59 protein-coding genes (2 of these 59 cut by a window edge) are annotated in these 54,554 nt (G+C 69.1%); 31 read left to right on the top strand and 28 right to left on the bottom strand.

All coding sequences use genetic code 11. From position 1 onward, the window contains the following. The 5 genes from ctaD to ABN401_RS07515 form a co-directional block, all read right to left on the bottom strand. On the bottom strand, positions 1-1,224 hold the 5' portion of the coding sequence (gene ctaD, locus ABN401_RS07535; RefSeq protein WP_349684223.1) for a cytochrome c oxidase subunit I. Its footprint begins 456 nt before the window's first position; only the first 1,224 of its 1,680 coding nucleotides appear in the window; the start codon lies at positions 1,222-1,224; its stop codon lies off the left edge, out of view. A 20-nt stretch (positions 1,225-1,244) separates the two neighbouring features. Continuing rightward, positions 1,245-2,243 carry a cytochrome c oxidase subunit II gene (coxB, locus tag ABN401_RS07530; protein ID WP_349684222.1) on the bottom strand — a complete coding sequence of 333 codons (999 nt, stop codon included), beginning with the start codon at positions 2,241-2,243 and terminating at the stop codon, positions 1,245-1,247. A gap of 179 nt (positions 2,244-2,422) precedes the next feature. After that, positions 2,423-3,391 carry a cation diffusion facilitator family transporter gene (locus tag ABN401_RS07525; protein ID WP_349684221.1) on the bottom strand — a complete coding sequence of 323 codons (969 nt, stop codon included), beginning with the start codon at positions 3,389-3,391 and terminating at the stop codon, positions 2,423-2,425. A 9-nt stretch (positions 3,392-3,400) separates the two neighbouring features. Continuing rightward, positions 3,401-4,060, bottom strand: a complete 660-nt coding sequence (locus tag ABN401_RS07520; protein ID WP_349684220.1) for a hypothetical protein — start codon at positions 4,058-4,060, stop codon at positions 3,401-3,403. Between the two features lie 67 nt (positions 4,061-4,127). Further along, positions 4,128-4,322, bottom strand: coding sequence for a Trm112 family protein (locus tag ABN401_RS07515; protein ID WP_349684219.1), 195 nt, complete (start codon positions 4,320-4,322; stop codon positions 4,128-4,130). Positions 4,323-4,399: 77 nt separating this feature from the next. Between ABN401_RS07515 and hisN the strand changes: the two genes are divergently transcribed. Continuing rightward, on the top strand, positions 4,400-5,185 hold the full coding sequence (gene hisN / locus ABN401_RS07510; protein ID WP_349684218.1) for a histidinol-phosphatase: 786 nt from the start codon (positions 4,400-4,402) through the stop codon (positions 5,183-5,185). A gap of 3 nt (positions 5,186-5,188) precedes the next feature. Here the strand turns inward: hisN and ABN401_RS07505 are convergent, their stop codons facing one another. The 3 genes from ABN401_RS07505 to ABN401_RS07495 form a co-directional block, all read right to left on the bottom strand. Continuing rightward, positions 5,189-6,223: an alpha/beta fold hydrolase gene (locus ABN401_RS07505; RefSeq protein WP_349684217.1), complete on the bottom strand. Its 1,035-nt coding sequence runs from the start codon at positions 6,221-6,223 to the stop codon at positions 5,189-5,191. Further along, positions 6,220-7,131 (bottom strand): class I SAM-dependent methyltransferase, encoded by a 912-nt coding sequence (locus tag ABN401_RS07500; RefSeq protein WP_432763528.1) that lies wholly within the window; start codon positions 7,129-7,131, stop codon positions 6,220-6,222. The genes ABN401_RS07505 and ABN401_RS07500 overlap by 4 nt, the downstream gene beginning before the upstream one ends. Before the next feature lie 94 nt (positions 7,132-7,225). After that, positions 7,226-8,029, bottom strand: coding sequence for a class I SAM-dependent methyltransferase (locus ABN401_RS07495; protein ID WP_349684216.1), 804 nt, complete (start codon positions 8,027-8,029; stop codon positions 7,226-7,228). Positions 8,030-8,290: 261 nt separating this feature from the next. Here ABN401_RS07495 and ABN401_RS07490 point away from each other — a divergent pair, with 261 nt between their 5' ends. Then, positions 8,291-8,761, top strand: a complete 471-nt coding sequence (locus tag ABN401_RS07490; RefSeq protein WP_349684215.1) for an Hsp20 family protein — start codon at positions 8,291-8,293, stop codon at positions 8,759-8,761. Between the two features lie 75 nt (positions 8,762-8,836). Here the strand turns inward: ABN401_RS07490 and ABN401_RS07485 are convergent, their stop codons facing one another. The 4 genes from ABN401_RS07485 to gpmA form a co-directional block, all read right to left on the bottom strand. Beyond that, positions 8,837-10,087 (bottom strand): pentapeptide repeat-containing protein, encoded by a 1,251-nt coding sequence (locus tag ABN401_RS07485; protein ID WP_349684214.1) that lies wholly within the window; start codon positions 10,085-10,087, stop codon positions 8,837-8,839. Further along, complete coding sequence (locus ABN401_RS07480) at positions 10,084-11,352, bottom strand: pentapeptide repeat-containing protein (protein ID WP_349684213.1); 1,269 nt, start codon at positions 11,350-11,352, stop codon at positions 10,084-10,086. The genes ABN401_RS07485 and ABN401_RS07480 overlap by 4 nt, the downstream gene beginning before the upstream one ends. Before the next feature lie 63 nt (positions 11,353-11,415). Next, entirely contained in the window at positions 11,416-12,039 is a 624-nt protein-coding gene (gene ribD, locus ABN401_RS07475) for a bifunctional diaminohydroxyphosphoribosylaminopyrimidine deaminase/5-amino-6-(5-phosphoribosylamino)uracil reductase RibD (protein ID WP_349684212.1), read from the bottom strand. Continuing rightward, positions 12,036-12,749: a 2,3-diphosphoglycerate-dependent phosphoglycerate mutase gene (gene gpmA / locus ABN401_RS07470; protein WP_349684211.1), complete on the bottom strand. Its 714-nt coding sequence runs from the start codon at positions 12,747-12,749 to the stop codon at positions 12,036-12,038. Before gpmA ends, ribD begins: the two co-directional genes overlap by 4 nt. A gap of 161 nt (positions 12,750-12,910) precedes the next feature. Here gpmA and ABN401_RS07465 point away from each other — a divergent pair, with 161 nt between their 5' ends. Continuing rightward, complete coding sequence (locus ABN401_RS07465; protein WP_349684210.1) at positions 12,911-14,410, top strand: phosphomannomutase/phosphoglucomutase; 1,500 nt, start codon at positions 12,911-12,913, stop codon at positions 14,408-14,410. Between the two features lie 144 nt (positions 14,411-14,554). Here the strand turns inward: ABN401_RS07465 and ABN401_RS07460 are convergent, their stop codons facing one another. Together ABN401_RS07460 and ABN401_RS07455 are read right to left on the bottom strand one after the other, a co-directional pair. Further along, on the bottom strand, positions 14,555-16,027 hold the full coding sequence (locus ABN401_RS07460; RefSeq protein WP_349684209.1) for a sensor histidine kinase: 1,473 nt from the start codon (positions 16,025-16,027) through the stop codon (positions 14,555-14,557). Then, on the bottom strand, positions 16,024-16,746 hold the full coding sequence (locus ABN401_RS07455) for a TVP38/TMEM64 family protein (RefSeq protein ID WP_349684208.1): 723 nt from the start codon (positions 16,744-16,746) through the stop codon (positions 16,024-16,026). Before ABN401_RS07455 ends, ABN401_RS07460 begins: the two co-directional genes overlap by 4 nt. Positions 16,747-16,890: 144 nt before the next feature. On the opposite strand from ABN401_RS07455, the gene rpmH reads away from it, so the two are divergent. The 4 genes from rpmH (at position 16,891) to yihA (ending at position 20,091) form a co-directional block, all read left to right on the top strand. After that, on the top strand, positions 16,891-17,025 hold the full coding sequence (gene rpmH / locus ABN401_RS07450; RefSeq protein WP_029414875.1) for a 50S ribosomal protein L34: 135 nt from the start codon (positions 16,891-16,893) through the stop codon (positions 17,023-17,025). 182 nt (positions 17,026-17,207) lie between these two features. Beyond that, positions 17,208-17,624, top strand: coding sequence for a ribonuclease P protein component (locus tag ABN401_RS07445; RefSeq protein ID WP_432763533.1), 417 nt, complete (start codon positions 17,208-17,210; stop codon positions 17,622-17,624). Positions 17,625-17,629: 5 nt separating this feature from the next. Continuing rightward, complete coding sequence (gene yidC / locus ABN401_RS07440; RefSeq protein WP_349684206.1) at positions 17,630-19,453, top strand: membrane protein insertase YidC; 1,824 nt, start codon at positions 17,630-17,632, stop codon at positions 19,451-19,453. Then, positions 19,450-20,091, top strand: coding sequence for a ribosome biogenesis GTP-binding protein YihA/YsxC (yihA, locus tag ABN401_RS07435; RefSeq protein ID WP_349684205.1), 642 nt, complete (start codon positions 19,450-19,452; stop codon positions 20,089-20,091). Before yidC ends, yihA begins: the two co-directional genes overlap by 4 nt. Positions 20,092-20,116: 25 nt before the next feature. Here yihA and ABN401_RS07430 read toward each other — a convergent pair whose 3' ends face one another. Beyond that, a complete protein-coding gene (locus tag ABN401_RS07430; RefSeq protein ID WP_349684204.1) occupies positions 20,117-20,896 on the bottom strand; it encodes a sulfite exporter TauE/SafE family protein in 780 nt (259 codons plus the stop codon). Between the two features lie 180 nt (positions 20,897-21,076). Here ABN401_RS07430 and prfA point away from each other — a divergent pair, with 180 nt between their 5' ends. Then, positions 21,077-22,144: a peptide chain release factor 1 gene (gene prfA, locus ABN401_RS07425; RefSeq protein ID WP_349684203.1), complete on the top strand. Its 1,068-nt coding sequence runs from the start codon at positions 21,077-21,079 to the stop codon at positions 22,142-22,144. A gap of 2 nt (positions 22,145-22,146) precedes the next feature. On the opposite strand, the gene ABN401_RS07420 is transcribed toward prfA, so the two are convergent. Both ABN401_RS07420 and greA read right to left on the bottom strand, forming a co-directional pair. Further along, positions 22,147-22,314 (bottom strand): hypothetical protein, encoded by a 168-nt coding sequence (locus tag ABN401_RS07420; protein ID WP_349684202.1) that lies wholly within the window; start codon positions 22,312-22,314, stop codon positions 22,147-22,149. 134 nt (positions 22,315-22,448) lie between these two features. After that, the gene (gene greA / locus ABN401_RS07415; protein ID WP_349684201.1) at positions 22,449-22,925 is read right to left on the bottom strand and encodes a transcription elongation factor GreA; all 477 of its coding nucleotides are present in this window, start codon (positions 22,923-22,925) and stop codon (positions 22,449-22,451) included. 198 nt (positions 22,926-23,123) lie between these two features. On the opposite strand from greA, the gene ABN401_RS07410 reads away from it, so the two are divergent. Beyond that, positions 23,124-24,353 carry a BaiN/RdsA family NAD(P)/FAD-dependent oxidoreductase gene (locus tag ABN401_RS07410; protein ID WP_349684200.1) on the top strand — a complete coding sequence of 410 codons (1,230 nt, stop codon included), beginning with the start codon at positions 23,124-23,126 and terminating at the stop codon, positions 24,351-24,353. Next, positions 24,350-25,495, top strand: coding sequence for a serine hydrolase domain-containing protein (locus ABN401_RS07405; protein WP_349684199.1), 1,146 nt, complete (start codon positions 24,350-24,352; stop codon positions 25,493-25,495). Before ABN401_RS07410 ends, ABN401_RS07405 begins: the two co-directional genes overlap by 4 nt. Here ABN401_RS07405 and ABN401_RS07400 read toward each other — a convergent pair. From ABN401_RS07400 to ABN401_RS07390, 3 genes are read right to left on the bottom strand one after another with little or no spacing between them, the layout of a single operon-like run. Then, positions 25,480-26,994, bottom strand: a complete 1,515-nt coding sequence (locus ABN401_RS07400) for an MFS transporter (protein WP_349684198.1) — start codon at positions 26,992-26,994, stop codon at positions 25,480-25,482. The two genes, ABN401_RS07405 and ABN401_RS07400, sit on opposite strands and share 16 nt — an antisense overlap. A 25-nt stretch (positions 26,995-27,019) precedes the next feature. Further along, positions 27,020-27,937 (bottom strand): EamA family transporter RarD, encoded by a 918-nt coding sequence (gene rarD, locus ABN401_RS07395; protein WP_349684197.1) that lies wholly within the window; start codon positions 27,935-27,937, stop codon positions 27,020-27,022. Between the two features lie 34 nt (positions 27,938-27,971). Then, positions 27,972-29,018: an aspartate-semialdehyde dehydrogenase gene (locus ABN401_RS07390; RefSeq protein ID WP_349684196.1), complete on the bottom strand. Its 1,047-nt coding sequence runs from the start codon at positions 29,016-29,018 to the stop codon at positions 27,972-27,974. Positions 29,019-29,181: 163 nt separating this feature from the next. Between ABN401_RS07390 and zapE the strand changes: the two genes are divergently transcribed. Continuing rightward, positions 29,182-30,330: a cell division protein ZapE gene (gene zapE, locus ABN401_RS07385; RefSeq protein ID WP_349684195.1), complete on the top strand. Its 1,149-nt coding sequence runs from the start codon at positions 29,182-29,184 to the stop codon at positions 30,328-30,330. 25 nt (positions 30,331-30,355) lie between these two features. Next, positions 30,356-30,865 (top strand): YbjN domain-containing protein, encoded by a 510-nt coding sequence (locus tag ABN401_RS07380; RefSeq protein WP_349684194.1) that lies wholly within the window; start codon positions 30,356-30,358, stop codon positions 30,863-30,865. 162 nt (positions 30,866-31,027) lie between these two features. Here the strand turns inward: ABN401_RS07380 and mdh are convergent, their stop codons facing one another. Beyond that, positions 31,028-31,990 (bottom strand): malate dehydrogenase, encoded by a 963-nt coding sequence (gene mdh, locus ABN401_RS07375; protein WP_349684193.1) that lies wholly within the window; start codon positions 31,988-31,990, stop codon positions 31,028-31,030. 189 nt (positions 31,991-32,179) lie between these two features. Between mdh and ABN401_RS07370 the strand changes: the two genes are divergently transcribed. Together ABN401_RS07370 and ABN401_RS07365 are read left to right on the top strand one after the other, a co-directional pair. After that, entirely contained in the window at positions 32,180-33,070 is an 891-nt protein-coding gene (locus ABN401_RS07370) for an SIMPL domain-containing protein (protein ID WP_349684192.1), read from the top strand. A 2-nt stretch (positions 33,071-33,072) separates the two neighbouring features. Further along, positions 33,073-33,489, top strand: a complete 417-nt coding sequence (locus tag ABN401_RS07365; protein ID WP_349684348.1) for an HIT domain-containing protein — start codon at positions 33,073-33,075, stop codon at positions 33,487-33,489. Positions 33,490-33,502: 13 nt separating this feature from the next. Here the strand turns inward: ABN401_RS07365 and ABN401_RS07360 are convergent, their stop codons facing one another. Continuing rightward, positions 33,503-34,075 (bottom strand): hypothetical protein, encoded by a 573-nt coding sequence (locus ABN401_RS07360; RefSeq protein ID WP_349684191.1) that lies wholly within the window; start codon positions 34,073-34,075, stop codon positions 33,503-33,505. A gap of 208 nt (positions 34,076-34,283) precedes the next feature. Between ABN401_RS07360 and sdhC the strand changes: the two genes are divergently transcribed. Genes sdhC through ABN401_RS07340 form a run of 4 tightly spaced genes read left to right on the top strand, consistent with a single transcriptional unit; the run spans position 34,284 to position 37,774 of the window. After that, positions 34,284-34,763, top strand: a complete 480-nt coding sequence (gene sdhC, locus ABN401_RS07355) for a succinate dehydrogenase, cytochrome b556 subunit (protein ID WP_349684190.1) — start codon at positions 34,284-34,286, stop codon at positions 34,761-34,763. Then, the gene (sdhD, locus tag ABN401_RS07350) at positions 34,760-35,167 is read left to right on the top strand and encodes a succinate dehydrogenase, hydrophobic membrane anchor protein (protein WP_349684189.1); all 408 of its coding nucleotides are present in this window, start codon (positions 34,760-34,762) and stop codon (positions 35,165-35,167) included. Before sdhC ends, sdhD begins: the two co-directional genes overlap by 4 nt. Next, positions 35,167-36,969: a succinate dehydrogenase flavoprotein subunit gene (gene sdhA, locus ABN401_RS07345; protein ID WP_349684188.1), complete on the top strand. Its 1,803-nt coding sequence runs from the start codon at positions 35,167-35,169 to the stop codon at positions 36,967-36,969. The genes sdhD and sdhA overlap by 1 nt, the downstream gene beginning before the upstream one ends. 7 nt (positions 36,970-36,976) lie before the next feature. After that, on the top strand, positions 36,977-37,774 hold the full coding sequence (locus tag ABN401_RS07340; RefSeq protein ID WP_349684187.1) for a succinate dehydrogenase iron-sulfur subunit: 798 nt from the start codon (positions 36,977-36,979) through the stop codon (positions 37,772-37,774). Here the strand turns inward: ABN401_RS07340 and ABN401_RS07335 are convergent, their stop codons facing one another. After that, on the bottom strand, positions 37,775-38,152 hold the full coding sequence (locus ABN401_RS07335; protein WP_349684186.1) for a PIN domain-containing protein: 378 nt from the start codon (positions 38,150-38,152) through the stop codon (positions 37,775-37,777). Further along, positions 38,149-38,388 (bottom strand): hypothetical protein, encoded by a 240-nt coding sequence (locus ABN401_RS07330; RefSeq protein WP_349684185.1) that lies wholly within the window; start codon positions 38,386-38,388, stop codon positions 38,149-38,151. Before ABN401_RS07330 ends, ABN401_RS07335 begins: the two co-directional genes overlap by 4 nt. A 74-nt stretch (positions 38,389-38,462) precedes the next feature. Here ABN401_RS07330 and ABN401_RS07325 point away from each other — a divergent pair, with 74 nt between their 5' ends. The 6 genes from ABN401_RS07325 to ABN401_RS07300 all read left to right on the top strand — a co-directional run bounded on the left by ABN401_RS07325 (position 38,463) and on the right by ABN401_RS07300 (position 45,243). Further along, positions 38,463-38,783 carry a 2Fe-2S iron-sulfur cluster-binding protein gene (locus tag ABN401_RS07325; protein WP_349684184.1) on the top strand — a complete coding sequence of 107 codons (321 nt, stop codon included), beginning with the start codon at positions 38,463-38,465 and terminating at the stop codon, positions 38,781-38,783. Positions 38,784-38,883: 100 nt separating this feature from the next. Further along, positions 38,884-39,216 (top strand): PilZ domain-containing protein, encoded by a 333-nt coding sequence (locus ABN401_RS07320; protein WP_349684183.1) that lies wholly within the window; start codon positions 38,884-38,886, stop codon positions 39,214-39,216. Between the two features lie 90 nt (positions 39,217-39,306). Next, positions 39,307-41,457, top strand: a complete 2,151-nt coding sequence (locus ABN401_RS07315; RefSeq protein ID WP_349684182.1) for a prolyl oligopeptidase family serine peptidase — start codon at positions 39,307-39,309, stop codon at positions 41,455-41,457. A gap of 15 nt (positions 41,458-41,472) precedes the next feature. Next, on the top strand, positions 41,473-43,641 hold the full coding sequence (locus tag ABN401_RS07310) for a prolyl oligopeptidase family serine peptidase (protein WP_349684181.1): 2,169 nt from the start codon (positions 41,473-41,475) through the stop codon (positions 43,639-43,641). A 32-nt stretch (positions 43,642-43,673) separates the two neighbouring features. Continuing rightward, a complete protein-coding gene (locus ABN401_RS07305; protein WP_349684180.1) occupies positions 43,674-44,441 on the top strand; it encodes a DUF1223 domain-containing protein in 768 nt (255 codons plus the stop codon). 175 nt (positions 44,442-44,616) lie between these two features. Beyond that, the gene (locus tag ABN401_RS07300) at positions 44,617-45,243 is read left to right on the top strand and encodes a hypothetical protein (RefSeq protein WP_349684179.1); all 627 of its coding nucleotides are present in this window, start codon (positions 44,617-44,619) and stop codon (positions 45,241-45,243) included. A 99-nt stretch (positions 45,244-45,342) separates the two neighbouring features. Here the strand turns inward: ABN401_RS07300 and ABN401_RS07295 are convergent, their stop codons facing one another. After that, on the bottom strand, positions 45,343-46,176 hold the full coding sequence (locus ABN401_RS07295) for a glutaminyl-peptide cyclotransferase (protein ID WP_349684178.1): 834 nt from the start codon (positions 46,174-46,176) through the stop codon (positions 45,343-45,345). Next, the gene (locus ABN401_RS07290) at positions 46,176-47,006 is read right to left on the bottom strand and encodes a TerC family protein (protein ID WP_349684177.1); all 831 of its coding nucleotides are present in this window, start codon (positions 47,004-47,006) and stop codon (positions 46,176-46,178) included. The genes ABN401_RS07295 and ABN401_RS07290 overlap by 1 nt, the downstream gene beginning before the upstream one ends. Positions 47,007-47,253: 247 nt before the next feature. On the opposite strand from ABN401_RS07290, the gene ABN401_RS07285 reads away from it, so the two are divergent. The 7 genes from ABN401_RS07285 (at position 47,254) to ABN401_RS07255 (ending at position 53,039) form a co-directional block, all read left to right on the top strand. Next, complete coding sequence (locus tag ABN401_RS07285) at positions 47,254-47,808, top strand: F0F1 ATP synthase subunit delta (RefSeq protein ID WP_349684176.1); 555 nt, start codon at positions 47,254-47,256, stop codon at positions 47,806-47,808. Between the two features lie 116 nt (positions 47,809-47,924). After that, on the top strand, positions 47,925-49,460 hold the full coding sequence (gene atpA, locus ABN401_RS07280) for a F0F1 ATP synthase subunit alpha (protein WP_349684175.1): 1,536 nt from the start codon (positions 47,925-47,927) through the stop codon (positions 49,458-49,460). Positions 49,461-49,491: 31 nt separating this feature from the next. Continuing rightward, positions 49,492-50,370: a F0F1 ATP synthase subunit gamma gene (locus ABN401_RS07275; protein ID WP_349684174.1), complete on the top strand. Its 879-nt coding sequence runs from the start codon at positions 49,492-49,494 to the stop codon at positions 50,368-50,370. A gap of 42 nt (positions 50,371-50,412) precedes the next feature. After that, positions 50,413-51,966 (top strand): F0F1 ATP synthase subunit beta, encoded by a 1,554-nt coding sequence (gene atpD, locus ABN401_RS07270; RefSeq protein ID WP_349684173.1) that lies wholly within the window; start codon positions 50,413-50,415, stop codon positions 51,964-51,966. Next, entirely contained in the window at positions 51,966-52,235 is a 270-nt protein-coding gene (locus tag ABN401_RS07265) for an ATP synthase F1 subunit epsilon (protein ID WP_349684172.1), read from the top strand. The genes atpD and ABN401_RS07265 overlap by 1 nt, the downstream gene beginning before the upstream one ends. Positions 52,236-52,268: 33 nt before the next feature. Beyond that, positions 52,269-52,592, top strand: a complete 324-nt coding sequence (locus ABN401_RS07260) for a YnfA family protein (protein WP_349684171.1) — start codon at positions 52,269-52,271, stop codon at positions 52,590-52,592. A 126-nt stretch (positions 52,593-52,718) separates the two neighbouring features. After that, positions 52,719-53,039 carry a DMT family transporter gene (locus ABN401_RS07255; protein WP_349684170.1) on the top strand — a complete coding sequence of 107 codons (321 nt, stop codon included), beginning with the start codon at positions 52,719-52,721 and terminating at the stop codon, positions 53,037-53,039. A 45-nt stretch (positions 53,040-53,084) separates the two neighbouring features. Here ABN401_RS07255 and ABN401_RS07250 read toward each other — a convergent pair whose 3' ends face one another. Both ABN401_RS07250 and ABN401_RS07245 read right to left on the bottom strand, forming a co-directional pair. Then, entirely contained in the window at positions 53,085-53,582 is a 498-nt protein-coding gene (locus tag ABN401_RS07250) for an RNA pyrophosphohydrolase (protein WP_349684169.1), read from the bottom strand. Positions 53,583-53,722: 140 nt separating this feature from the next. After that, positions 53,723-54,554, bottom strand: partial view of a divergent polysaccharide deacetylase family protein gene (locus ABN401_RS07245; protein ID WP_349684168.1) — the 3' portion only. The gene runs 365 nt beyond the window's last position; only the last 832 of its 1,197 coding nucleotides appear in the window; its start codon lies beyond the right edge, outside the window; the stop codon is at positions 53,723-53,725.

The following is a 54,554-nucleotide window of genomic DNA, read 5'->3' as shown; positions in this document are numbered from 1 at the left end:
CAGGCTGTAATCGATGCCGGCGTTGGACAGAACGACGCCGGTCACGCCGCCGACGGTGAACAGGAAGATGAAGCCGATCGCCCAGAGCATGGGCGTCTTGAAGCTGAGCGAGCCGCCCCACATGGTGGCGATCCAGCTGAAGATCTTCACCCCCGTCGGTACCGCGATGATCATGGTCGCGGCGATGAAGTAGGCGCGCAGGTTCACGCTCATGCCGACCGTGTACATGTGGTGCGCCCACACGATGAAGCCGACGAAGCCGATGGCCACCATGGCGTAGGCCATGGCCAGGTAGCCGAACACCGGCTTCTTGGAGAAGGTCGAGACGATGTGGCTGATGATGCCGAAGCCCGGCAGGATCAGGATGTAGACCTCGGGGTGGCCGAAGAACCAGAACAGGTGCTGGAACATCACCGGATCACCGCCGCCGGCCGGGTCGAAGAAGCTGGTGCCGAAGTTGCGGTCGGTCAGCAGCATGGTGATGGCGCCGGCCAGAACGGGCAGGCTCAGCAGCAGCAGGAAGGCCGTGACCAGCACCGACCAGGCGAACAGCGGCATGCGGTGCAGCGTCATGCCCGGGGCGCGCATGTTGAAGATGGTGGTGATGAAGTTGATCGCGCCCAGGATCGACGACGCGCCCGCGACGTGCAGCGAGAAGATCGCCAGGTCCATGGCCGGGCCGGTGTGGCCGCTGGTCGAGAGCGGCGGATAGATGGTCCAGCCCCCGCCGAAGCCGCGTCCCGGGCCGCCGTCGACGAACATCGACAGGCACAGCAGCACCCAGGCGGCCACCAGAAGCCAGAACGAGACGTTGTTCATGCGCGGGAAGGCCATGTCCGGCGCGCCGATCATGATCGGCACGAACCAGTTGCCGAAGCCACCGATCATGGCGGGCATGACCATGAAGAAGATCATGATCAGGGCGTGGGCCGTGACGGTGACGTTGTAGCCGTGCTTGGAGGCCTCGACGATGCCGAGCTGTTCGATCAGCCCACCCTCTACGAAATACTGGATGCCGGGCGCGGCCAGCTCCAGCCGGATCAGGCCCGAGAGAATGCCGCCCACGATGCCCGCCATGATGGCGAACAGCAGGTACAGGGTGCCGATGTCCTTGTGGTTGGTCGACAGGAACCAGCGGGTGAAGAAGCCCGGCTTGTGGTCGTGTTCGGCGTGAGCGTCGTGCCCGGGAGAAACGTGAGTGTCGGCGGTGATGTCGGTGGCCATGATCGTTTTCGGTCTGACGATTACTGCGCGGGCGCGGCGGCGCCGGGAGCGGCGGGGTTCGGGGCTTCGGCGACGGCCGGCTGGGCCGCGTCGGTGGCGGCCGGGGTGGCCACGGCGGCGCCCGGCGTGACCGCAGCGCCCGTCGTGCCGGCGGCGACCTGGGCGGCGGTGCCACCCGGAGCCTCGGCGGCCGAGGCCGGGGTCATGGATCCGCCCTTGGAGGCGACCCAGGCGGCGAACTCGGCCTCGGACACGACGTTGATCTGGATCGGCATGAAGGCGTGGTCGACGCCGCACAGTTCCGAGCATTGGCCGTAGAACACGCCTTCGCGCTCGGCGCGGAACCAGGTCTCGTTGACCCGGCCGGGGATGGCGTCGGTCTTCAGGCCGAACGCCGGCAGGGCGAAGGCGTGGATCACGTCGGCGGCGGTGACCAGTACGCGGACGGTCTGGCCGACCGGAACCACGATCGGCTCGTCGACGGCCAGGCGATAGGGGACGCCGCGCGCCTCGGCCTCGGCCTCGGGCAGCATGTTGGAGATGTATTCCGGCAGGGCCTGGTCGGGGTATTCGTATGCCCAGTTCCACTGGTTGCCGGTGGCCTTCACCGTCAGGTCCGGCGTCGGCATGTCGTGATAGGCGAACAGCAGGCGGAACGAGAACAGCGAGATGCCGACCAGGATCATCACCGGCAGGACCGTCCAGACGATCTCGACCAGGGTGTTGTGGCTCCACCTGGCCGGGGTCGGGTTGGCCTTGGCGTTGTAGCGGAACGCGACCCAGGCCAGCAGGCCCAGCACCAGCAGGCTGATGCCCACGATGATCGGCATCAGGATGGCGTCATGGAAGAAGTGCGCCTGGTGCTTCAGCGGCGAGGCGGCGGGCTGTAGCCCGATACCACCCGGCGTGGGCTGGCCCATCAGGTCCTGCGCCCAGACGGGCGCGGCGAAGAAGACGGCGAACGAAGCCGAGGCGATACCGCCACCGAGTCCGTTCAGGGCGCGCTTGCCCAGACGCATGCGAGACATCCTCATTAAGGTCGACGAACCGGCGGTCACGACGGCCGCTCTGCCGGTGCCAGGCCCGTTGGGAGGGGTCCGGCGATTTCAAGGCCGGTCCTTATCGCCCCGTCCCCGCCTTGCCAAGCGATTGGACGCCGCACCCGGCGATTCGGGACGGCGCGCGGGGCTTCGCCGCCTCAGCAGTCCGGGCAGTCCGGCATGACGTCGGTCTCGAGCTGGAAAGTGGTGTGGGCGATGCCGAAGCGGGCGCGCGCCAAGGCCTGAGCCTCTGCCAGCAGGGCCTTCGGGTCGCCGCGATCATGGACCAGATGCGCCGTCAGCGCCGTCGTGGTGGTCGACAGGCCCCAGATATGCAGGTCGTGGACGGCGCGAACCCCCGGAAGATCGGCCAGCGCGTGGCGAACGGCCGCGACGTCGATCGCGGTGGGGGCGCCGTCCATCGCCAGATTCAGCGAGTCGCGGAACAGGCCCCAGGTGCCCAGCAAGATGACGACGACGATCAGCAGGCTGACGAGCGGATCGACCACGCTCCACCCGGTCAGAAGGATCAGGCCGCCCGAGGCCACGACACCCAGCGACACCCCGGCATCGGCCATCATGTGCAGATAGGCCCCCCGGGCGTTGAGGTCGTGGTGGTCCTTCATGAACAGCAGGGCGGTGCCCAGGTTGATGACGAAGCCGATGCCCGCCACCGCCATGATGAGGCCGGACTCGACCGGGGCAGGCTCGGCGATGCGCCTCACCGCCTCGAAGGCGATGGCCCCGCAGGCGAAGATCAGCAGGAGGGCGTTGGCCAGGGCCGCGAGCACCGTGGCCTTGCCGAAGCCGTAGGTGCGGCTGGGGCCCGCCGCGCGCCGCGCCAGCACCGCCGCCCCGCCCGCCATGGCCAGGCCCAGGACATCCGACAGGTTGTGACCCGCATCGGCCAGCAGGGCCGTCGAGCCCGAGATCACTCCGGCTATGGCCTCGCACACGACGAAGGCCAGGTTGACGACCAGCCCGACGCCGTAGCGCCAGTCGCCGGTGTCGACCGGGCCGTGCGCGTGGCCATGGCCGTGGGAATGCCGATGACCGTGTTCATGGCCGTGCGCGCCATGGTCATGCTCGGGATGCGCGTGGTCTGCGTGGGAATGAGGGCCCGCCATCCGGCGACTCTAGTGCTGGTGCGTCACGATAAGAAGCCCGATCGCGATCAGGGCGAGACCCAGGACGGCACCCTCATACCGGGCCCAGCGCTCCAGCTTGAGGATCGAGGCTCCCGCGCGGGCCAGCAGGGTGAACACCGTCATGCCCGACACGGTGCCGACGGCGAAGGACAGGGTCAGGAGCGCCAGCGCCGCGATGCCTTCGCTCGACGCCGACATATAGATGGGCAGCAGCACCTCGCCGGGCGACAGGGCCATGACCCCCACGAGGCCCCAGAAGGCGGCGGCGTGGGACACGGACGGCTCGGCCAGGTCCAGGCCGGGGCCTCCGGCGGTCGCGGGCCGCCGAACCATGGCCCGGATCAGGTAGAACCCGCCGAAACCGAACAGCAAGGCGGCCGACAGCCAGGGCAGCAGGCCCGCGACGACCGTGTCGAGCGCCAGGCCCGCGGCGACGATCAGGCTTCCGACCATCACGGTCGAGGCGATGTGCGCGAGACCCGCCGCCGTCACCGCCGCCAGGCTGCGCGCCGCGCTCCAGCGCTGGGCCCGGCCGACGAGCACAAACGGCAGCCAGTGGGTCGGCAGGGCCGCATGCAGGAAGGCGGCCGCGAACCCTCCGCCGAGAAGCGAGAGCAGGACCGGTTGTTCGAGATCGGGCGGCGACATCGACGGCGCTATAGCTTGTTACTTTATAACAGTCGAGAGGCTTTTGCGCGGGCGCGGCGCTCAGGGCTCAATCCAGCGGGCGCGCTTCCTCGGGCAGCATGATCGGCACGCCGTCGCGAATGGGAAACGCCAGTTTGGCCCCTCTGGAGATCAGTTCGCCGGCGGCGCGGTCATAGTCCAGGCGGCCGCGCGTGACCGGACAAACCAGCACCTCCAGCAGGCGCGGATCGACCGTGGCCGGGGTGTTGAAGGTCTCGCTCATGTCGGGCTCGCGGGATTGGACATCGTCGGACATGAGGATACACGAGGCCGCCCGCCGCGCCCAACCCCGAGTTCCCCATGACAGAGTTCGAAGCCTTCGCCCTGGAGCTGGCCGCCGAGGCCGCGCGCGTCACCGTGCCGCTGTTCCGCAACGAAGGCGCGGCCGAGAACAAGGCGGGCGAAGGCGGCTTCGACCCCGTCACCGAGGCCGATCGGGGGGCGGAGGCGGCGATCCGGCGGCTGATCGCGGCCCGCTATCCCGACCACGGCGTCATCGGCGAGGAGTATGGCGAGGACCGGCCCGACGCCGAGCACGTCTGGGTGCTGGACCCGGTGGATGGAACGCGGGCCTTCATCGCCGGCCTGCCGCTGTGGACCACGCTGATCGCGCTGAGGCAGGCGGGGCAACCGACGGTCGGGATCATCGCCCAGCCGTATCTGGACGAGATCTTCCTGGGCGGCCCGTCAGGCGCGCGGCTGGTGTCGCGGGGCGAGAGCCGCCCGATCAGGGTGCGGCCCTGCGCGCGGCTGACGGACGCGGTGATCGCGACCACCGACGCCGACATCTTCACCGCGCCCGAACTGGGGGCCTGGACCCAGGTCAAGGCGGCGGCGCGGCTGGCCCGATACGGCTGCGACGCCTATGCCTATGCCATGGTCGCCCTGGGCCGGATCGACATGGTGGCCGAGACGGGGCTGAAGGTGTGGGACTGGTCGGCGCTGGTGCCGGTGGTCGAGGCGGCGGGCGGTCAGGTGACCGACTGGACGGGCGGTCCGCCGTCCGGCGACGGACGGATCCTCGCCGTGGGCGACGCCCGGGTGTGCGAGGACGCCCTGGTCGCGTTCCGGCGCGGGGTTCGCTGAGGGTCAGGCCGCCGGGGTTTCCGACGCTTCAGCCGCCGCGACAGGGGCCAGGTCGTTCACCGGCGAGACATAGTCGGCCATGGCGTCGAACTCGTGCAGGAAGACGCCGCGCAGGTCGTCGGTCTCCATGATGACCTCGTGCTTCGCTCCCGCGACCTCGACATAGCGACCCCGGCCGAGGCGTTTGGCGGCCCAGCGGTTGGTCTGTTTCCAGACGCGGTCGTCCTCGCCTGACTGGACGATGGTCGTGGGGATCAGGACCGACTTCAGGGCCTTGGGCTTCAGCGACCGCTCGCCGGCGTCCAGCGCGAAGGCCAGCCAGCCCCAGGTGGGGCCGCCGACGGCCAGATGCGGACAGGCGAACAGCTGCTGACGCCACAGCTCGTAGCGCGTCTCGTCGGACGTCAGGGCGTCCTTTTCGAAGGTGTGGTCGAAGGGATCGTCGGCGTCGTCCAGCACGAAGTCGCCGGCCTTGCCGTGGCGCACGTTCCAGCGCACCGCCAGCTTGACCGACCACATCGACCGCTTGCCGGTCTTGACCCGCAGCATGGGGCTGGAGAGCAGGGCCCCGGCGAAGCGGCTCTCGCCGTTCTGGAGCGACAACAGGTTGAGCGCACCGCCCATGGAATGGCCGACCATGACCCAGGGTTTGGGCGCGCGCGCCTCGAAGGCGTCCATCAGGCGGGCATAGTCGTCCAGGAACTCCTCGACCGCGCGGGCGTGGCCCTTGAGCCGGTCGGGCAGGAGGCGCGCCGACAGGCCCTGACCGCGCCAGTCGTGAGCCAGGACGCACCAGCCGCGCGCCAGAAGATTGCCGATCAGCTCGAAATACTTCTCGATCGGCTCGGTACGGCCCGGGCTGACCACGACCGTGCCGCGCGGCCTGGCGGCGACGAGGGCTGAGGGCGTCCAGAAGGCGGCACGCAGGCGCAGACCCCCGGCGCCCCGGAACCATTCGCCCTCTCCGCCAGGGGGGGCGGCGGCTCCGGGCACGCCCATCAGGGGCGCATTGGCGGCGAAGGCGGCGGCGCGGTTCACTCAGGCTTCCTGAACTTCAAGGTCATGCGGTCGCTCTCGCCGATTTCCCGGAAAGGCGCGGTATCGAAGGTGGGGTCGGGCGGGGACCCTTGGGGCGCGGTCAGCAGGCGCGGCGGCAGGGTCTCGACGCCGAAGGGATGGTCCTTGGTGTCGTCCGGGTTGGCGTTGATCTCCGAGGCCGCCTCGAAGATGAAGCCCGCCTCGGCCGCCAGCTGTTTGACGAAGGCTTCCTGCACATAGCCGTCGGCGGCGGCCGGGTCCTGGTCCTGGTCGGGGCCCAGACGGTGCTGCTCGATGCCCAGGATGCCGCGCGGCTTCAGCGCCGCATAGGCGTCTGCGAAGGCCTTCTCGGCCGTGCCCGCCGCCATCCACGAGTGGATGCAGCGCATGAACAGGACCATGTCGGCGCTGGCGGCCGGCGCGACCGGCCCGGTCGTGGCCCCGAACTGGCTGAACTTCACCTCGCCGTAGAGTCGACGGTCCGATCCGAACCGCTGTTCGAAATTGGCATTCAGCGCCGCCTGGGCCGGGTCGGAGCCGGGTCCGGTGAAGAAGCCGACGGCGTAGTATTCGCCGTCGCCCTCGGCGAGATAGGGGGCGAGAATTTCGGTGTACCAGCCGCTGCCGGGCCAGAAGTCGACCACCGTCATGGAGGGCTGCAAGCCGAAGAAGCGCAGGGTCTCGAGCGGGTGACGCCAGCTGTCGCGGCCCCGGTCGGCCGCGCGCCAGGCCCCGGCGATGGCCCATTCCAGCGAACCCTCGGGCGGGCCGGCGGGGGCTTCCGGACCGGCGGCCTCGGGCTCGCGCTCGCCACAGGCGGTCAGGCCCCCTGCGGCGATCAGGCCACAGGCCGCCAGCATGGCCCGCCTGGAAGGCGCGGCTCGCCCTGACGATTTCTCGTCCCTCATCCGTCTTCCTTGCCCCGCCGACGGCCCGGCGATGCCGCCGTCCCGGAACCGGCTGGGATAGAGGGCTTCGCCAATGCCGTCAAAGGCCGCAGGGTCAGGCCGGCTTGCGGAAACGCAGCGTCATCCGGTCGCTCTCGCCGATGGCGTCGTACTCGGCGCGCTCGGCCTCGGTCAGGGGCGTGGCGCGGTCGTTCGGATTGCCTTCGCGCGGCGCCGAGGTGCGCACCGGCGGCAGGGTCCAGACGCCATAGGGATGGTCGCGGTCGTCGCGGGCGTTGGCGTTCAGTTCGCTCTTGGCGTCCAGCACGAAGCCGGCCGCCTCGGCCGCCTGAATCACATAGTTTTCGGACACATAGCCGAAGTTGGCGGTCTGGTCGGGGTTCGACCCTTCGACCGCGCGATGCTGTTCGATCGCCAGGACGCCGCCGGGCTTCAGCGCCTTGAAGAAGGCGGCCATGAAGGGCTCGGTTCGGCCGGCCCGGTGCCAGTTGTGGAAGGCGCGCGCGACCAGGACCATGTCGGCGGTTCCGTCCTCGACACCCATGCCTTCGGCCGGATTGTTGACCGCGACATAGCGGCCATCGGTCTGGGCCAGATAGGGCTGCAGGATGGCGGACCACCAGCCGGCGCGACCGGGCTGGATCTCCACGACGGTCGATCCGGGCGTCAGGCCCCAGAAGGTCAGGCTTTCGTAGGGACGACGAAACACGTCGCGCGCGCGATCGGCCGCGGGGCGGGCGTCCGAGGCGACGGCGGCCTGCAGCGCGGCGTCCTCCTGAAGCGTGGGCGGCGACAGGGCGATGGCGGCGGCGGCGGCGCCCTGCGACGTCGGCTGGGCGGAGGCGGCGGTCGCGACCACCAGGGCGGCGGCGGCGATGGCGAGCGGGGATACGCGCATGAGGGGCTCCTGGACGATGTTCTGGTTGGGCGAGACCTTACCGACCGCGTCGTCACGGGCAAGTGACGATCCTGCAATGGCGGCGGTCAATCAGGGTCTTGACGCCGCACCCGGACGTCCCAATTTCTCTCTCGAGAGCGCCGATACCGGGCTCTCCGGACGGCTCGGGGCCCAGATCGGGACCGGGCGGCCCGATCCCACCGCCGCTCCGGGCGAATAACGCGGGGCGGCTCCATCTTGCTGACTGATCAGGAGATCGACATGCGTACCATCGACTTCACCCCCCTCTATCGTTCGGCCGTCGGCTTCGACCGCCTGGCCACCCTGCTGGAAAGCGCTGCCGCTACCCGTCAGGAAAACGGCTGGCCGCCCTACAACATCGAGACCACCGGCGAGAACGCCTATCGGATCGAGATCGCGGTCGCCGGCTTCAAGCCCGACGAACTGAACATCGAGGTCAAGGAAAACCTGCTGACCGTCACGGGTCGCAAGACCGCCAACGACGAGGCGGGCACCGAACGGACCTATCTGCATCGTGGCCTGGCCGAGCGCGACTTCGAGCGCCGCTTCCAGCTGGCCGACTATGTGGTGGTGACCGAGGCGGGCCTCGACAACGGCCTTCTGTCCGTCAGCCTGAAGCGCGAACTGCCCGAGGCGCTGAAGCCTCGTCGCATCGAGATCGCGACGGGCGGATCGGCCACGCTCATCGAAGGCAAGGCCAAGGCCGCCTGAGGCGGTCGAAGCCCGAGCTTCGGTCACCAAACGAGAGGGGCGGTCCCGCGGGCCGCCCCTTTTTCGCGGCGTCGATCAGGCGGCCATGACCTGGGGCAGGCCGGCCGCGCGGTCCAGGCGGGCGTCCGTCAGATCGGCCCCCGCCAGATTGGCGTCGGTCAGGTCGGCCCCGGACAGGTCCGCGCCCGTCATCGTGGCCTTCGACAGGTCGGCGCGGCGAAGCTCTGCGTAGCGAAGGCGTGCTCCGGTCAGGGTGGTCGGAACCGAGCGGGTGGGGCCGAGGGGGAGGGCCCCCAGGTCGGCGCCGGTCAGGTCGGCCTTGGTCATCAGGGAATTGGTGAAGCGTGAACCGCGCAGGTCCGCCCCCGAAAGCCGCGCGCCGCGCAGGTCCGCGTTCTCGAAATGCGCCCCCTGCATGGCGATGCCGCGCAGGTCCAGGCCCGCCAGGCAGGCTCCCTTGGCGCTCATGGCCGAGAGCTTGAGGCCCTTCAGCCGATCGCCGAGGGGACGCAGGTCCTCGCCGTCGAAGATGGCCGCCCCGCCCAGCGCCCCGCCGCTCTCGACCCAGGCGTTGGCGTCCAGCGCCATCTGATAGAGATCTTCGGCGCGGGCGATCGCCGCAGCGTCCGGGTCGCGGATGCAGCCCGTGGTGTCGGTGCGGTCCAGTCGCGCCGTGTCCATGGCGACGCCGCTGAGGATCGCGCCGCACAGGCGCGCCCCGGCCAGGTTAGCCCCCGCCACGGAAGCGCCCTCCATCTGGGCCCCCGAAAGGTCGGCCTCCTTCAGATTGGCTCCGGACAGGATGGCCCCGCGCATCGAGCAGTCGGTGAAGTCGGCCTTGGTCGCGCTGATGCCGTCGAAGCGCGAACCGTCCAGGGTCGCGCCCGAGAACCGCGCCCCGTCGGCGAGACCGCTGCGGGTCTCGTGCCGTGCGGCGGCCAGCCCTTTGGTTTCGTGGGGAACGGCGATGACCCCCTCGCGGAAGTCGGCCTGGGTCAGGTTGGCCTCGGACAGGTCCGCCCCCTGGAGGCAGGTCCCCCGGATGTCGGCCCGCACCAGCCGGGCTCGCGTCAGATCGGCGCCGCGCAGGTCGCAGCCGAACAGGACCGCGCGTTCCATGCGCGCCCCGGCCATGTTGCAGTTCTGAAGCGACGAGCCGGAGAAGTCGGCGTCATCGAGCAGGCGCTGGGCCATGCTGACGCCCGACAGGTCGACGAACTTCAACGACAGCTTGCGGCCACCGGGCTTGCCGGTGACGAACCGCTCGTGCGCGGCGGCGAACAGGTCGAAGTCGCCCTGGCCCAGGCGGCGGCGCTGGATGGTCATGCGGACACCTCGTCGCGTTCGAGGCCTCGGACCCCGGTCAGGGTCGCCTCGGCGAAGTCCGCGTGACGCGCCTGGACCCCATGCAGAATCGCGCGGGTCAGGTCGGCGCGGACAAGAACGGCCCGCCGGATGTCGGCCCCCGACAGGTCGGCGGCTCTCAGGCTGGCCCCGGTCAGATCGGCCGGAAGCAGCCGCTCGGGCCCGATCATCAGCGGCCCCAGCTGGGCCTCGCGCAGATCGGCGCCGTTCAGTCGGGCACCGGTCAGTCGAGCGCCGCGAAGGTCGGCGCGGCGAAGATTGGTCGAGCGCAGGTCCGCCCCCTCCAGATGGGCCCCCTGCAACTGAACGCCCTCCATGTTCAGGCCGTAGAAGACGGCGCGCTTGGCCGACAGGGCGGTCAGGTTCAGCCCGGTGATCGAGCCCAGCGCGCGCAGGTCGACGTCGTCGAAGACCGACGGCCGACCCTCGCCCCCTCCGGTCTCGCACCAGATGGCGTGCTCATGCAGCATGTCGGCGGCCGGCAGGTGGGCCACGGGCGCGCCCGAGGATCGGCCGTCGGTCAGGGCCCCCTCCATCTGGGCACCGTCGGTCCGCCACATCGCCGCGGTGACGCCTACCAGGACGGCGTCGCGCAGATCAGCGCCCGTGAGGTCGGCCCCCGACATATCGGCACCGGCCAGGTCCGCGCCACGAAAGTTGGCGGACTTCAGATTGGCCCGGACCAGCTTGCAGTCCTTCATGATGGCGTCGGAGAAGTCGGCGGACTGGGCCGCGATGCCCGACAGGCGCGACCGCTGGAGATTGGCCCCCGCCAGACTGGCACCCTGGGCCTGAGTCGGGTTGCGCCCCTGGGCCTCGACGACGCGGAAGCCGACGCTTTTGTCGGCGGCGGCGATGGCCCCTTCGCGCAGGTCCGCTTCGAACAGGTCGGCGCCGGACAGGTCCGCTCCGCGCAGGCAGGCCCCGCGCAGGTCGGCCCGGCGCAGGGAGGCGTCGATCAGGATCGCGTCCTGCATGTCGGCGCCGAAGAAGGCGGCGTTGTCGAGCCGCGCGCCGGTGAGGTCGGCGCCGATCAGGCAGGCCGCCGAGAAGTCGGCATCCGCGAGGCTGCGGCCCTTCAGGTTCAGGCCCGAAAGGTCCATCCAGGCGAAGACGGCGCGCGCGCCGCCCGGCCGCGCCTGCCACAGCCGGTCGTGCCGGGCGCAGATCGCGTCGAGCTCCTGCTGGCTGATGCGTCGTCGGACGACTTCTGAAGCGGTGGCCATGGTCCCATCATGGGACAGCGCCGCTTAAGGAAGGTTTTCGGAAACCTTGATTCCTCGAGGATGTCAGAGGGTCAGAAGGCCCTGTTCGGTCAGGGCGTCGGCCAGTTCGCCGGGCCCGGTCCAGAGGCGGGTGTAGCCGGCCTCGCCCAGGCGCTTCAACTCGGTGACCAGGTCGGCGCGGGGGCTGGCGGCGAAGCGGGCGTCGAAGCCGGCTCCGTCGTCGCTTATCCGGACCATCGGCCGGCCGGTTTCCAGCCGGTGCAGGAATCCCTCGGACAGGACGCGGGCCTGGTCTTCCAGAAGGCCGGTCTCGACCTCGAGGCCGGCCTGACGGAGACGCTCGGTGCCCCGACCCGATGCGAAGGGCGAAGGATCGAGCGCCGCCACCACGACACGGGCGATGCCGGCCTCGACCAGGAACTGGGCACAGGACGATCGACCCGAAGAGCGCGCCCCGCAGGGCTCGAGCGTCACATAGGCGGTGGCGCCCCGGGCCGCCTCGCCGGCGGCCGGAACCGCCTGTTCCTCGGCATGGGGGCGACCTCCGGCGGCGGTGGCGGCCTCGGCGAGAACCTGTCCCTTCTTGACGATGACGCAGCCCACGGCGGGGTTGGGCCAGGTCTCGCCCATCCGCGCGAGCGCCAGCTCGACCGCGCGGGCCATGAAGCGGGCGTCCTCGGCGCTCATGCGGCGTCCGGCAGGGCCTGGGCGCGTTCGGCGTCCAGATAGCGGGCGGAGATTGGCTTCAGCGCGCCGTCCAGATCGATCTCCAGCGGGTTGCCGGTGGGGATCTCGACGCCGACGATCTTGTCGTCCGGCACGTCGAACAGGTGTTTGACGATGGCGCGCAGCGAGTTGCCGTGGGCGGCGATCAGCACGTCGTCTCCGGCCATCAGGCGCGGCGCGATGGCTTCGTTCCAGTAGGGCAGGACGCGCTCGAGCGTGGTCTTCAGGCTCTCGGTGTCGGGGATGGCCTTGCCGGCATAGCGGGGGTCGCCCGCGAAATCCCACTCCGAGCCCGGCTCCAGCGGGGGCGGCGGGATGTCGTAGCTGCGGCGCCAGACCTTGACCTGGTCCTCGCCGTGCTTCCTGGCGGTCTCGGCCTTGTCGAGGCCGGTCAGTCCGCCGTAGTGGCGCTCGTTCAGCCGCCAGTCCTCGACGACCGGGACGCCGGTCAGTCCGGCGGTCTGCAAGGCCAGGGCCCCGGTCCGCCGGGCGCGGGTCAGGACCGAGGTGAACATTGCGGCGGGGCGGAACCCGGCCCGGGCGATCAGCGCGCCGGCCTGACGCGCCTGGGCCTCACCCTCGTCCGTCAGGTCCACGTCGACCCAGCCGGTGAAGCGGTTCTCCAGGTTCCATTGGCTCTGGCCGTGGCGGAGAAGGATCAGGCGGGGCATGGGGTCTCCAGAGGCGTCTGCGGGGACGGCCCTTCGGGGTAGGCGCGGCCTCGCCGGGGGTCAAGCATGCAGCCAGTGCCCGCCGGGCGCGTTGTTGTTCGCCTCCGGGGGCCCGGCTATACCGCCGTTCCTCCGGCCTCCGACGCTTTCAAGGACACCCCATGCTGAAGCCCCGCCAGGATCTGGTCCCGAACACCTTCGAATTCGAGACCACGGCGCTGGTCAAGCCGACGGGGTTTCGCGAGTACGACGCGCGCTGGATCCTGGACAAGGAGATCAACCTGCTGGGCATCCAGGCCCTGGGTCTGGCGGTCGCCACCTTCGTCCACGAACAGGGCGTCCAGCCCCGGATCGTCGTGGGCCACGACTTCCGATCCTACTCTTCGACGGTCAAGCACGCCCTGATCATCGGCCTGATGGAAGGCGGGATGGAGGTGCTGGACGTGGGTCTGGCCCTGTCGCCCATGGCCTACTTCGGACAGTTCGCGCTGGAGGCCCCCTGCGTCGCCATGGTCACCGCCAGCCACAACGAGAACGGCTGGACCGGGGTCAAGATGGGCACCAACCCGCCTGTCACCTTCGGCCCCGAGGAGATCGGGCGGCTGAAGGAGATCGTGCTGTCCGGCGCCGGCGTGCCCCGCCCCGGCGGTCGCATCGAGCGGGTCGAGAACTTCCGCGAACGCTATCTGCAAGAGGTGGTCGGCGACATCAAGCTGACGCGGCCGCTTAAGGTCGTCTGCGCCTGCGGCAACGGCACGGCCGGGGCCTTCGCGCCCGAGGCCCTGCGCCGGATGGGGGCCGAGGTGATCGAGATGGACACCGAGCTCGACTACACCTTTCCCAAATACAATCCGAACCCCGAAGACCACGCCATGCTGATGCAGATGGCCCAGCGGGTGCGCGAGACCGGCGCCGACCTGGCCCTGGGCTTCGACGGGGACGGCGACCGCTGCGGCGTCGTCGACGACACGGGCGAGGAGATCTTCGCCGACAAGATCGGCCTGCTGCTGGCCCGCGACCTGTCGGCCCTGCATCCGAACGCGACCTTCGTGGTCGATGTGAAGTCGACGGGCCTCTACAAGACCGACGAGGTCCTGGCCGCCAACGGCGCGACCACGGTCTATTGGAAGACCGGGCACTCCTACATCAAGCGCAAGACGGCCGAACTGGGCGCTCTGGCGGGCTTCGAGAAGTCTGGCCACTTCTTCCTCGCCGACCCGATCGGTCGCGGCTACGACGACGGCATCGTGGCGGCGGCGGCGGTGCTGCGGATGCTGGACCGCAATCCCGGCAAGAAACTGTCCGAGCTGAAGCGGGCCCTGCCCGACGCCTGGACCAGCCTGACCATGTCGCCCCACTGCGACGACGAGCTGAAGTACGACGTCCTCGCCAAGGTCGTGGCGGAATACGAGGCCCTGGCGGCCGAGGGCGGATCGATCGTGGGCCGCAAGATCGTCGAGGTCATCACCGTCAACGGGGCCCGGGTGCATCTGGAGGACGGGTCGTGGGTCCTGGTCCGCGCCTCGTCCAACAAGCCCGAGCTGGTCGTGGTGGTGGAATCCATGCGCTCAGAGGACGACATGCGCGCCCTGTTCCGCGAGGAGGTCAAGCCGCGCCTGGCCCGCCACCCCGAGGTCGGGGCCTACAACCAGGAAATCTAGGCGGGGACGCTAGAGCATGATCGGTCGAGGAGGACCCACTGCGTGGGTCCTCCGAAAGCGTGATTCACGCTCTCGCTGGATCCTGGACCCTGATCCACGGCATCAGCGGAATCGCGAAGCGATTCCACCTCAGCCGATCAGGGTCTAGACGGGCAGTTTCAACTCGAAGGTCGTGCCGGTCGTGCCGGTCTCGACCAGACGCAGGTCGCCGCCGTGATTGGCGGCCAGCTCGCGCGAGATGGTCAGGCCCAGGCCCGTCCCGTCCGAGCCGCTGCCGCTGACGAAAGGCTCGAACAGGCGCTCGGACAGTCGAGGCGGAATGCCGGGCCCGTCGTCGGCCAGGCGGATGACGACCCAGCCCTCCTCCTGCTCGGCGGAGACCGTGACGGTCCCCATCGCGCCGCGCCGGCTGGGCTTGCGCGTGGCGTCGGCCTCGATGGCCTGACGCGCGTTCCGCATCAGATTGACCAGGATGCGGTGCAGCTGGTCGCCGTCGGCCTGGACGGAGAACCGGGCGGGGATGACCCTGGCCAGCCGCACGCTCTGCGGGTCCAGGCCCGCGTCCTCGGCGGCGGCGACCACGGCTGGGCCCAGGGCGATGCGGTCGATGACGGGGGCCGGTTCCTCGGACTTGCCGTAGTCCAGGACGTTCCTGGCGAGCGCCGCCGCCCGCCCCAGGGCCCGCTCCAGCCGGGGCAGGGCCTTGGCGACCTGGGGGTCGGGCGAGGCCGCCAACCTCTCAGAGGCAAGCTGGGCGGAGGTCAGCATGTTGCGGAGGTCGTGGTTGATCTTGGCCACCGCCTGTCCCAGCGCCACCAGCCGGGACCGGGCGCGCAGGGACTGGCGGACCTCCTCCTGCATCCGGGCCAGTTCACGTTCGACCCGGCCGATCTCGTCCTGGCGGTCCGACGGCTCCGGCCCGGGCTGGAGCGGATCGGCCGCGAAGCTCTCGATCGATCGGGTCACGCGGCGAAGGGGGCGCAGCACGAGGAAGGCCAGGCCTGCGTACAGAAGGCCCCCCGCCGCCGCAGAGATGATCAGCGACACCAGAAGGCTGTTCAGCAGGAAGGCGCGCAGCTCCAGCCTCAGCGGTTCGGCGGGCGCGACCACGTCGATGAAGTCGCCGGTACGGTAGCGCGGGGCGGCGCGGACGCGGATCGAACGGTCAGGGCCCGCCATCAGGGTCTCGATCGGCTCCCACAGCCGGGCCCCGGTGTTGCGCCGTCGCAGGTCGATGAAGTCCGGCGCGCGGGGCAGGTCCGGCGCGCGCAGCAGCTGGCGCATCACCCCCTGGTCGGAGATGGCGACGGCCGAAACGCCGCCGATGCGCAGCAGCTGTTCGGCCGTCTCGTCATCGACGGCGTTGTAGGGCAGGGCCTCGACGCCGACCGAGGCCAGTTCGGCGGCCTGAAGCCGGTCCTGGAGCCAGGTCTCGTGGAAGTTGGCGGCGTTGGGCAGCATGATCAGGGCCCCCACCGCCAGGGTGAACAGGACGGTCAGGATCAGAAGCCGCGACTGCAGCCCGTCCGGGGGATTGATCCGCAGCCGTCCACGCCAGTCCGTGGAGGTCAGCAGGCGGTTCAGAAGGCCGCCGGGGCTGTCGGGCGGCGCGCTCACGGTGTCGCGGCCCCCGGCAGGCGGCGCTGCACGGCCTTCAACGCCAGCGGCAGGATGACCGCCAGGACGAATACCCCCAACATGGGGGCCCAGAATTGGCCGAACAGGGCCTGGACGTCCGGGTTCGGGTCGTCGGCCAGCAGAGTGTTCAGCCGTGCCCCGATCCAGCAGTAGATGATGTGGGCGGGCAGAAGGCCGATGACTGTCGCCATGGTGTACGGTGCCAGTCGAACCGCCATGATCCCGGCCGCCACATTGATCATGTGGAACGGCACCACGACCGCGAGGCGTGAGGCCAGGACATACCAGAAAGTGTCCTTGTCGATGGTCTGGCAGACCTTGCGCAACAGGCCTTCGTCGCGTTCGGCCTTGCGACGCAGCTCCTCGCCCAGCGCCGAACGGGCGACGGCGTAGACGATCAGGGCGCCGACCGTGGCGGCGATCGAGGTCGAGATCCCGCCGACCCAGGGTCCGAACAGATAGCCGGCGGTGATGGTCAGAAAGAAGACGCCGGGCACGACGCTGGCCGTCAGCACGGCGAAGGCCGCCATCATCAGCAGCAGGGCGACCCCATAGTTGTCGGCCGTGAAGGCCCGAAGCGCCCCGCCGTGCTCGCGCAGGGTGTCCAGCGAGAGATAGCGGTTCCAGCCCATGGCGAAGATCAGCGCGATCACCGCGCCGAGCAGAACAAGGGGGACGAACCGGGACAGACGCTTCATAGTCATTCCAACGCCCGAAACCCCGGGTCCGGCCGGTCTGTCGGCGTTGACAGCCGCGACCATGGCCCTTATACGCCCGCCCTTCCCGCGACGGACGCCTTCTTGGTCCGGCCGCGCCATTGTATTCAACGTCAGGAGCCGACCGTGAAGCGGACCTATCAGCCGTCGCGACTCGTGCGCAAGCGCCGTCACGGCTTCCGTTCGCGGATGGCCACCAAGAACGGCGCCAAGATCGTCGCCCGCCGCCGCGCCAAGGGCCGCAAGCGCCTGACGGCGTAAGCATTGCCCTTCTCCCCTTGCGGGAGAAGGTGGCCGAGCGCAGCGAGGTCGGATGAGGGGTGCAACTCGGTTTCGCCGATGAGCCTCTCGACCGACCAGAGCCTTCGTCGCGCCGTACCCCTCATCCGGCCCTCCGGGCCACCTTCTCCCGCAAGGGGGGAAGGGACGTGAAGGGATCGCCGATTCAAAGCCAACCCACAATCCGACGCCTGACCAAGCGGCCCCAGTTCCTGGCGGCCGCGAAGGGCGTTTCGCTGTCGCGTGGCGCGGTCTTCATCCAGAGGCTGGACCGCCGGGACGAAGACCCCGCGATCGGCGTCGGCTTCACCGCCACGCGCAAGATCGGCGGGGCGGTGGTCCGCAATCGGGCCAAGCGGCGTCTGCGTGAGGCGGCGCGGGCGCTGGTGCCCCTGCATGGCGTGGCTGGAAGCGACTATGTACTGGTCGCGCGCCAGGGCACGGCGGATCGCCCGTGGGACCGTCTGCTTGACGATGTGGCGTCTGCCCTTACAAGGCTGGCCACGCTCGGCGGCGCGGACCCCTCGCGTTCGCGCGCCCCGGTGCCCATCTCCGATCTCCCGACCCCTCAGGACCGCTGACCCGCATGAAGAACGAGAACACGCGCAACACGGTGATCTTCATCGTGTGCACGGCGGCGATCCTGCTCTTGTATCAGATCTTCGTCCTCGGACCGCAGGCCGAGCAGCAGCGCGCGGCCGCCCTGGCCAGCCAGGCCGAGCGGACGGTCGATGCCGACGGCGACCTGGCCGTGCCGACCACGGCGCCGGCCCCTTCAGCAGCCATATTCACCGAGGACCGCGCCGAGGCCCTGGGCGGCGTCGCGCGCGTGCCGATCCGCACCGGTCGTCTGCAGGGCTCGCTGTCGCTGCAGGGCGGGCGGATCGACGACCTGTTCCTGACCGACTACCGCGAGACGCTGGACGATCCCGCCCCGGTCGAGCTGTTCCGGCCGCAGGGGATGGAGCACGCCTTCCTGGCCCAGTTCGGCTGGACCGGCCCCAATGTCGTGGGCGGCGTTCCCGGGCCCAACACCCTCTGGCGGCTGACCGGCGGATCGACCCTGACGGCCGCCACCCCCGTCACCCTGACCTGGGACAACGGCCAGGGCCTGCGCTTCACCCGCGTGGTCTCGGTGGACGAGAACTACATGTTCACCCTGACCGACACGGTCGCCAACCTGGGCGCCGCGCCGATCGTCATCGCCCCCTATGGCCGGATCGAGCGCCAGGGCGTGCCCGACACCCTGGGCAAGAACCAGATCCTGCACGAGGGCGGCATCGGCACTTTCGGCGAACCCGGCGACTACGCCACCACCCAGCTGAAGTACGGCGACTGGACCAAGAAGCCGCGCGAACAGTTCGAATCCACCGGCGGCTGGCTGGGCATCACGGACAAATACTGGCTGGCGGCCCTGATCCCCGATCAGAACGAGACGGTCGAGGCCGAGTTCGTCGCGCGTGACGCCGGCGGTGTGGCGCTGCGCGAGGCGCGCATTCTGGGCGAGGCGCGGACGATCAATCCGGGCCGCCAGATCACCGAGACCCAGCGTCTGTTCGCCGGCGCCAAGCGGAACGAGATCCTGTCCGATTACGAAGAAGCGCTCGGTCTGCCGCGCTTCGTCTACGCCATCGACTGGGGCTTCCTGTTCTTCCTGACGCGTCCGATCTTCCTGCTGGTGCACTGGTTCCAGGGGCTGGTCGGCAACTTCGGCGTCGCCATCCTGCTGCTGACCCTGACCATCAAGCTGATCATGTTCCCGCTGGCCAACAAGAGCTACGAGAGCCTGTCGAAGATGCGCAAGCTCCAGCCGCAGATGGAGAAGATCAAGACGCAGTTCAAAGACGACCCCCAGAAGCAGCAGCAGGAGACGATGGCGCTCTATCAGCGCGAGAAGATCAATCCGCTGGCGGGCTGCCTGCCCATCCTGGTCCAGATCCCGGTCTTCTATGCCCTGTACAAGGTGCTGTTCGTCACCATCGAGATGCGGCACGCGCCCTTCTTCGGCTGGATCCGCGACCTGTCGGCGCCCGATCCGACCAACATCTGGACCCTGTTCGGCCTGATCCCGTGGGATCCGGGTTCGCTGCCCCTGTTGGGGTCGCTCCTGACCAACTCCGGCGGGGGCTTCACCCTGGGCCTGAGCGTGCTGGCCATCTTCTACGGATTCACCATGTGGCTGCAGCAGGCGATGAACCCGCCCATGCCCGATCCGGTCCAGCGCCAGATCTTCGCGTGGATGCCGGTGGTGTTCACCTTCATCATGGCGGTCTTCCCGGCGGGCTTGCTGGTCTACTGGGCCTGGAACAACGTGCTCTCGATCGCCCAGCAGTATTTCATCATGCACCGCTTCGGGGCCGAGAACCCGATCGACGATTTCATCGCCAGGCTGAAGAACAAACCGGCATGACGGAGTATTCCGACGAAGACCTCGAGGCCGCGCGGGTGCTGTTCGCGCGGCCGGCGACCTTCGTCCTGGGGTGCGCCAAGATCGAGCAACTGCCCGAGCCCGACCTGCCCGAGATCGCCTTCGCCGGCCGCTCCAACGTCGGCAAGTCCAGCCTGATCAACGGTCTGGTCGGCATGTCCAAGCTGGCGCGGGCCTCCAACGAGCCGGGCCGCACGCGCGAGGTCAACTTCTTCGACCTGGACGGCAAGATGCGGCTGGTCGACCTGCCCGGCTACGGCTGGGCCAAGGCGTCCAAATCGACGGTGCGTCAGTTCCAGAACCTGGGCCGGGACTATCTGCGTGGCCGGGTGACGCTGAAGCGGGTCTATCTGCTGATCGACAGCCGCCATGGGCTGAAGAGCGTCGACACCGAGGCGCTGGATGCGCTGGACCTGGCGGCGGTCAGCTATCAGATCGTTCTGACCAAGGCCGACAAGATCAAGGCCCACGAGCGCGAGACGGTGCGCGAGGCGACGTTGAAAGCGGTGTCCAAGCGGCCCGCCGCCTTCCCCGCCGTCGCCGTGACTTCGGCCGAGAAGGGGATGGGCCTGCCCGAGCTCCGCGCCGAGATCATGCGGACGACCGGCGCCGAACTCTAGCCGCGCGGCGAGCGTTAGCGCCCTATCAGGCGAAGACGCCCGCCAGCTGCAGGCCCTGAAAGCCCGCGAGCAGGATCAGCAGACCGCCGACACCATAGGTCAGGGCCTGACGGGGCAGGGTCTTGGTGATCCACCCCGCGAAAGGCGCGGCCAGAAGCCCCCCCACGACCAGTCCGCCGATGGCGGCGGCGTGGTTCTCGAGCGCGCCCGCCTCTTCCCAATGGCCGGTGAGCAGCGACCAGACGAAGGTGGCTGAGATGGCCACGGTCAGGAAGAACTCCGCGGTGTTCACCGTGCCGATGGCGCGGCGCGGTTCGGCCCCGGCGCCCACCATGGTCGAGGAGACCGTGGGGCCCCAGCCGCCACCGCCGATGGCGTCCAGAAAGCCGCCGATCAGCCCCAGGGGGGCCACGGCCCACTGATGGATGCGCCTTGGCTTCACGTCGTGGCCGGCCTTCCACAGGATGTAGACGCCCATGACGGCGAGGTAGGCGATGATGAAGGGCTTGACCACGTCGCCCTCCAGGCCCGCGAGGACGTAGGCTCCCACGATGCCGCCGATCACGCCGGCGATCGCCAGGGGGACGAACAGCCGCCACTCGACGTTCTTGTGCAGGACATGCGAACTGGCCGAAGCGGCGGTGGTGAAGACTTCGGCCCCGTGGACACTGGCCGAGGCGACCGAGGGCGGCACGCCGAGCGCCAGCAGCACGGACGAGGAAATGACGCCATAGGCCATGCCCAGGGCCCCATCCACGGCCTGAGCGACCACACCGACCAGCATAAACGTCAGGAAGGTGTCCATTCGGGCCTCGGAAGGTCGCCGATCGCGCCCCACGGCACAGCTAATGCGTAAGCTGCGGTCTGGTAACGGGGGGCGGCGTCGAATTTTTCTGTCCGTCTACCGCAGTCCTCCGCCGCATCGACAGTCCGCGCCACGCGCGATATGGGTCCGCCCCTTCGCTGAAACCGGTCCTTTTCCCCTTTGCGTCTGCCCCAGTCCAAGCTCGATCAGGTCCTCGACCGCTTCCACCAGGTGGAGGCGCGGATGGGGGCGGCCACCGATGGCCAGGAGATCGTGCGCCTGTCCAAGGAGCACGCCGAGATGAAGCCGGTCGCCGACGCCGTCATGGCGCTGGCGCGGGCCCGGTCCGATATCGAGGAGCTGCAGGCCATGGCGGCCGACCCCGAGATGGCGGCCATGGCGGCCGACGAGCTGGAGGTATTGAACGCCCGGCTGCCGGACATGGAGCGCGATGTCGCCCTGCTCCTGGCACCGCGCGACGCCGACGAGAACGCCTCGGCCGTGCTGGAAGTCCGCGCCGGCACCGGCGGCGATGAGGCGGCCCTGTTCGCCGGCGACCTGTTCCGCATGTACAGCCGCTATGCCTCCACCCGCGGCTGGCGGGTCGAGATCGACAGTGCGACCGAAGGCGAGGTCGGGGGCTACAAGGAGATCATCGCCACCGTGACGGGCGATGGCGTGTTCGGCCGCCTGAAGTTCGAAAGCGGCGTCCACCGGGTCCAGCGCGTGCCCACGACCGAGGCCGGCGGGCGTATCCACACCTCGGCGGCGACGGTGGCGGTCCTGCCCGAGGTCGAGGACGTCGAGATCGACATTCAGGACAAGGACATCCGCATCGACACCTACCGGGCCTCGGGCTCGGGCGGGCAGCACGTCAACAAGACGGATTCAGCCGTGCGCATCACCCACCTGCCGACCGGCATCGTGGTGACGTCGTCCGAGAAGTCCCAGCACGTCAATCGCGACAAGGCGATGAAGAACCTGCGGGTGCGCCTGTACGACCAGCAGCGCCAGGCCAAGGACGCGGCCCGGTCGGACGCGCGCAAATCCCAGGTCGGGTCCGGCGACCGGTCAGAGCGCATCCGGACCTACAACTTCCCGCAGGGGCGGGTCAGCGACCACCGGATCAACCTGACCCTGCACAGCCTGCCGCAGATTCTGGAAGGGGACCTCGACCCCCTGCTGAACGCCCTGATCGCCGAGGATCAGGCCGCGCGGCTGTCCGATCTCGAGGCGGAATTCGCCTGAGGTCAGGCGGTTTCGTCTTCGGGCGGCTGCCAGTCGGGGTGATCGACGTCTTCGCCCCGGGCCTTGGCTTCCTTCTTGGCCAGCTTGGCGGCGGCCTTGCGGGCGGCCTTTTCGGCGTCGGCCTTGTCGCGTTCCATCCGCTCGAAGCTATAGTTGGGTTTTCTGGCCATGGGCGTCCTTTTTGTTGGCGCTAACGCTCGGCTCGCATTCCTCGAAAGGATTTTGGGCCTCGCTGCTTGAGCGCGGAGTGTCGTCCCGGCGAAAGCCGTCGGCGCTATGCCCCAATGTGGGGTGGTCCGGCCGTTCAGTCCACCGCGATGATTTCGACCGACTGTCCGGCGACCGTCGCCTCGTCGCCGACGCCCTTGCCGATCAGGGCGCGCGTCAGGGGCGAGACATGGCTGACCGAGCCGTTCGCGGGATCGGCCTCGTCCTCGCCGACGATGCGCCAGGTCTGGGTGCGGCCGTCGTCGCGCTCGATGGTGACGGAGCCGCCGAAGCGGACGCGACCGTCGGCGGGGCTCTCTACCACCTGGGCGGTGGCGCGGCGGGCGGACCAGTAGCGCAGGTCGCGCGTGGCGCGAGCCATGGCGGTGCGGTCGGCCTCGATCGAACCCCTGGCCTGGGCGGCGGCATAGGCTGCGCGCGCCTCCGCCAGGGCGGCGTCGATGGCCGCCAGCCCGGCGGGCGTGACCAGATTGGGATGCGGAGAGATCGGGCGGTCCGGCAGATCGGCCGCCGTGGCCTCCAGATCCTCCTCGCGGGTGAAGGCGACGCTCATGGGGTCCAAGCGTATGCGGCACACGGACGTTCCGCCGCAAGCGTCTCCCTCCCCCTTGGGGGAGGGCAGGTCGCGAAGCGACCGGGTGGGGCGGTCCAGAGGCCGTCGGGGCCGCCCCCACCCGGCCTCGCTGCGCTCAGCCACCCTCCCCGGGACGGGGAGGGAGACGAGCCTTTCCCGCCGCGCTACACCCCGCCGATGAGCAGCCTCGACCCCGTCCATGTCATCGGCGCCGGCCCGGCCGGGCTGATGGCTGCCGAGACGCTGGCCCGGGGCGGGGCCAGGGTGGTGGTGCACGACCGCATGCCGTCGGTGGGCCGCAAGTTCCTGATGGCCGGTCGCGGCGGGCTCAATCTGACCCACTCCGAGGCCCCGGACGCCTTCGTCGGCCGCTATGGCGAGCGCCGGGCAGAGATCGCGCCGTGGCTCGAGGCTTTCTCCCAGAGCGACCTGATCGCCTGGGCCGAGGGGCTGGGGCAACCGACCTTCGTCGGGTCGTCGGGCCGCGTGTTCCCCCGGGCGATGAAGGCCTCGCCCCTGCTGCGGGCCTGGCTCGCACGTCTGGCGGATCTGGGCGTCGAGGTCCGCGCGCGGTCTCGCTGGATCGGCTGGCGCGACGGCGACTTAGTGTTCGAGACACCGGCGGGCGAGCGGGTGGAGCGCCCTTCTGCGACCGTGCTGGCCTTGGGCGGGGCGAGCTGGCCCCGGCTGGGGTCGGATGGAGCGTGGGTCCCCTGGCTGGAGGGCGCGGGCGTGCCGGTCCAGCCCCTGGTGCCCGCCAACGCAGGCTTCGACGTGGATTGGTCGCCGGTCCTGATCGACCGGTTCGCCGGGGCGGTGCTGAAGCCCGCGGCGCTGAGCTTCGGCGGACAGACGGTCCGGGGCGAGTTGATCGTCACCCGCTATGGCATCGAAGGCGGGGCGGTCTATGCCCTGTCGGCGGCGCTGCGAGAGGCGATCGCCCGGGACGGATCGGCGATCCTGACGGTCGATCTGCGTCCGGACCTGACCGAGGAGGCGCTAGCCGAACGGCTGGCGCGGCCACGCGGCAAGGACAGCGTCACCAACCATCTGAGGAAGGCGGGGGGCCTGTCGCCGGTCGCCGTCGCCATCCTGCGCGAGATCGGCGAGGTGCCGCCGGGCGCGCCCAAGCTGGCCAAGCGGATCAAGGCGGTGCGGCTGACGCTGACCGGGATCCAGGGTCTGGAGCGGGCCATTTCCTCGGCGGGCGGGGTGCGGTTCGAGGGCGTCGGTCCATCGTTGATGCTGACGGCGCGGCCGGGGGTCTTCGTCGCCGGGGAGATGATCGACTGGGAGGCCCCGACCGGCGGCTATCTGTTGCAGGCCAGCCTGGCCTCGGGCGTCGTCGCCGGGCACGGCGCGCTGGAGTGGCAGGCGTCGCAATCGGCCGCTAGGGAAGGCGCATGACCGACCTGCCCGACATCTCCGGCCACTGCCCGCCGCGTCTGTCCGCCGTGAAGGACGCCTTCGCCGACAACTTCACCGATGCGCCCGACGGGCTCAACGAACAGGCGGCGCGGTTTTCGGTGGTGATCGAGGGCGAGGTCGTCGTCGACCTGTGGGCGGGTCACGCCGATCCGGCCGGGGCGGTACCGGCGACCGAGCGGACGCTGATGCCCGTTTTCTCGACCGGCAAGGCGGTGATGGCGCTGCTGATGGCCTCGGCCGTGGAGCGCGGCAAGCTGGCCTATGAGGAGAAGATCGCCCACCTGTGGGCCGCCTTCGGCGCGAACGGCAAAGGGGAGGTGACGGTGGCCCAGCTGCTGTCACACCAGTCGGGCCTGCCGGGCTTTTCCGAGACGGTGGAGCCGGCGATCTGGTTCGACCGGCAGGCGGTGCTGGACCGGCTGTCGGCCCAGGCCCCGATGTGGCCGCCGGGCACGGGCTCGGGCTATCACCCCATCACCGTCGGCTATCTGGCCAATGAGGTGTTCCGTCTGGCGGACGGGCGGACCCTGGGGCGGGCCCTGGCCGAGGACTTCGCCCGGCCGTTCGATCTGGACCTGTGGATCGGCCTGCCCGTGGCCGAACATGGGCGGGTCGCGGCGCTGAGGAAGCCGTCCAAGGCGACGGACCTGGGGACCATCGACGCGATCAAGAAGGCGGCTTTCCTCGACAAGGGCTCGGCCCCCGGCGGGCGAGGCTCGGCCGAGTGGCGCTCCATCGAGATCCCCTCGGCCAACCTGCACGGCACAGCGCGGGATCTGGCGCGGATCTTGGGCATCGTCGCCAACGACGGGATGCTGGACGGAAAGCGGGTGCTGTCGCCGACCGTCCTCGCCGAGGCGACGCGCGAGCGGGTGGCGGGCCAGGACAAGGTCCTGCCCTTCGTCATGAGCTGGGCGGCGGGGTTCACGCGGAACGCCGGTCTGGACATCTTCGGCCCGAACCCGGAGGCGGTGGGCCACTGCGGCTGGGGCGGCTCCTGCGCCTTCGCCGATCCGGCCAAGAAGCTCTCGGCGGCCTATGCCATGACCCGCCAGTCGCCCTATCTGATCGGCGACCCTCGCGCGCAACGGTTGATCCAGGCGCTTTACGCGGCCTTCTGAGGCCGACCGGGCGCGGTCAGGAGGCCGATCGCCCCGGCGAGGATGGCGCAGGCCCCGGACACGGTCATCACCGCGCGGAAGGCCGCGTGAAAGGCGTCGATGGCGGCCTCCTCCAGCCCGCCGTCGCCCGCCATGACCTGGCCCAGGGTCGCGCGCGCGTCCGGCTGGTCCAGCAGGGCCACGAACACCGCCGACAGGACGACGCCCAGCAGGGCCACGGCCAGCAGACCCGCCACCCGCGCCACGGCGTTGTTGACGCCGGAGGCGACGCCCGTCTTGCCCGGTTCGACCGCCCCCATCACCGCCCCCGTCAGGGGGCCGACGGCCAGGGTCATGCCGATCGCCATGACCGTCATCCCCGCCAGAGGCCCGTCGATATATCCAGCCCCGCGCCCGGGAAGGGCGAGCATCAGAAGGCCGATGCCTGCCAGCACAGGACCGACGCCGAGCGACAGCCGCGCGCCGAAGCGATCGGCGATCCGCCCCGCCAGGCCCGAGAACAGCCCCATGACCACGGCGAAAGGAAGCATGGCCGCCCCCGCCTCGGTCGCGCTCCACCCCTGAACCCGGATCAGGTCGAAGTGCAGGAAGAACATGGCGCCGCCCAGGGCGAAATAAAGCAGCAGGGTCAACAGGTTGATTCCACTGAACACGGACGACCGGAACAGGCTCAACGGCATCATCGGATGGGCTTCGCGCGCCTCGGCCCACAGAAAGCCTCCGAGCAGGCCCACCCCGCCGGCCAGGCCCGCCAGCACAGCGGGGGAGGTCCAGCCCAGATCCGGCGCGGCCGTCAGGCTCCAGGTCAGGGCGGCGAGGCCCGCCACGGCCAGCACCGCCCCCGGCACGTCCAGACCCCGGGCCTCGGGATCGCGGCTCTCCGGGACGCGGGCGGCCACCGCCACCGTCAGGGCCGCGAGGGGGACGTTGATCCAGAAGATGGCCCGCCAGTCCGCGTTGTCCGACAACCAGCCCCCGACCAGCGGCCCGGCCATGCCGAACAGGGCCCCGGCCCCGGCCCAGGTCCCGAAGGCCCGCCCCCGTTCCTCGGGCGGAAAGCTCGCCCCGATCAGCGCCAGCGCCCCGGGCGTCAGCAGGGCGGCGCCGACGCCCTGGATCGCCCGGCCGACGATCAGCAACTCGGCCGTCGGAGTCAGGCCGCAGGCGACCGAGGCCAGGGCGAACAGGATCACGCCGATCAGGAAGACCCGCTTCCTGCCGAACCGGTCGCCCGCCGCGCCGCCGGTCAGGACCAGCGCCCCGAGCGTCAGCAGATAGGCGTTGGAAATCCATTGGGCCGCCGCCGGGCCCGCCCCCAGGTCCCGCTGGATGGCTGGCAGGGCGACGCCCAGGGCCGAGCCGTCGATGAAGGTCAGGGACGAGCCCAGGACGGTGGCGGCCAGGATGGCGCGCTTGCGGCTCGCGGAAAGGGGCGGGGTCCCGGCTGCGATCGACTGGACCTGACCGGCCTCGCAGGGCGGACGCTGGGGACCGTGCATGACGCCTCCGGGTTGGACCGGAAGGCTAGACCGGCTGGGCGGCCTCGGCGAGGGCCCTCCGGGCCGCCCGGGCCCGCATGATGGCGGCGGCGGCGAAGACGCCTGCGCCGAGCCAGATGAAGGCAAAGGACACGCCTCTCAGCACGGTGAAATCCTCGCCCGTGGCCAGGCCGACGCAGAACTGCAGCGTGGGCGCCAGGAACTGGATGAAGCCCATGGTCGACAGGGGCATCCGTCGGGCGGCGAAGGCGAACAGGGCCAGGGGCAGAACCGTCGCCGGGCCGTTCAGCAGGGCCCAGCCGAAACCCTCGGCCGAGGCGAAGCCGTGCCCCTGACCCGCCATCTGCAGCCAGGCGACATAGGCGATCCCGAACGGCACCAGGATCAGGCATTCGATGAACAGCCCGGCCTGGGCCTCGACCGGCACCCGCTTCTTGATGACGCCATAGGCCCCGAAGCTGAAGGCCAGCATCAGGCTGATCCACGGTGGGCGGCCCAGCGCCAGGGCCTGGAACAGCACGCCCACCGCCGCCAGGCCGATGGCCACCCAGCCCCAGCGGTCGATCCGCTCGCGGAACAACCACAGCCCCACGACCATGTTGAGCAGCGGGTTGATGTAGTAGCCCAGGCTGGCTTCCAGCGTGGCCTGGTGCGTCGTGGCCCAGACATAGACGCCCCAGTTGAAGGCGATCAGCACCGTGGCGAGCGCCAGCCAGGCCAGGGTGCGCGGCTGCGACAGCGCCGTCCGCACCTGCCCGGACTGGCTGGCGAGCAGGACCAGCCCGCCAGCGAAGAGCACCGACCACAGGGCGCGGTGCGACAGGATTTCGGCCGAGTCGAAACCGATCGCCGCCTGTCCCATGAACAGCAACGGCATGAAGCCCCAGATGACGTAACATCCTAGGGCGGACAGGAAGGGGGCCTGGGCTTTGGAGACGGTCATGAGGTTATCCCCTCTCCCGGGCGGGAAAGGGTGATCAGACCGTGATCGACCGATAGCCGCTCTTGGGCTTGATGGTCCCCGTCTCGTCCAGAAGCTGGGCGATCTGGACGGCGTTCAGGGCCGCGCCCTTCCTCAGATTGTCCGAAACCACCCAGAAGCACAGACCGTTCTCGACCGTGTGGTCCTTGCGGATGCGGCTGACATAGACGGCGTGCTCGCCGGCGGCGTCGACGGGGGTGATGTAGCCGTCGTGTTCCTGCTTATCGACCACCAGGACGCCGGGGGCCTCGCGCAGGATAGCGCGGGCCTCGTCGGGGCTGATCGGCCGGTCGAACTCGACCGTCACGGCCTCGGAGTGGCCGACGAAGACCGGCACGCGCACGCAGGTCACCGTCAGCTTGATCGCCGGGTCCAGCATCTTGTGGGTCTCGTCCCACATCTTGGCTTCCTCGTCGGTATAGCCGTCGTCGCGGAACGACCCGATCATGGGAATGACGTTGAAGGCGATCTGCTTGGGGAACTTCTTGGGGCGCGCGTCGCCCAGGCCATAGATGGCCTTGGTCTGGTTCCACAGCTCGTCCATGCCCTCCTTCCCGGCCCCGGAAACGGACTGGTAGGTCGAGACGACCGCCCGCTTGATCTTCGCCGCGTCATGCAGGGGCTTCAGCGCCACGACCAGCTGGGCGGTCGAGCAGTTGGGGTTGGCGATGATGTTCTTCTTGGTCGCCAGTCTGATCGCGTCGGGGTTCACCTCGGGCACGATCAGAGGCACGTCCGGATCGCGCCGGAAGGCCGAGGAATTGTCGATCACGATCGGGCCCATCTTGCCGATCTTCTCGGACCATTCGCGCGAGACGTCGCCGCCGGCCGACATCAGGACGATGTCGACCTTGGAAAAGTCGAAGCTGTCGATGACCTCGCATTTGATGGTCTTGTCGCCCCAGGCCACCTCGATGCCCTTGGATTTGCGCGACGCCACGGCGTGCATCTCGTCCACGGGGAACTGCAGTTCCTCCAGGATGGTCAGCATTTCGCGCCCGACGTTGCCGGTCGCGCCCACGATGGCGATCTTGTAGCCCATGGCTGTTCCTTAATGCGCTAACGCTCGCGACGCGGTCGCTCGCTGCTTGAGCGCGGTTTGGGGAGTAGGCCGAACGCGAGCGCCCGGCTCGTCGCATTTATGCCTTCGCGTGTGCGAAGCAACCGCTTTTCAGCGGCGGCGGGCCTCGTTAAGCCCGCTTCTCATGGGATCCCGCACGCGTGCCGCCTATCAGAAACGGTTGAAGGACGGACGGCTGACGGCCGATCCGGCGCAGGCGGGGGCGGTCGACGCCCTGTCCCGGCTGGAGACGGACCTCGGCAAGCGGGGTCTGTTCGGAGGCCGGCCCGAGGTGCGCGGCGTCTATCTGTGGGGACCGCCGGGTCGGGGCAAGTCCATCCTGATGGATCTGTTCTTCGCCTGCGCGCCGGAGAAGCGAAAGACGCGCGCCCATTTTCACGCCTTCATGGGCCAGGTCCACGACCTGATCCGCCAGTGGCGTGAGGGCGACAAGCGCGCCCGGCAGGCTGTGTTCGGCACGCACAGGGGCGACGACCCGATCGAGCCGGTCGCGGCCCTGATCGCGTCGGAGGCGCGGCTGCTGTGCTTCGACGAGCTGCAGGTGACCGACATCGCCGACGCCATGATCCTCGGTCGGCTGTTCGACGCCCTGTTCGAGCGGAAGGTCGTGGTCTGCATCACGTCGAACCGCGCGCCGGACCAGCTCTACAAGGACGGGATCAACCGGCCGCTGTTCGTGCCCTTCATCGATCGCATCGTCGAACGTTGCCAGGTGGTGGAGCTGAAGGGCGCGCGCGACTGGCGGCTGGACCGGATGCGCGCGTCGCGGTTCTGGTACAACGGCGAAGGCGAGGCCCGGCGAACGGGCTTCGAAATGCTCTGGACCGATCTGAAGGGCGAGATGCCCGAATGCCCGGCGACGCTGCATATCCTCGGCCGTGACGTTACGATCCAGAGGACGGCGGGTGGGCTGGCGCGGGCGACGTTCTCCGAGCTCTGCGACCGGCCTCTGGGATCGCGCGACTATCTGGCGATCGCGGCGCGCTTCCACACCCTGTTCATCGAGGACATCCCTCTGCTGACCCCTGACAGGCGTCAGGCGGCGAACCGGTTCGTGACCCTGATCGACACCCTGTATGAGGCGCGCCGCCGTCTGGTCGCCCTGGCGGCAGGCGCGCCGGAGGCCCTCTATCCGGCCGGTGACGGAGCCTTCGAGTTCCAGCGGACAGTGTCGCGCCTCAATGAGATGCAGGGCGCGGCCTGGCTGGATCAGGCCCAGACCGAGACGCTGGACGCACCGGTCGTTGCGTCGCCGCAATCGGCGCTAGACTGACCGGATCGACCCTCAGGATTTCAAGATGAAGCTGTTCGCCCTGATCGCCGCCCCTGTCGCGGCCCTGAGCCTGCTGGTCCAGCCCGCCCTGGGTCAGGACACCGCGTCCGCGCGCTGGTCGGGCCTGCCGGTGGCCGAGATTACGGGCCGACTGACGGCGGCGGGGCTGACGGTGTCGGAGCCCCAGACCTCGGGTGATCGGGTCTATGTGCGGGTGGACGACGGACCGCTTCGCTGGGTCCTGACGCTGTTCTCCTGCACCGGAGGGGCCTGCCCCGACGTGCAGTTCACCGCCGCCTTCACAGGGCCCCAGGCGACCGAGGCCGTCATCGGCCGCTGGAACGGCGAGCGCCGCTTCGTGAAGGCCTTCTACGCCGCGCCGGAGGAGGGCACGACGGCGCCCGGTCAGGCGGTGGCGCAGTACGACGTGCTGCTGAACCAGGGCGGCGGCGGTGCCCAGTTGGACGACCACATTCAGGTGTGGCGCAGCCTTGCCATCGACCTCGGCCGGACGGTGAGCCCACAGGCGCAATAGTCTCCTCCCCGCGCCGAAGGCGGGGGGAGGTGGCAGCGAGCCCTTGCGAGCTGACGGAGGGGTTCTGAACGCGGCGCGATCGCGTGCGCGGCGCGAGCCCCTCTGTCTCTCCGCTTCGCTCCGAGCAACCTCCCCATCGCTGCGCGACAGGGAGGAGACGGGTCAAGCCAGACTCGGTTCGATATCCTTGCAGGCCTGGATCAGGCCCTTCACCGACTCCACCGACTTCTTGAACATCGCCTTCTCGTCATCGTTGGTCGTGAACTCGATGATCTTCTCGACGCCGCCGGCGCCCAGCAGGGCGGGCACGCCGACGTAGAGGTCCGACAGGCCGTACTCGCCCGACAGCCAGACGGCGCAGGGCAGGACGCGCTTCTCGTCCTTCAGATAGGAGCGGGCCATGGCGACAGCGCTCTCGGCCGGGGCGTAGAAAGCCGAGCCCGTCTTCAGCAAGGCCACGATCTCGCCGCCGCCCTTGCGCGTGCGATCGACGATGGCGTCCAGCTCCTCTTGCGTCATGAAGCCGGCCTTGACCGCGTCAGGCAGGGGCAGGCCGCCGACGGTGGAGTGGCGCACCATCGGCACCATGTCGTCGCCGTGGCCACCCAGCGTCCAGGCGTGGATGTCCTGCACCGAGACGCCAGTCTTCTCGGCCAGGAAATAGGCGAAGCGGGCCGAGTCCAGCACGCCGGCCATGCCGACGACCTTCTCCTTGGGCAGGCCCGAGAACTTCTGCAGGGCCCAGACCATGGCATCCAGCGGGTTGGTGATGCAGATGACGAAGGCGTTGGGCGCATGCGCCTTGATGCCCTCGCCGACGGCCTTCATGACCTTCAGATTGATGCCGATCAGGTCGTCGCGGCTCATGCCCGGCTTCCTCGGCACGCCGGCGGTGACGATGCAGACGTCGGCGCCCGCGATGTCGGCATAGTCGTTGGCGCCCTTCAAAGCCACGTCGGCGCCGAAGACGGCCGAGGCCTCGGCGATGTCCAGCGCCTTGCCCTGGGGCGTGCCCTCGGCGATGTCGAACAGGATGACGTCGCCCAGGGCTTCGCGCGCCACGACATGGGCCAGGGTGCCGCCGATCATTCCGGCGCCGATAAGGGCGATCTTGGCTCTGGCCATGGAGGTCTCCTTCTTGTTGGCCTACCGCGCTGAGCGCTGCTTGAGGCCGGGGCTTGCTGCGGTGCGATGTCAGAAATCGTCGGGCGGCGGTCTAGACCCCATGAGGCAAGGTCGCAAGCGGGCGAGGCGGGGCTTTACCGACGGGCCGGGTCTTGCGAGCCTCTGGCCCGAACACGAAGGAGCAAGCCGATGCGTGCCGTCCTCGCCGCCGCCCTGTTGTCGACCATCGCCGTCCCGGCCCTGGCCCAGACGCCGCCGGCAACCATCGGCCAGCAATACGTCCCGGCCCCGTGGTGGATGCGCGATCCGGTCATCGCCTCCATTGGCTATGTCCGGGTTGAGCTTCAGGCCAACCGCGCCCAGTTCTCGGCCAGTTTCCAGACCGTGGACCGCAGTGTCGCCGAGGCTTCCAGGAAGGCCGCCGACCAGATCCGCGCGCTCAGCCAGACGCTGGCGGCCTATGGCGTCGAGAACGTGCGGGTCGAGACGACCCTGTCGACCCAGCCCCTGTATGACCAGTACCGCGACGAGAACGGAATCCTGCGCGACAACACCCGGGCCGACCGGATCGAACGCTATCAAGCCCAGGCGACCATTCAGGTCCAGGTCCGCGACGTGTCCGTGCTGGAGCGGGTCTATGCGACGGTGGTGGCGTCCCAGCCGGCGTCGATCGGCCAGGTCTATTTCCAGCTGGAACCGGACAACGTCGCCAAGACCAATCTGGCCAATGAGGCCGTCCGCGATGCGGCGCGTCGGGCCCGGGCGGCGGCCGAGAACGCTGGCGCGGCCCTGGGCTCCGTCCGCGTGATCGATCCGACGGGGCGGGCATGCCAGACCGACGTCCTGGCGGGGTGGCCGTCGTATGGCGGGGGCGGGGGACAGGCGACGACGGTTGATGCCGAGGTGGTCGTGACGGGCAGTCGCATGAGGGCGATGGCTCCGCCCCCGCCGCCCCCACCCCCTCCGCCCGCGCCGGGCCAGGCCCCGTCCGAAGCCCAGATCGAGGCGGCGCGGCTGGCGCTGCAGCCGCCGCTGCAGGTCCTGACCGACCAGGCGTGCGTGGTCTACGGGCTCCAGTGACGATCTATGAGTTCCAGCCCGATGCCGCCTTCGAGGCCGGATCGGTCGTCGCCGCCGAATGGCCCCTGTGCCATGTCCGTCTCCAGGACGACGCCCGGTTTCCCTGGTTGATCCTTATGCCCCGGATCGAGGGGGCGACGGAGGTCGAGCACCTGACGGCGGCCGACCGTGTGGCCCTGGTGGAAGAGATCGTGCGGGCGGGGGCCTTGGTGCGCGCGCTGGGCCAGGCGGCCGGCCGGCCGGTCGACAAGCTGAATGTCGCCGCGCTGGGCAACGTCACGGCGCAGCTGCACGTCCACATCGTGGGGCGGCGGCGAGACGATCCCCTTTGGCCGGACCCGGTCTGGGGCCGGGGCGGGGGCGAGCGGTACGAGGCAGCGGCCCTGCGCGACGCGCTCGCGCGGGTCGCGCAGGACTGAGCGGCGGAGACGGTTAGCGGGTCAGGCGAACGGCCCGGATCTGGCCATCCTCGAACCAGGTTCCCTGCCAGAGATCACCCGCCGGCGTCAGTTCAAGCTGGGCGTCGCCCAGTGTCAGGACCAGCCGTCCCTCACCCTGGCTGGCCGCCTCGATCGGGGCTGTGCCGCCGGTGCCGCCGGTCCTGCGAAACGCCCCTTCGAGCGGTCGATCGGGGCTCCGGTCACTGAGCGAGAGTTGCAGGATCAGCCGCCCCTCGGCGTCGCGCAGCGTCCACAGACCGTCCAGCGGTCCCATCCGGGCGTCCATCGCGGCTTCGGCGTTGTCGACGCCCCGGTCGTAGGCGTTGTCGGCCGTCGATGGCGCGTGCTCGTAGCTGCGGCTGTAGTTCTCGACCGCGACCGGCGCGACGATCGGAGGTCGGCGTGGATCGCCCCCGCCGTCGCCCTCGGCCGTCACCCGGCCGAAGCTGGAGGGCGGCTCGAACGGTCGAACGGGCGGAGGCGCATAGACCTCCCGGGTGTAGGGAACCGCGCCGGCCTGTTGGACCGGCGAAACCGCGAGCAAAATCAGGGCGAACAGGCTCATGTCGCGAGACTGTCGTCCCGCGCGGCGCGCGACTAGAGCAAACAGGCGACACGCGAAAATGTGATCGGTTCCCCACGCGGCCCGACGAACTCGTGCGCTGCGGCCGTTTGCGCCGGCCGGTTTCGTTGACACCCCCCTGCGACCGTCCCTAAAGCCTGTCGCGCATCAGCCAACGCTTGATCTTCCAGGGTTTTTGAGAACCATTCGCATGTCGAACGCCTCCCCCGGCGCGCCGCTCGATTCATCGAACGACCCGACCGGAGACCAGACCGGCCGCTTTGTCATCCAGCCCAACGGTCGTCCGCGCCCCCTGTCGCCGCACCTCCAGGTCTGGCGATGGCACGTCACCATGCTGGCCTCGATTCTGACGCGGATCACGGGCTCGGCCCTGTATGGCGCGACGGCGCTGATCGTTCTGTGGCTGGGCGCCCTGGCCTTCGGACCCGAGGCCTATGCGACCTTCGTGGGTCTGGCAGGGTCGCCGATCGGCCTGATCGTGTGGTTCGGTCTGACCGTGTGCCTGATGTACCATCTCGCCGCCGGGGTCCGGCACCTGATCTGGGACGCGGGCGCAGGCCTGTCGCCCAAGGCGGCCGACACGGCTTCGCACCTGTCGATCTGGTTCGGCGTGATCGCCTCGGTGGTCTTCTGGGCCGTGCTGTTCGCCAGCGGAAAGGTGACGCTGTGAGCCAGGTTCGCAAGGCCTTCCGAAAGGGCGTCAAGGTCTCCGAGCGCCACGGGGCGGGCGAATGGACGGCCGAGCGGCTGTCGTCGCTCCTTCTCGTGCCTCTGACCGTCTGGGCCTTGTGGGCGGCGTTCCAGATCGCCGGCGGCGGCTATGAGGGCGCGCTCGACTGGTTCTCGAACCGGGTCAACGCCTCGATCCTCGCCGTCACCCTGCTTGCGACCCTGTGGCACATGAACATGGGCCTGAAAGTGATCGTGGAGGACTATATCCACACCGACGGGGCCAAGGGTCTGCTGCTGGGCCTCAACACCCTGTTCTGCCTGGCGCTGGCCGCCGGCAGCGTCTTCTTCATCGTGCGGCTGGCGCTGGGTTCGGCGCCGCTGCCGGCCGGATTTGGATTCTGATGGCTTCCTCCTACCCGTTCGTCGATCACGCCTATGACGTCGTCGTGGTGGGCGCCGGCGGTTCCGGCCTGCGCGCCGCGCTCGGGGCCGCCCAGCAGGGACTGAAGGTCGCCTGCGTCACCAAGGTCTTTCCGACCCGGTCCCACACCGTGGCGGCCCAGGGCGGCATCTCCGCCTCGCTCGGCAACATGGGCGAAGACGATTGGCGCTGGCACATGTACGACACCGTCAAAGGGTCAGACTGGCTGGGCGACCAGGACGCCATCGAATATCTGGTCCGCGAGGCCCCCAAGGCCGTCTATGAGCTCGAGCACTGGGGCGTGCCCTTCAGCCGGACGGAAGACGGCAAGATCTATCAGCGCGCCTTCGGCGGCATGACCAAGAACTATGGCGAAGGGCCGGTGCAGCGCACCTGCGCGGCGGCCGACCGCACCGGCCACGCCATCCTGCACACCCTCTATGGCCAGTCGGTGCGCCGCGAGGTCGAGTTCTTCATCGAGTATTTCGCGCTCGACCTGATCATGCAGGCCCAGTCTGATGGAAGCAGCGCCTGCACCGGCGTCACGGCCTGGAAGCTGGACGACGGGACGCTGCACCGATTCCGCGCCAAGCTGGTGATCCTGGCCACCGGCGGATACGGCCGCGCCTATTTCAGCGCCACCTCCGCCCACACCTGCACCGGCGACGGCAACGCCATGGTGCTGCGCGCCGGCCTGCCGCTGCAGGACATGGAGTTCGTCCAGTTCCACCCGACCGGCATCTATGGCGCGGGCTGCCTGATCACCGAGGGCGCGCGGGGCGAGGGCGGCTATCTGACCAACTCCGAGGGCGAGCGGTTCATGGAACGCTATGCGCCGTCCGCCAAGGATCTGGCCAGCCGCGACGTCGTCAGCCGCTCCATGACCATGGAGATCCGCGAAGGGCGCGGCGTGGGTCCGAACAAGGACCACATCAACCTGCACCTGGATCACCTGGATCCCGCCGTGCTGCACGAGCGGCTGCCGGGCATCTCCGAGAGTGCCAAGATCTTCGCCGGCGTCGATGTGACCAAGGAGCCGATCCCGGTCATTCCGACCGTCCACTACAACATGGGCGGCATCCCCACGAACTATCACGGCGAGGTGCTGACCCTGCGCGACGGCAACCCCGACAGCGTCGTGCCCGGGCTGATGGCCGTGGGCGAGGCGGCCTGCGTGTCGGTGCACGGCGCCAATCGCCTGGGCTCCAACTCCCTGACCGACCTTGTGGTGTTCGGCCGCGCGGCGGGCCTGCGGGCGGGAGAGGTGGTGGACAAGGCCTCGGCCGTGCCGGACGCGCCGGCTTCGGCGACGGACGCCCATCTGGCCCGACTGGACCGCTTCCGGAACGCCTCGGGATCGACGCCCACGGCCGAGCTGCGCCGCGAGATGCAGCGGGCCATGCAGTCCGATGCGGCGGTGTTCCGCACCGGCGGCTCGCTGGACGAGGGCGTGGCCAAGCTGCGCGCCATCCACGCGCGGGGCGCCGACATCCAGACCACCGATCGCGGCATGATCTGGAACACCGACCTGGTCGAGACGCTCGAATACGACAACCTGATCGACCAGGCCCTGGTCACGATCGAGAGCGCGGCGAACCGCAAGGAAAGCCGGGGCGCCCACGCCCGCGAGGATTTCCCCGACCGCGACGACGCGACCTGGATGAAACATAGTCTGGCCTGGAAGCGCCCCGGTCAGGACGTCCAGATCGACTACCGCCCGGTGCACGAATACACGATGTCTTCGGACATCGAATACATCAAACCCAAGGCGCGGGTTTACTGAGGAACCGATGGTCCAGCTCACCCTCCCCCGTGGCTCCAGGCCGACCAAGGGCAAGGTCCACAAGGCCCCGAAGGGCGCCAGGAACGTCAAGACCTACCGGGTCTACCGCTATGACCCCGAGGTCTCGGCCGACCCGCGCTGGGACGAATACCAGGTCTCGGCCGACGACCACGGCCCGATGCTGCTGGACGCCCTGATCCACATCAAGTCGACGATCGACCCGACCCTGACCTTTCGCCGCTCGTGCCGCGAGGGCATCTGCGGCTCCTGCTCGATGAATATCGACGGGAGGAACACCCTGGCCTGCACCAAGGGCTGGGAGGAGTGCTCGGGCTCTACGATCGCGATCGCCCCCCTGCCGCATCAGCCGGTGGTCAAGGACCTGGTGACGGACCTGACGCTGTTCTACGCCCAGTACGACTCGATCAAGCCCTACCTCCAGTCCGACGACGCGGACCCGGAGAAGGAACGCCGCCAGAGCCCGGCCGACCGCGAGAAGCTGGACGGCCTCTACGAGTGCATCCTGTGCGCCTGCTGTTCGACGTCCTGCCCCAGCTACTGGTGGAACCAGACGGAGTATCTGGGCCCGGCGGCCCTGCTGCAGTCCTATCGCTGGATCGCCGACAGCCGCGACGACAAGACCCAGGACCGTCTCGACGACCTGGAAGACCCGTTCAAGCTTTACCGCTGCCACACCATCATGAACTGCGCCCAGGTGTGTCCGAAGGGGCTGAACCCCGCCAAGGCCATCGCCGAGACCAAGAAGCTGATGGTGGCGCCGGGGCGCCGGAAGCAGGCCGCCTGATCAGACGGCGAGCTTCAGGCCGCAATGGTCGGCGAAATGGCGGAAGTCGCCATCGCGCGTGATCAACGGGATGTTGGCGTCGATGCAGCACTGAGCGATCAGGGAGTCCGCCAGTCGTGCCTTGAGGCCGCGCAAGAGCAGCGATCGTCGCAAGGCACCCGCTGCGCTCCAGAAATCGTCGCGAATGGGAAGCATCCCCGCCTTATCCACGACGCCTCGCAGGCTAAGCTCGGCACGAGGCGATGACAGCAGTTCGGTCACGACCGGCGGGGGCAGCCTGAGGGTTTCGGCACGAAACGCCGCCTCGACCAGCCGCGCGTCGGGTGTGTTTTGCCGCGTCAGAAAGTTGATCACGCTGCTCGTATCGGCCGCGATCAAACCACGTTTCCGACCGCGTCGAACTCCCGGTCTTCGCGAAGGGCGTCCAGGTCGAAGTCGCTGAAATCGACCCTGCCCTGGAGATCGAGCATCTGCCGCGACCATTCCGAAACGGCATAGCGTTCGAGCGCGCGCCGAAGAGTTTCGGTCACGCCTTCTCCGGACAGCGATTGTGCCCGTTCCATGAGATCGACTGGAACAAAGGCTGTGATCTTGCGCAAGTCGCCCATGCGCAACAATGTGCCATACTTTTCTTACGGCGACAAATTGCGGTCTTGCCTCTACAGGCGGGCTTTGCGATGACCCCGCCATGGCCAAGATCACCTACATCGAGCACGACGGGCGCGAGCATGCCGTTGAGGTCAAGCCCGGCCTGTCGGTGATGGAGGGCGCGATCCGCAACAATGTGCCCGGCATCGACGCGGATTGCGGCGGCGCCTGCGCCTGCGCCACCTGTCACGTCTATGTCGACGAGGCCTGGCGCGAGAAGACCGGCAAGGCATCGGCCATGGAAGAGTCTATGCTGGACTTCGCCGAGGAGGTCGAGCCGAACTCGCGCCTGTCGTGCCAGATCCGGGTATCCGACGCCCTGGACGGGCTGATCGTCCGCCTGCCGCAAAGTCAACACTGAGGCGTCGGCCCTGACGGAACTGGACGCCCGACGCGACCTGGGTCACACCGGCGGGGCGAGGGGGCGACAACCGCCTGAGTCTCGCGCGCGTTGAGTGTCCGTGTTCAAATCCCAGCCATCCGATCGTCGCGTCACCCCCCGCAGCCCCGCCAACGCGCGCGGGGTCGTCCTCGCGCCCGGTATCGAGCTGTCCTGCGTGATCGCCGATACTTCCGACGGGGGCTTGAGGCTCAGGCTGGACCGGGCGATCGCCTTGCCGCCTCGCGTCACGGTCGTCGATGTGGCGGCCGGGTTGGCGATCGAGGCGGAGACCGCGTGGCGTCAGGGTGCCGAGACGGGCCTGAAGCGCAAAGGCGGAGCGTCCCTGCGGGGACTCGTGCCGTCACGCCTGCTGGCCGCCCGCGAGGCCTGGCTGCGCGCGGGCGGGCGCTGAGCCTCTGTCGGCGGCCGTCGCGCAATCCGACTTCACAGGCCCGATCAAGCCCTTAAGGTGCCGTCGTCCGAGACAAGGAAGATGCCGCCCATGATCCGCTCCGCCGCGCTCGCCGCGCTTCTCATGACCTCCAGCCTCACGAGCGCCGCCCTGGCCCAGACCGTTCCTTCCGCCCCCACCGACGTCGCCTTCGCCACCACGGACGCCAGCGATCCCTACCTGTGGCTGGAAGAGGTCGAAGGCGAACGCGCCCTGGCCTGGGTCGAGGAGCAGAATACCCGGTCTCTGGGCGTGCTTCAGGGCGATCCCCGCTACGCTGGCCTGCACGACTCGGCCCTGGCGATCCTGGAGGCCCGCGACCGCATCCCCGGTCCGTCCTTCACCCATGCCGGCATGATCGACAACTTCTGGCAGGACGGGACGAACATCCGTGGCGTCTGGCGGCGCACGACGCTCGACAGCTACCGCACCGACGCGCCCGAGTGGGAGACGATCCTGGACATCGACTCCCTGGCGCGGGCCGAGGGCAAGAACTGGGTCTATCGCGGCTCCAACTGCCTGCCGCCCGACGAACGCCTGTGCTTGATCTCGCTGTCGGACGGCGGCAAGGACGCGATCACGGTGCGCGAGTTCGACAGCGTCGCCCGCACCTTCGTGGACGGCGGGTTCGAGCTGCCGGAATCCAAGGGCGGCGTGACCTGGGTCGACCAGGACACCCTGCTGATCGCCCGCGACTTCGGCGAAGGCTCGCTGACCACTTCGGGCTATCCGATGATCGTCAAGCGGCTGCGGCGCGGCCAGACGATCGACCAGGCCGAGACGATCTTCACCGGCCAGCCCACCGACGTCTCGGTCGGGGCGTCTGCCCTGCGGGACGCGGACGGTGTGGTCCAGGCGGTCCTGATCAATCGCGGCGTGAACTTCTATGAGAGCGAAACCCACGTCCTGAATCCGGACGGGACGACCACCCAGCTGCGGTTGCCGGCGAAATCCGACATCAATGCCCTGGTCCAGGGCCAGCTGGTGGTCTCGCTGAAGGAGGACTGGACCGCCCCGTCAGGGCAGGCGTTCAAGACCGGCGACGTCATCGCCTGGACCCTGTCGGACTGGCTGGCCGATCCGACCGCCCGGGCCCAGCTGGTCATCCGGCCGGGCGAACGCGAGGCGATCGAGGGCATCAACGCCACCCGCAACAGCCTGGTGGTCGCCCTGTTCGAGAACGTGCGCGGCAATGTCTACGTCTATCGCCCCAACCCCTCGGGCGAATGGGCGCGCACACGCCTGGACCTTCCCGAGAACGTCACCGTGGGCGTGGGCTCGGCGTCGGAGCAGGACGATCGGGTCTTCGTCTCCGCGGCCGGCTATCTGACGCCGTCCACTCTCTATCTGGCGGACGCCGCCACCGGCGACCTGGCTCAGGTCAAGTCATTGCCGCCCAAGTTCGACGCCGAGGGGCTGGAGGTCCAGCAGTTCGAGGCGCGCTCGGCCGACGGCACCATGATCCCCTATTTCGTCGTCCACCGCGCCGATGCGCCCATGGACGGCTCCAATCCGACTATGCTGTACGGCTATGGCGGGTTCGAGGTGTCCCAGTTGCCGGGCTATTCGGCACCCATGGGCAAGCTGTGGCTGGAGCGGGGCGGCACCTATGTGGTCGCCAACACCCGGGGCGGCGGCGAGTTCGGGCCCCGCTGGCACGAGGCGGCGCTGCAGGAAAACCGCCAGCGCGCGCACGAGGACTTCCAGGCCGTGGCCGCCGACCTGATCGCGCGCGGCATCACCTCCCAGCGGCGCCTCGGCATCATGGGTGGCTCGCAGGGCGGACTGTTCATGGGGGCGATGCTGACCCAGCGCCCCGACCTGATCAACGCGGCCATCATCCAGGTGCCCCTGTTCGACATGCTTCGCTTCCACCGGCTGCTGGCCGGGGCCAGCTGGATCGCGGAATACGGCAACCCGGACATCCCCGAGGAACGCGCCTGGATCCAGGCCTATTCGCCCTATCAGAACCTGCGGGCGGACCAGCCCTATCCCGAGGTCTTCATCCACACCTCGACAAAGGACGACCGCGTCCATCCCGGGCACGCCCGTAAGGCCGCCGCCCGGATGCAGGAGCTGGGCTATCCGGTCCTGTTCTACGAGAACACCGACGGCGGCCACGGAGCGGCGGCGAACCTGCGCGAGACGGCCCGGCGGCTGGCGCTCGAATACACCTACCTGACCCGCAGGCTGATGGACTGAGTGGAGTTGAGACCCATGCGTATCGCGACGATGGCGGCCCTGGCCGCGCTCATGGCCTCTCCGGCCCTGTCTCAGACCTTGCCCCACCTGCCGAGCGACCTGTCTCCAGCGGGGGTACGGGCGGCGGACGACCATCTGGCCCTGGAAGAGGTCGAAGGCACCGAGGCCATGGCCTTCGTGCGGGCGTCGAACGAGCGGGCGCTGGCGGCCTTGACCGGCGATCCGCGCTACGAGACGTTCCGGTCGCAGGCCGAGGCGATCCTGACCGCCACGGACCGCATTCCGGCTCCGTCCTTCCTGGCCGATGGCATCGGCAACTTCTGGCAGGACGCGACCAATCCCAAGGGCCTGTGGCGGCGCACGACGCTGGACGGCTATCGCGGCGCCGATACGACCTGGGAGACCCTGATCGACGTCGACGCCCTGGCCCGCGCCGAGGGCCGTGACTGGGTCTGGAAGGGGGCCAACTGCCTGGCCCCCGACGACACCCGCTGTCTGATCAGCCTGTCCGACGGCGGCAAGGACGCGGTCGTCGTGCGCGAGTTCGACACCGTCACCCGGACCTTCGTGGACGGTGGCTTCGTCCTGCCCGAGGGCAAGCACCGCATCAGCTGGCTGGACCGCGACACCCTGCTGATCGCCACCGATTTCGGCGAGGAGGGCGGGCGATCCACCCTGACCGAGTCGGGCTATCCCTACATCGTCAAGACGCTGTCGCGCGGCCAGACCCTGGCCCAGGCCACAGAGGTCTATCGCGGCGATCTGGGCGACGGCGGCTACGGCGTCAGCCCCTCGGTCTATCGGGACAAGGATGGCAACGTCGAGGCGGTGCTGTTCCGTCGTCCGCTGGACACCTTCCGCGCCGAGACCTGGCGCTGGGTCGATGGCCGGGCGGTCAAGCTGAATCTGCCCGAGCGGGTCGGCATCAACGGCACCATCGGTCGCCAGCTGGTCTTCTCGCTGGATCAGGACTGGACGGCGGCCGGCGCGACCTGGCCCTCGGGCGCGCTGATGATCGCGACGCTGGATGCGCTGTCGCAACCTGAACTCACCCGGACCAACGGTGATCCCGCCGTGATCTTCGCGCCGGGCGAGCGCCAGTCGATCGACACCGTCCGGGTCATGGCCGACGCCATTCTGGCGGTGGTGTCCGACAATGTGGTCGGCACCCTGAAACGCTTCGACAGCGTGCCGACGGACCGCGGCCACGCCTCGTGGACGGCCACGGACCTGGCCGTTCCCGCCAACAGCGCCGTCGGACTGGGCGACAGCTCCAAGTCGCGCGGCGAGGTGTTCGTCTCGACCCAGGGCTTCCTGACGCCGCCGACGCTGAACCTGGCGAACGTGGCCGCAGGGGTCATGACCGAACTGAAGACCACGGGTGCCAAGTTCGATGCCTCCACCCATGTGGTCGAGCAGTTCGAGGCGGTGTCCAGCGACGGCACGCGCATTCCCTATTTCGTCACCCGCCCGCGCGAGCTGACGGGTCCGGCCCCGACCATCCTGTTCGGCTACGGCGGCTTCCAGGTCAGCTTCCCGCCCGCCTACAAGCCCGAGATGGGCAAGCTGTGGTTGGAGAACGGCGGCGTCTTCGTCCAGGCCAACATCCGAGGCGGTGGCGAGTTCGGACCGGCCTGGCACCAGGCGGCGTTGCGCGAGAACCGCCAGCGGTCGTTCGACGATTTCGCGGCCGTCGGCCAGGACCTGATCGCGCGCGGCATCACCTCGCCCCGGCATCTGGGCATCTATGGCCGGTCGAACGGTGGGGTCCTGACCAGCGTGTCGATCACCCAGCGGCCCGAGCTGTTCAACGCCGCAGTGATAGAGAGCCCCCTGATCGACATGCTGCGCTATCAGGATCTGCCGGCCGGCGCGTCCTGGATCGGAGAATATGGCGATCCCCGCATTCCGGGCGACGCCGCCTTCATCGCCGACTACTCGGCCTATCAGCGGCTGAGCCCCGAGGCGGAGTATCCGCGCGTCTACATCACCACCAACACGCGCGATGATCGGGTGCATCCGGGCCATGCCCGGAAGTTCGCGGCGCGCCTTGGCGATCAGGGCCACGACCACCTCTACTACGAGGAGACGGCCGGCGGTCACTCCAACGACGCCGACCCGGTGGCGAACGCCCGGCGATGGGCCCGGCATTACGTCTACCTGGCCCAGCAGTTGATGGACTAACGCTTCACGGACTTATGAGCAGCGCTCGCGCCTTGGCCGGTCTAGATATCGCCGCCATGCGGACGCGGGAATGGATCATCGGAGGAGGCGCGGCGCTGGCGCTGGCGGGGGCGGTCGGATCGGCCGCCCAGCCGTCTGTGTCGCGTTCGGAGGGTCGCGACGCGCCCACCGAACCGGTCGTGGTCGAGTTGTTCACCGCCCAGGGATGCGCGGGCTGTCCGGAGGCCAATCAAGCGGTCGAGGCCCTGGCGGACGAACCCGGCGTCATCGCGCTGACCTATGCCGTCGACTACTGGGATTATCTGGGCTGGGAAGACACCTTCGCCCGGCCCGAGTTCGAGGCACGGCAGCGCGCCTATCAGTCGGCCATGCGCCTGCGGAACGTCTACACGCCCCAGGTGGTGATCGACGGCCGCCGACAGGTCTCGGGGGCCGAGGCCCCGGCCATGGAGGCCGCGGTCCACGAAGAGGCCGAGCGTCGGGTCTTTCCCCCCGAGGTGGAGTTCCGCGACACGGGCGATGCGGTGGGCATCGGTTCGGGTCGACCGCCGGCGGGCGGCGCCGAAGTCTGGGCCGTGACCTTCATGCCGGGGGCGCAGACGGTCACGGTGGCCGACGGCGACAATCGCGGCCGGGCCGTGCGGCACGTCAACGTCGTGCGACGGCTGACCCGCCTGGGGGAATGGACAGGCCAGCCGGTGCTGCTCGACCTGCCGGACGATCCGCAGCCGGGTGATCGGGTCGCCGTCCTGGTCCAGGCCAGCGCGGATCGCCGCATCCTGAACGCCGCCGTGCGCTGAGCCCCCGCCCCTGGGTCCGCTTGCTGGCACGATCATCTTCGGTCACTGTTCCCGCCCGATCGATCGCCGTTGTGGAGGGTCGCCGCCCAGGATGGCGGAGGGGTGGGGCAAGGTTTGGATGGCGATGCGCTCGGAACGGTCTGGCTGTGCGCGGCGGGCGACCGCGGCGACGGCCTTGCTTCTGGCCGCTCTCAGCGTCGCCGCCGCCCCTGCCGGTCGACAGGCCCGGTCGGCATCGCCTCCGGACGCGGACGCCGAGGCCCGGGCCATCACCCAGATCGTCACGGCCGCGGAGGTCGCCGCCTGGGCGCGCGCGCATCGGGACGTTCAGGCCATGCTGGTCGCGGCGCGGATGATGGACGATGTCCGCACGCGCCAGGAAAGCGGCGACGCGCCGTTTCTGACCGCGTCGACCTTGCTGGATGAGGCCGAGGCCATGGCCGGGGACGACCCGGCGATCCGGGCCGAGATCCTGCGGCTTCGAACCCAGGACAAGGGGGTCCGCGCCTCGGCCTTCGGGGCCGGTCCGATCGTTCTGGTCCGACGGGTGCAAGCGCGCCAGACCTTCGGCTTCGAGATCGAGGTCAGGCGCGACGAGGTCTTGCGGGTGGCGGCGATCGGCGACGGCGACACCAACATCGACCTGGTGCTGAGGGACCGGTCCGGCACGATCGTGTGCTTGGACAGCTCCCAGGATCATTACCCCGTCTGCACCGTCGCCCGCCCCCAGGGCGGGGCCCTGCGGGTCGAGGTGGTCAACCACGGCGGGGTGTGGTCGCGGGTGCAGATCCTCACAAATTAGCGCGCTACCGCTCGCGACGCGGTCGCTCGCTGCTTGAGCGCGAAGGGGTTGCCGCGACGGGCAGGCGGAGTGCCCGCTGCTCCTCGTCGGTATCCGACGTCAGCGCGGCTGGGTGACACGGATTTCGAACAGCTTGGGCCAGTTCTTGCCTGTGACGAACAGCCGCCGGGTCGCGGGGTCCCAGGCGATGCCGTTCAGGACCTCGTCATTTGGATCGGCGACCTCGCCCGCGGCCAGCAGGCCCGACAGGTCGATCACCGACAGGATATTGCCGGTCGCCGGATCGATGCGCAGGATGGCGTCCGTCTGCCAGACATTGGCCCATACCTCGCCGTCGATGAACTCCAGCTCGTTCAGGCGACCGACCGGGCGGCCCTGCCAGTTGACGGTGACCCCGCCAGTCTCGGCGAAGGTCGTCGGATCCAGGAACCTGAGCCGCGCGGTGCCGTCCGACAGGATCAGCCGCGTCCCGTCGTGGGTCAGACCCCAGCCCTCTCCGGCGTAGTCGAAGCTGCCCTCGGGCTCCAGTGTGTCCGGATCCCACACGAAACCTCGCCCGTTCTGCCAGGTCAGGCTGATCAGCCGATCGCCGATCAGGGTCAGGCCTTCGCCGAAGAAGGCGGTGTCCAGCTCCCGCTTCATCAGCACTGCGCCGTCCTCCAGCCGGACGCGGCGGACGGTCGAGGGATAGCGGCCGGTGCTTTCCAGCAACTCGCCGTTGCGGAACACCAGGCCCTGGGTGAAGGCGGTCGGGTCGTGGGGATAGGTGGCGACGATCTCATAGCCCTGGCGGGGCGGCCGGGCGATCGGCGCTGCTTGTTGAGCGGCCGCAGGGGCGGTTTGCGGCGTCTGGCCGTGGGCCCAGGCCGCTGGCGCGAGGGCCGCGCCAACCGCCAGTCCGGCCGCGAGGCCGGCGAGACGCCGCGACCGCATCACCGCGCCGTGTCGGTCGCGGCCTCGGCCTCGGCCGCGCGCGCCCGCGCCTCGGCCGCGTCCGCCGCCTGGCGCGCGGCCTTGGCCTTGTCCTGTTTGGACTGGGAGGACCGGCTGAGCATGTTCAGCGCCTCGACCCCGGCCGAGAAGGCCATGGCCGCGTAGATGTAGCCCTTGGGCACATGATAGCCGAAGCCGTCGGCGATCAGCACCATGCCGATCATCAGGAGGAAGCCCAGGGCCAGCATGACCACGCCGGGGTTCTTGGCGATGAAGTTGGCCAGGGGGTCGGCGGCCAGCAGCATCACGGTGACCGCCGCCAGGACCGCCACGACCATGATCGGCAGATGCTCGGTCATGCCTACGGCCGTCAGGATCGAGTCGATCGAGAACACCAGATCCAGGATGATGATCTGAACGATGGCCGAACCCGCGTTCATGATGGCCGTGTCCTTCTTGTCGAGGACGTCGTGCGACGGGGTGGGGTCCACGGTGTGGTGGATTTCCTTGGTCGCCTTCCAGACCAGGAACAGGCCGCCCGCGATCAGGATCAGGTCCTTCCACGAGAAGGTGTTGCCCATGACCGTGAAGACCGGCTCAACCAGACCGACCAGCCAGGCGATGATCGACAGCAGCGCCAGACGCATGACGAGCGCGAGGGCGATGCCGATGCGACGGACCCGTTGGCGCTGATGCTCGGGCAGCTTGTTCGACAGGATCGAGATGAAGATCAGGTTGTCGATGCCCAGCACGACCTCGAGCACCACCAGGGTGACGAGCGCCGCCCAGGCGGCGGGATCGGAGAGCAGGGGGACGATGCTGTCGAGCATGGGAAATCCGGAAACGGGAGGGGCACTCCTCTAGGCCACGGCGCGCGCCCACGATCAACCCCGCTGCATGCGCCGTCCTGCCTCGGTTGCGGGGGCGAAAGATGAGTGCTATCAGGCGCCCGGCTTAGCGAGGGGCGTTTCACACGAGACGGCCCCCTCCGTGCTTTCCTTAAGCATTACAAGCCTTTGACCGGCGCGAAGCTCGCGACCGGTCGTTTGGCGAAACCGCATATCGGACGGACGGGTCTTGGCTGACGATTTCAGAACGACGGAAGTCGGCGGGCGCTATGCCCAGGCGCTGTTCGACCTGGCGCTGGAAACCGGCCACCTGGACGCCGTGCGGGCCGATCTGGCGTCCCTGCGCGCTGCCTGGATCGAGAGCGCGGACCTGCGCCGTCTGGCCACCTCTCCGGTCATGGCCGCCGAGGACCAGCAGCGGGGCCTGGTCGCCATCGCCGACAAGGCCCGGTTCGAGACCACCACCCGCAACTTCCTCGGCCTGCTGGGCCAGAACGGCCGCGCGCGCGACCTGCCCGCCGTGATCGCCGGCTTCGAGGCCCTGTATTCGGCCCACACCGGTGTCGTCGCTGCCGAGGTCGTCTCGGCCGTGCCGCTGTCGACGGCCCAGACCACCCATATCCGCTCGGCCCTGTCCAAGGCGCTGGGCAAGGCCCCGGAAATGACCGCCCGTGTCGATCCGTCGATCCTGGGCGGGCTCAAGGTCAAGGTCGGCTCGACGCTGTTCGACGCCTCGCTGAAGACCAAGCTCGACCAGATGAAGTTCGCTCTCAAACGGGCCTGACGTAAACTGCAATCCGCCTCTGGCGGGAAACGCCAACACTGCTGATCGGCTCTGCCGACAGCGCCGAGACAGCCGCCGACGCTGACAGCGCCGAACGACAAGACAGAGAGACAGACATGGACATCCGCGCCGCCGAGATTTCGGCCATCCTCAAGTCCCAGATCGCCAACTTCGGCGTCGAGGCGGACGTCTCCGACGTCGGCCAGGTCCTGTCGGTCGGCGACGGCATCGCTCGCATCCACGGTCTGGACAACGTCCAGGCCGGCGAGATGATCGAATTTCCCAAGGCCGGGGTGAAGGGCATGGCCCTGAACCTGGAGCGCGACAACGTGGGGGCCGTGATCTTCGGCGCCGACGCCCAGATCGCCGAGGGCGACGAAGTCCGTCGTCTGGGCGAGATCGTGGACGTGCCAGTCGGCAAGGGTCTGCTGGGTCGCGTCGTCAACCCGCTGGGCGAGCCGATCGACGGCAAGGGCCCGATCCAGTTCACCGAGCGCCGCCGCGTGGACGTGAAGGCGCCGGGCATCATTCCCCGCAAGTCGGTGCACGAGCCGATGCAGACCGGCCTGAAGGCCATCGACACCCTGATCCCCGTCGGCCGCGGCCAGCGCGAGCTCATCATCGGTGACCGTCAGGTCGGCAAGACGGCCGTCGCCGTCGACACCATCCTGAACCAGAAGTCGGTCAACGCCGCAGGCGCGGCCGAGAGCGACAAGCTTTACTGCATCTATGTCGCCATCGGGCAGAAGCGTTCGACCGTGGCCCAGATCGTCAAGACGCTCGAGGAGCGCGGCGCGCTGGAATACACCATCGTGGTTGCCGCCACGGCGTCGGAGCCGGCCCCGCTGCAGTTCCTGGCCCCGTTCTCGGGCACGGCCATGGGCGAGTATTTCCGCGACAACGGCATGCACGCCCTGATCGTCTATGACGACCTGTCCAAACAGGCCGTGGCCTATCGCCAGATGTCGCTGTTGCTGCGCCGTCCGCCGGGCCGCGAGGCCTATCCGGGTGACGTCTTCTATCTGCACAGCCGCCTGCTGGAGCGTTCGGCCAAGCTGAACGAGGAAAACGGCTCGGGCTCGATGACCGCCCTGCCGCTGATCGAGACCCAGGCCAACGACGTCTCGGCCTATATCCCCACCAATGTGATCTCGATCACCGACGGCCAGATCTTCCTGGAATCCGACCTGTTCTACCAGGGCATCCGCCCGGCCGTGAACGTCGGCATCTCGGTGTCGCGCGTGGGCTCCTCGGCCCAGATCAAGGCGATGAAACAGGTCGCCGGTTCGATCAAGGGCGAGCTGGCCCAGTACCGGGAAATGGCCGCCTTCGCCAAGTTCGGCTCGGACCTGGACGTCTCGACCCAGCGCCTGCTGGCCCGCGGCGCTCGTCTCACCGAACTGCTGAAACAGCCCCAGTACTCGCCACTGACGGTCGAAGAGCAGGTGGTGTCCATCTATGCCGGCACGCGCGGCTATCTGGACAACGTCGCCGTCGGCGACATCCAGCGCTTCGAGACCGAGCTGCTGGCCCGGATGCACTCGGCGCACCAGTCGATTCTGGACGCCATCAAGTCGACCAAGGCCCTGTCCAAGGAGCTGGAAGCCGAGCTGAAGGCCGCGATCGAAGCCTTCGCCAAGACCTTCGCCTGAGCCTGACGGAAAGCTGAGAGAGTAGCGCCCGATGGCCAGCCTCAAGGAAATGCGCAATCGGATCGGAAGCGTGAAGTCCACGCAGAAGATCACGAAAGCCCTGAACATGGTCGCCGCGGCCAAGCTGAAGCGCGCCCAGGATCAGGCCGAGAGCGCGCGTCCCTATGCCCGCAAGATGGCCGCCGTGATCGCCAATCTGGCGGCGGGCATGTCGGGCGACGACGCGCCCAGGCTGCTGGCCGGAACGGGCTCGGACAAGAAGCACCTCGTCGTCGTGGCGACCGGCGACAAGGGTCTGGCGGGCGGCTTCAACACCAACGTCATCCGGGCCGCGCGCGAGCGGATCAACAGCCTGATCGCCGACGGCAAGGACGTGCGGATCATCGCCGTGGGCCGTAAGGTCCGCGACGGCCTGACGCGCCTGTACGGCAACAGGATCATCCGCACCTTCGAGCTCTCGGAGCACAAGGTGATCGGCATGAACACCGCCGAGCCGATCGCCGAGCTGGTGGCCCAGGAGTTCGAGGCCGGCAACGCCGACGTCGTGACCCTGTTCTACAGCCGGTTTCAGTCGGTCATCTCGCAGGTGCCGACGCCCAAGCAGCTGGTTCCCGCCGAAGTCGACGCCGACGCCCCGCCGATCGACCTGAACGGCGCGGTCTATGAGTACGAGCCTTCCGAGGAAGAGATCCTAGAGACGCTCCTGCCGCGCAACATCAAGACCCAGATCCTGGCCGTCCTGCTCGAGAACCAGGCCAGCTTCTTCGGGGCCCAGATGGGCGCCATGGACAACGCCACGCGCAACGCGGGCGATCTCATCAACTCGCTGACGCTGCAGTACAACCGCAAGCGCCAGGCCCAGATCACCACCGAACTGATCGAGATCATCGCCGGCGCGGAAGCGCTCTGATCCTCCGATCCTGACAGACACACGATAAACGGACCGCACCCGATGACCGACACCGTCGCCCCCAAGAAGCCCGCTGCGCGCAAGCCCGCCGCCCCCAAGGCCCCCAAGACGGGAGCCGTCTCCGGCAACGCCGTGGTCACGGCGGGCACCGGCGTGGGCAAGATCGCCCAGGTCATCGGCGCCGTCGTGGACGTGGAGTTCACCGGCCAGCTGCCCGCCATCCTGAACGCGCTGGAAACCCGGAACGTCGACCAGAAGACGGGCGAGCCGTTCCGTCTGGTTCTGGAAGTCGCCCAGCACCTGGGTGAGAACATGGTCCGCACCATCGCCATGGACACGACCGAGGGCCTGACCCGCGGCCAGCCCGTCACCGACACCGGCACCTCGATCCTGACCCCGGTCGGACCGGCGGTCCTGGGCCGCATCATGAACGTCGTCGGCGATCCGATCGACGAGGCGGGCCCGATCCAGACGACCGAGCGTCGTCCGATCCATCGCGACGCCCCGACCTTCGAGGAGCAGTCCACCAGCTCCGAGATCCTGGTCACCGGCATCAAGGTCATCGACCTGATCTGCCCCTTCACCAAGGGCGGCAAGGTCGGCCTGTTCGGCGGCGCCGGCGTCGGCAAGACCGTGACCATGCAGGAACTGATCAACAACATCGCCAAGGCCTACGGCGGCTATTCCGTCCTGGCCGGCGTGGGCGAGCGGACCCGTGAGGGCAACGACCTGTACCACGAGATGATCGAGTCCAACGTCAACGTGGACCCGGCCAAGAACGGCGGTTCGACCGAGGGGTCCAAATGCGCCCTCGTCTACGGCCAGATGAACGAGCCCCCCGGGGCCCGCGCCCGCGTCGCCCTGACGGGCCTGGCCCAGGCCGAGTATTTCCGCGACGAGGAGGGCAAGGACGTCCTCTTGTTCGTCGACAACATCTTCCGCTTCACCCAGGCCGGCTCGGAAGTGTCGGCGCTGCTGGGCCGCATCCCCTCGGCGGTGGGCTATCAGCCGACGCTGGCGACCGAGATGGGCAACCTGCAGGAGCGGATCACCTCGACCAAGAAGGGGTCGATCACCTCGGTCCAGGCCATCTACGTCCCCGCCGACGACCTGACCGACCCGGCGCCCGCCGCCTCCTTCGCCCACCTGGACGCGACGACCGTGCTGAGCCGCGACATCGCCGCCCAGGCCATCTTCCCGGCCGTGGACCCGCTGGACTCGACCTCGCGGATCATGGACCCGCTGGTCATCGGCGAGGAGCACTACCTGGTCGCCCGTTCGGTCCAGGAAGTCCTGCAGCAGTACAAGGCCCTGAAGGACATCATCGCCATCCTGGGCATGGACGAGCTGTCGGAAGAGGACAAGCTGGTCGTCAGCCGCGCCCGCAAGATCCAGCGCTTCCTGTCGCAGCCCTTCTTCGTGGCCGAGCAGTTCACCAACGCGCCCGGCAAGTTCGTCGAACTGGCCGACACGATCCGCAGCTTCAAGGGCATCGTCGCCGGCGAATACGACCACCTGCCGGAAGCCGCCTTCTACATGGTCGGCACCATCGAGGAGGCCGTCGAGAAGGCCGAGAAGATGGCGGCCGAAGTCTGATGGCCGCAAAGCTCAGCTTTTCCCTGGTCGCGCCGGAACGCGAGGTCTTCTCGGGCCTCGTGGACCAGGTCGACGCACCGGGCGTCGAGGGCGACTTCGGCGTCCTGGCGGCGCATGCGCCTTTCATGACGGCGCTGCGCGAAGGCACGGTCACGGTCATCGACGGCTCCAGCCGCCGGGTCTTTTCGGTCAAGGGGGGCTTCGCCGACGTGACGCCGGCCGGACTGACCATCCTGGCCGAGGAAGCCGCCGAGGTCTCGGTCCAGTAATGAGGGGACCTGACGGTCCCCGTCGGTCCTGACATGACCGCGCTCCTCTACGTTCTGGCAGCCGGCGCGGAAATCGCCGGCTGTTTCGCGTTCTGGGCCTGGCTGAGGCTGGACCGGTCGCCGCTGTGGGCCATTCCCGGCGCGGCGTCGCTGGTCCTGTTCGCCTGGCTGCTGACGCGGGTCGAGGCCGACGCGGCGGGGCGAGCCTATGCGGCCTATGGCGGGGTCTATATCGCCGCCTCCCTGCTGTGGCTGTGGCTGGTCGAGCACCGCGCGCCGGATCGCTGGGACCTCCTCGGCGCGGGCCTGTGCCTGATCGGGGCGGCGGTCATCCTGTTCGGGCCCCGGGGGGTCTGAGACGCCGGCTTGAAGCCCGGGCTCCCGCGTCCTAGATAGCCGCCTGCAAGACGAGGCCACGTCCTCGCCCCCGGTTCGCCGGGGCCAAGCCCGGGACGGCCCGGCCTTTCGCAAGGAGGGCCGAGCGTGGCCTGGGTTTATCTGATCATCGCCGGACTGCTGGAAGTGGTCTGGGCGTTCTCCATGAAGCAATCCGCCGGGTTCACGAAGCTGGTCCCCAGCCTGATCACGCTCGGCACCATGGGCGTCAGCTTCGCCCTGCTGTCCCTGGCCATGAAGAGCCTGCCACTGGGCACGGCCTACACCGTCTGGACCGGCATCGGGGCTGTCGGGGCTTTCATCGTCGGGGTGATCTGGCTGAATGAGGGCGTGCATCCCATGCGGGTCGCGGCTGCGGGCTTGATCGTGGCTGGTCTGGTTTTGATGCGGCTCGCGCCCAGTACTTAGGGCGCTACCGCTCGCGACGCGGTCGCTCGCTGCTTGAGCGCGGGCTTAGGCCGCGAACCGGCTGAACGCCGCGACGACCTGTTCATAGGCGTCGCGCTTGAAGGGCACGATCAGGTCGGGCGCTTCGGCCAGTCGGCCCCAGCGCCAGGCGTCGAACTCGATCTCGGCCCCATGCTCAAGAAGGGCGCGGTCCAGCGCGATCTCGGCGTCGTCGCCGGTGAAGCGGAAGGCGAACCAGGCCTGTTTCTGGCCGTCCCAGGGCTTTCGGCCGTCGCGGACATGCTGGGCCTTCAGAGCCTCGGGGAAGTCGTAGACGATCCAGCCGTCTGTTTGCCCGAGCAGAGTGGCGGAGGTGACGCCGGTCTCCTCCTCCAGCTCGCGCCGGGCGGCGGCTTCGAGGTCCTCGCCCTTGTCGACGCCGCCTTGCGGGAACTGCCAGGCGTGTCCCTCGCTCATGCCCGCGCGGCGGCCGTACCAGACCAGGCCCTGGGCGTTGAACAGGACGACGCCGACGTTGGGGCGGTGGTGGGGGTGGTCGGTCATCCAAGCATTAGGCAGTAGGCAGTAGGCAGTAGGAAGCAAGGAAAATGGTGGGTCGCGTCGCGTCGCGCTCGGCACAGGATTGGCAGGGCCGCGAGATCGCTTGATCCTACTGCCTACTGCCTACTGCCTGTTGCCTCGCCTTATCGCCCCGGCCGCGCCGTCATCGCCGAGGCGGGTGCCAGCTGAACGCCCCGCGCCTCCAGGCCGACGGCCCAGCGGGCGGCGGCCTCGACGGTGACGGGGTAGGCGAAGCCGGTGCCCAGCGCCGCGCCGCGCGTCTTGGCGGCGGCCTCCAGAGCATTCAGGCGGCCGATGATGGCGGCGGGGGTCTGGGTCTCATCGACGATGGTGTCGGCGGATGCTCGCGCCCAGGCACCGGGGCGGCGCCGCGCCATGCCGTCGTCGAGGAAAGCCAGGCCGCGCTGGCGCAGGGTGCCGAGGAAGGCGCTCATGCCCGCGTCGGAGGTCACGAAGCGGTCGCCGAGATAGTTGGTCACCCCGAAATAGCCGGTCGCGCGGCCGAGCAGCCAGGTCATCTTGGCCTCGACGTCGTCGGGCGTGGCGTTGGCCAGCAGGGTGTAGGGGCCGGGGTCGTTGTTGGGATAGCCGGTCGGCTCCATCGGGATCTCGATCATCACCTCGTGGCCCTGACGCCGGGCCAGGTCGATCCATCCCTGGAGACCCTCGGCATAGGGCACGAAGGACAGGGTGACCTCGGGCGGCAGCCGCTCGATGGCGGCGCGGGTGGTGACGGCGTTGAGGCCGAGGCCCCCGACGATCAGGGCGACGCGGGGGCGGCCGTTCGGCTGGAACGGTCGGGCATAGGCCTGGGCCGGGACGCGGCCGTCGGTGGCGATGACGGGCAGGGGGCCGTTGGGGCCCGGTTGGCTGAGGCCCGCGATGGGGGCGGCGACCAGAGGCTGGGCCGGGACGACGGGGGCGGCGATGGCCGAGCCGCCGGCGACGGTCGCC

Origin of the sequence: Brevundimonas aurifodinae (genome assembly GCF_040195595.1) — a bacterium.
Lineage (GTDB): Bacteria > Pseudomonadota > Alphaproteobacteria > Caulobacterales > Caulobacteraceae > Brevundimonas > Brevundimonas aurifodinae.
Note: the sequence above shows the minus strand (reverse complement) of the source record. Positions and strands in the feature narration are given on the sequence as shown.

Bases quoted from the DNA above. Each gene is read 5' to 3' on its own strand.
- coxB (WP_349684222.1), bottom strand. From the start codon at position 2,243: ATGCGTCTGGGCAAGCGCGCCCTGAACGGACTCGGTGGCGGTATCGCC.
- ABN401_RS07525 (WP_349684221.1), bottom strand. From the start codon at position 3,391: ATGGCGGGCCCTCATTCCCACGCAGACCACGCGCATCCCGAGCATGAC.
- ABN401_RS07520 (WP_349684220.1), bottom strand. From the start codon at position 4,060: ATGTCGCCGCCCGATCTCGAACAACCGGTCCTGCTCTCGCTTCTCGGC.
- ABN401_RS07515 (WP_349684219.1), bottom strand. From the start codon at position 4,322: ATGAGCGAGACCTTCAACACCCCGGCCACGGTCGATCCGCGCCTGCTG.
- hisN (WP_349684218.1), top strand. From the start codon at position 4,400: ATGACAGAGTTCGAAGCCTTCGCCCTGGAGCTGGCCGCCGAGGCCGCG.
- ABN401_RS07500 (WP_432763528.1), bottom strand. From the start codon at position 7,131: ATGAGGGACGAGAAATCGTCAGGGCGAGCCGCGCCTTCCAGGCGGGCC.
- ABN401_RS07495 (WP_349684216.1), bottom strand. From the start codon at position 8,029: ATGCGCGTATCCCCGCTCGCCATCGCCGCCGCCGCCCTGGTGGTCGCG.
- ABN401_RS07490 (WP_349684215.1), top strand. From the start codon at position 8,291: ATGCGTACCATCGACTTCACCCCCCTCTATCGTTCGGCCGTCGGCTTC.
- ABN401_RS07485 (WP_349684214.1), bottom strand. From the start codon at position 10,087: ATGACCATCCAGCGCCGCCGCCTGGGCCAGGGCGACTTCGACCTGTTC.
- ABN401_RS07480 (WP_349684213.1), bottom strand. From the start codon at position 11,352: ATGGCCACCGCTTCAGAAGTCGTCCGACGACGCATCAGCCAGCAGGAG.
- ribD (WP_349684212.1), bottom strand. From the start codon at position 12,039: ATGAGCGCCGAGGACGCCCGCTTCATGGCCCGCGCGGTCGAGCTGGCG.
- gpmA (WP_349684211.1), bottom strand. From the start codon at position 12,749: ATGCCCCGCCTGATCCTTCTCCGCCACGGCCAGAGCCAATGGAACCTG.
- ABN401_RS07465 (WP_349684210.1), top strand. From the start codon at position 12,911: ATGCTGAAGCCCCGCCAGGATCTGGTCCCGAACACCTTCGAATTCGAG.
- ABN401_RS07455 (WP_349684208.1), bottom strand. From the start codon at position 16,746: ATGAAGCGTCTGTCCCGGTTCGTCCCCCTTGTTCTGCTCGGCGCGGTG.
- yidC (WP_349684206.1), top strand. From the start codon at position 17,630: ATGAAGAACGAGAACACGCGCAACACGGTGATCTTCATCGTGTGCACG.
- yihA (WP_349684205.1), top strand. From the start codon at position 19,450: ATGACGGAGTATTCCGACGAAGACCTCGAGGCCGCGCGGGTGCTGTTC.
- ABN401_RS07430 (WP_349684204.1), bottom strand. From the start codon at position 20,896: ATGGACACCTTCCTGACGTTTATGCTGGTCGGTGTGGTCGCTCAGGCC.
- ABN401_RS07420 (WP_349684202.1), bottom strand. From the start codon at position 22,314: ATGGCCAGAAAACCCAACTATAGCTTCGAGCGGATGGAACGCGACAAG.
- greA (WP_349684201.1), bottom strand. From the start codon at position 22,925: ATGAGCGTCGCCTTCACCCGCGAGGAGGATCTGGAGGCCACGGCGGCC.
- ABN401_RS07410 (WP_349684200.1), top strand. From the start codon at position 23,124: ATGAGCAGCCTCGACCCCGTCCATGTCATCGGCGCCGGCCCGGCCGGG.
- ABN401_RS07405 (WP_349684199.1), top strand. From the start codon at position 24,350: ATGACCGACCTGCCCGACATCTCCGGCCACTGCCCGCCGCGTCTGTCC.
- ABN401_RS07400 (WP_349684198.1), bottom strand. From the start codon at position 26,994: ATGCACGGTCCCCAGCGTCCGCCCTGCGAGGCCGGTCAGGTCCAGTCG.
- rarD (WP_349684197.1), bottom strand. From the start codon at position 27,937: ATGACCGTCTCCAAAGCCCAGGCCCCCTTCCTGTCCGCCCTAGGATGT.
- ABN401_RS07390 (WP_349684196.1), bottom strand. From the start codon at position 29,018: ATGGGCTACAAGATCGCCATCGTGGGCGCGACCGGCAACGTCGGGCGC.
- zapE (WP_349684195.1), top strand. From the start codon at position 29,182: ATGGGATCCCGCACGCGTGCCGCCTATCAGAAACGGTTGAAGGACGGA.
- ABN401_RS07380 (WP_349684194.1), top strand. From the start codon at position 30,356: ATGAAGCTGTTCGCCCTGATCGCCGCCCCTGTCGCGGCCCTGAGCCTG.
- mdh (WP_349684193.1), bottom strand. From the start codon at position 31,990: ATGGCCAGAGCCAAGATCGCCCTTATCGGCGCCGGAATGATCGGCGGC.
- ABN401_RS07370 (WP_349684192.1), top strand. From the start codon at position 32,180: ATGCGTGCCGTCCTCGCCGCCGCCCTGTTGTCGACCATCGCCGTCCCG.
- ABN401_RS07360 (WP_349684191.1), bottom strand. From the start codon at position 34,075: ATGAGCCTGTTCGCCCTGATTTTGCTCGCGGTTTCGCCGGTCCAACAG.
- sdhC (WP_349684190.1), top strand. From the start codon at position 34,284: ATGTCGAACGCCTCCCCCGGCGCGCCGCTCGATTCATCGAACGACCCG.
- sdhA (WP_349684188.1), top strand. From the start codon at position 35,167: ATGGCTTCCTCCTACCCGTTCGTCGATCACGCCTATGACGTCGTCGTG.
- ABN401_RS07340 (WP_349684187.1), top strand. From the start codon at position 36,977: ATGGTCCAGCTCACCCTCCCCCGTGGCTCCAGGCCGACCAAGGGCAAG.
- ABN401_RS07325 (WP_349684184.1), top strand. From the start codon at position 38,463: ATGGCCAAGATCACCTACATCGAGCACGACGGGCGCGAGCATGCCGTT.
- ABN401_RS07315 (WP_349684182.1), top strand. From the start codon at position 39,307: ATGATCCGCTCCGCCGCGCTCGCCGCGCTTCTCATGACCTCCAGCCTC.
- ABN401_RS07310 (WP_349684181.1), top strand. From the start codon at position 41,473: ATGCGTATCGCGACGATGGCGGCCCTGGCCGCGCTCATGGCCTCTCCG.
- ABN401_RS07295 (WP_349684178.1), bottom strand. From the start codon at position 46,176: ATGCGGTCGCGGCGTCTCGCCGGCCTCGCGGCCGGACTGGCGGTTGGC.
- ABN401_RS07290 (WP_349684177.1), bottom strand. From the start codon at position 47,006: ATGCTCGACAGCATCGTCCCCCTGCTCTCCGATCCCGCCGCCTGGGCG.
- atpA (WP_349684175.1), top strand. From the start codon at position 47,925: ATGGACATCCGCGCCGCCGAGATTTCGGCCATCCTCAAGTCCCAGATC.
- ABN401_RS07275 (WP_349684174.1), top strand. From the start codon at position 49,492: ATGGCCAGCCTCAAGGAAATGCGCAATCGGATCGGAAGCGTGAAGTCC.
- atpD (WP_349684173.1), top strand. From the start codon at position 50,413: ATGACCGACACCGTCGCCCCCAAGAAGCCCGCTGCGCGCAAGCCCGCC.
- ABN401_RS07265 (WP_349684172.1), top strand. From the start codon at position 51,966: ATGGCCGCAAAGCTCAGCTTTTCCCTGGTCGCGCCGGAACGCGAGGTC.
- ABN401_RS07260 (WP_349684171.1), top strand. From the start codon at position 52,269: ATGACCGCGCTCCTCTACGTTCTGGCAGCCGGCGCGGAAATCGCCGGC.
- ABN401_RS07250 (WP_349684169.1), bottom strand. From the start codon at position 53,582: ATGACCGACCACCCCCACCACCGCCCCAACGTCGGCGTCGTCCTGTTC.